Genomic DNA, 51,168 nt, shown 5'->3' on the forward strand with positions numbered 1-51,168 from the left:
GGACTGGAGGCTGGCCAGGTCCTTCGGCGAGGAGACCTGGCCCGAGTCGAGGCGCTTCTGGTCGCGTTCCGCGCGGACCCGGACGGCGTCGACGTCGGTCTCGGCCTTCGACTGCTCACGGGCCAGGTCGCCCGCCTCGGTCTCGGCGGCGATCACCTGGGTGGCGAGCCTGGCCACCCGGGTGGACAGCTCGTCGATCTCGGCCAGTTCCGGCAGGGTACGGCGGCGATGGGCCAGCCGGTCGACGACGGAGTCGAGTTCGGCCAGGTCGAGCAGGCGCTTCTGGGCTGCCGGGGCTGCTTTCACTTCAATTCCTCGCACTCTGCTGTTGTCTTCCAGGCGTCCGTGACCGTCTCGGAGACGCGCGTCTCAACAGTAATCCCCCGCGCGGCCAAGGCTGACGTCAGACGGTGCGCCGCGTCGGTCAGCCAGGGCCACTCGGTGGCCCAGTGGGCGGCGTCGATCAGGGCGGGTCCTCCGGGTTCCTCGACGAACTCGCTGGCCGGGTGGTGGCGCAGGTCCGCGGTGAGGAACACGTCGACTCCGGCGGCGCGGGCCGTACCGAGCAGGGAGTCGCCCGATCCTCCGCTGACCGCGACGCGGCTGATCTCCCGGTCGAGGTCTCCCGCGACCCGCAGCCCGCCCGCCGTACCGGGGAGACCTTCGGCGGCCCTCCTGGCGAACTCCCGCAGGGAGAGGGGGGCGGGCAGCGTGCCGACGCGGCCGAGGCCGCGCCTTGGGTCGCCCGCCGAGGGCAGCAGGGGGGTGAGCGGCCCGGTCAGCCCGACGGCGCGGGCCAGGGCGTCGGAGACGCCGGGATCGGCCACGTCGGCGTTGGTGTGGGCGGTGAAGAGGGCGACGTCGTTCTTGATCAGCGTGTGGACCAGACGGCCCTTGTAGGTCGTGGCGGCGACGCCGGTGACCCCTCTCAGGTAGAGGGGGTGGTGGGTGACGATCAGGTCCGCGCCCCACTCGACGGCCTCCGCGGCGACGGCCGCCGTCGGGTCGACCGCGAACAGGATTCTGCGCACCTCCGCGGCCGGGTCCCCGCAGACGAGGCCGACGGCGTCCCACGACTCCGCCCAGGCTGGGTCATAGATCGATTCGAGCTCTCCGACCGTGTCGGCAAGGGTAGGCACGTGCGCAGACTACCGGCCCGCCCGCCACCGGTGATCCACACCGGCCTCCGCGTACGGCTCTCGCGGGACAGCGGACCGGTGCCGCCGATAGCGTCGGGCGGACAAGATCCCTGTGAGGCCCCGCGAGGAAGGACCCCGCCCTTGTCCGCCGATCTCCACCGTGACTCCGTGGTCGCCGACACCCACAACGACCTGCTGATGGCGGTCACCGCGCGGCCGCCCCACCGATGGGCCTCCTTCTTCCGCGACCGATGGCTGCCCCAACTCCACGAAGGCGGCGTGAACATCCAGGTCCTGCCCGTCTTCATCGACGACCGCCACCGCCCCGAAGGCGCCCTGCGCGAAACCCTCCGCATGATCGAATGCGCCCACACCCTCGCCGAGGGCAACCCCGACCACGTCCGCCTCTGCCTCACCGGACAACACATCGACCACACCCTCGCCGAAAACAAGATCGCCCTCGTCCTCGCCCTCGAAAGCGCCCCCGGCCTCGACACCAACACCGAACTCCTGCCCACCCTGCACCGCCTCGGCGTCCGCATCGCCTCCATCGCCCACTGGGGCCGCACCCCCCTGGCCGACGGCAGCGGCGAAGACGCCACCGCCGGCCGCCTCACCACCGCCGGCATCGAAACCCTCCACGAGATGGAACGCCTCGGCATCCTCTTCGACGTCTCCCACCTCAGCGCCACCGGCCTCTCCCACGTCCTGGAACTGGCCACCCGGCCCCTCATCGCCACCCACTCCAGCGCCCGCGCCCTGCGCGACCACCACCGCAACCTCACCGACGACCAACTCCGCGCCATCGCCGCCACCGGCGGCGTCATCTGCGTCAACTTCTTCGCCCCCTTCCTCGCCGACACCCCCGAACACCACACCCTCGACCGCCTCATCGACCACATCGCCCACATCGCCGCCATCGCCGGCATCGACCACGTCGGCCTCGGCCCCGACTTCGTCCGCGAAGTCATCCACGACACCACCCCACCCTGCTGCGAGGACACCGCCCCCGACGGACTCGACGCCACAGCCGCCATCCCCGGCCTGGCCGGACCCTCCGGTTTGCCTCTGGTGACAGAAACCCTGCTCAAACATGGATTCTCGGACGAAGAGATCGTCAAGATCCTCGGCGACAATGTCCTGCGGTTGTTCCGCTCCGAACTGGGAAGGCCCGCATGAACCTCGATCTGATGCTCGACGACCTGGAGGAACTCGTCGTCTGTGAATCCTTCTCCGCCGACCACGAGGCGCTGGCCCGCAGTGCCGCCGTGGTCGCGGACCAGGGGTTCAGAAGGCTCGGCGCGCGCCCCGAGACGATCGTGATCGGCGGTGTCCCCCACCTGCGCTGGACCTTCGGCACGCCCAGGGTCCTGCTGGTCGGCCACCACGACACCGTCTGGCCGATCGGCACGCTGCGTGAGCACCCGTGGTCGCTCGACGACGGGATCGCCCGGGGTCCCGGTGTCTTCGACATGAAGGCCGGGCTGGTGCAGACCTTCCACGCCCTGGCCTCCCTGCCCTCGCCCGAGGGGGTGTGCGTGCTGGTGACCGGGGACGAGGAGGTCGGTTCGCAGACCTCGCGCGAGCTGATCGAGGAGTCGGCGCGCGGGTGCGCCGCGACCTTCGTCCTTGAGGCGAGCGCGGACGGCGGCGCGCTCAAGACCGCGCGCAAGGGCACCTCCGACTACCGGATCACCGTGCACGGCAGGGCCGCCCACGCGGGTCTCGAACCGGAGAAGGGGGTCAACGCCGGGATCGAGCTGGCCCACCAGATCCTGGCGCTCAGCACGATGGGCGAGGGGCCGACGACGGTGACCCCGACCGTGCTGTCCGGCGGGACCACGGTCAACACGGTGCCCGCGACCGCGGGGGTCTCCGTGGACGTGCGGGTGCCGAGCGTCGCCGAGCAGGACCGGATCGACCGGCTGGTCCGTGAGCTGCTCCCCCGGGTTCCCGGGGCGCGGATCGAGGTGAGCGGGGGGCCGAACCGTCCTCCGCTTGAGGAGACGTCCTCGGCGCGGCTGTTCGAGCTGGCCTGCGCGATCGCCGCGGATCTCGGCATGGAGCCGCTGCGCGGGGCCGCGGTCGGCGGCGCCTCGGACGGCAACTTCACCGCCGGGGTCGGCTGCCCGACGCTCGACGGGCTCGGCGCGGTCGGCGGCGGCGCGCACGCGCCGCACGAGCACGTGATCGTCGGGGAGATGCCCGCGCGGACGAGGCTGCTGGCCGGGCTGATCACTTCCGTGCTGAAGAACGAGACCGTCTGACGGGCCCGCGACCCCCGGGCCGCCGTGCCGGGCCGTCCCCCACGGCCCTCCGCGCGGACCAACACTCCGCAATGGAAGGGGTTCGGAACTTTGCCCCTCCTTGGCCATGAATGGCCAGGAAATGGCAATTAGTCCGCCTAGGAAGATCGTCGGACCTCGGGGGAAGCTGGCGTGGTCACCAAGGGCGCCTGGTCGGTGCGGACCCGGTTGACGCTGATCGCCGTCACCGTGGCCGCCCTGTCCGGCCTCACCCTCGCCCTGGTCGCCACCTTCTCCCTGTACGGCCTGGCGGGCAGTTTCCGGGCCCAGGAGATCGCCAACGCCGCCCTGGAGACCATCAACCTGACCGTCCGGGAGCAGTTACCCGCCGGGCTGCCCCAGGGGACCCTGGACGGCGTCCAGGTGCTCGACCCGTCGGGCCAGGTCCTGTCCTCGACGCCCAACCTGCACGGAAAGCCGCGGATGGCGGACTTCGTCCCCCCGCCGGGAGAGGTCAGCGCGGACAGGCAGGTGTGCGACAGCCCCGAGTTCCCCGGCAGGTGCATGGTCGTCGTGGCCTTCCGGGTCCACCAGGCGGGCGGCGACTGGATCATCTACGCCGCCGACGACGTCGTTCCCTGGTACGTCCATCCCGGCCTGTTCGCCGGCATCGTCGGCGTCAGCGTGACGCTGGTGCTGCTGGCCGGGGTCGGCGCCTACCAGACGGTCAACAGGGCGCTGGCCCCGGTGGACTCGATCAGAGGCGAACTGGCGGAGATCACCGCGACCGACCTCGGCCGCCGGGTGCCCGTCCCGTCCGACTCGGGGGAGATCAAACAGCTGGCCATCACGATCAACCAGACGCTCGACCGGCTTGAGGCGGCGGCCGAGCAGCAGCGCAGGTTCGCCTCGGACGCCTCGCACGACCTGCGCAGCCCGCTGACCGCGATGCGGGCGCAGGTGGAGGAGGCGCTGCACTACCCGGAGGACACCGACTGGAAGGCCAAGGCCGGGGAGATGCTCGCCAGCCTGGACCGGCTCCAGGCCATCGTCTCCGACCTGCTGATGCTGGCCAGGCTCGACTCCGGCGCGCCCATGGCCCGCCAGCCGGTCGACCTGGGCGAGCTGTGCCGGGAGGAGATGACCCGCCGCAGACGCGGTGTCGAGATGAACTGCCGCGCGGAGCCCGGCGTCGTGGTGCAGGGCAGCCGCCTGCGGCTGGTGCGGCTGCTGACGAACCTGCTGGACAACGCGGAACGGCACGCGACCTCGCGGGTCACGGTGACCGTGGCCGCCCGGGGGGACACGGCCGTGCTCGAGGTGCTCGACGACGGCGCGGGGATCGCCCGTGACCAGTGGGAGGTGGTCTTCCGCCGCTTCGCCCGGCTCGACGCCTCACGTAACAGGGACGCCGGGGGCACCGGGCTGGGGCTGCCCATCGCCAGGGAGGTCGCCGAGGCGCACGGCGGAACCCTGGTGATCGAGGAGAGCGAGCGGGGTGCCCGGTTCGTCCTGCGCCTTCCCCTCAGCCGTTAACGGGCCCGGCGGGGCACCAGGACCAGGAGCATGGCCAGGGCGATCAGGCCGCCGCCGACCAGGACGGTCCAGGTGAGGCGTTCGCCGTACAGGGTGATGGCCAGGGCGGTGACCCAGAGGGGCTGGGCGGACAGGATCACCGCGGCGGGGGCGGCGGGCACGTGGGCCTGGCCGAAGGAGCGCGCCAGGAACCCCAGGGCGCAGGCCACGACCGACAGGTGGGCCATGGCGGCCCAGTCGGCGGCGGTCCGGGGCAGGGTGAGGCCGTCGGGCACGGCCAGCACCCCGGTCATGAGCGCGATGACGCCGAGCTGGATCACCGCGAGGGCGTAGGCGTCGCGTCCGGCGCCCTCGAAGTCGCCGAGCACGAGGGTGTGTCCCGCGTACAGCACGGCCGACAGCAGCGTGACGGCCAGGGCGAGCAGCGGTACCGACCCGCCCTCCGCCCCCCTGAGCAGGGTGAAGATCGTCATCGCGGCGGTGGCCAGCGCGACCGCGACCCAGGTGCGGAAGGGGACCTCCGCGCCGAGCAGGATCAGCCCGAGGACCGGGGTGATCACCACGTAGGAGCCGACGGTGAACCCGGAGACCGACGAGGGCAGGTCGTGCAGCGCGATCGCCTGCGCCGTCTGGCCCACGCCGAACATCAGGCCGAGCAGGACGCCGGTCAGCCAGGTCTTCTCCGGCAGGCCGCGCAGGCAGCGTGGCCGCAGGGCGAGCAGGGCGATCGCGGCGACGGCGTAGCGCTCGGTGAGCAGGTCCGCGACGGGTACGCGGGCCATGAGGTCCTTCATCAGCGGGAAGGCCGACCCCCAGGCGGCGCTGACGAACAACAGAAGCACGGCTCCCATGAGGGGGCGGGGAGCGGAGACCGCTGCCATGCCAGCAGCATTCCATTACGCCCAGCTACCGGAGGGACGCGTAGTCCGTGGTGGAGTGGCCCGAATACCACGTTGAGTGAATGACCTCACCCCGGAGTAAGGGTCCTGTCACCCCTCAACCCCCGACCGCCCCTCGGCCGCCCCTCGGCGCGGAGAACGTTGAACGCGGCCCGTCCGGTCACGGGGGTACCGAGCCGGAGGGCCGCCGGAGTCGCCGGGGGTTTCCCGGAACGCGAATCCACTGGACACGGGCACGGGCCGTCCCGGCGCACCGCACGGGTCCGGGGTCGTTGGACGGCGCGGTCACGGGGGACAGGCCGTGGCCCGTCGTGGCCCAGCAGAGCCACCCCCAACTAACTATCAGGAAACTTTCTTAAAAGAAAGCATTGACGGACCTGGTGGGAGCGCATAGTTTCCAAAATCAACAACCCGTGGGGGGCCTCGGGGTTGGGGTAACTGCTGTGTTTCCTCATTCGGAGGTAGCTCTCCCATGTCCTCACGCTTACGCGCGGGCCTCGCGGCGGCCGGTGCGTCGTTCGCCCTGATCGCCTGCGCGCTCGCAGGCACGGCCACCGCCGCGGCCGACGACACGTCGTGCCGCCCCGACGGTCTCTACACCACCCCGGGCCTCGACGTGCCCTACTGCCAGGTCTACGACGAGTCGGGCCGGGAGAAGATGGGCGCGGACCACCCGCGCCGCATCATCGGCTACTTCACGAGCTGGCGGACCGGCAAGAACGGCCAGCCGTCCTACCTGGCCAAGAACATCCCCTGGGACAAGGTCACCCACATCAACTACGCGTTCGCGCACGTTGGCGCGGACAACAAGATCTCGGTCGGCGGCGACGGGGCCGACAACCCCTCCACCGGCATGGAGTGGCCGGGGATCGACACCATGGACCCGGCGCTGCCCTACAAGGGGCACTTCAACCTGCTGAACAAGTACAAGAAGGCCAACCCGAACGTCAAAACGCTGATCAGCGTCGGCGGCTGGGCGGAGACCGGCGGGTACATCGACGACACGGGCGAGCGCAAGCCGTCGGGTGGCTTCTACACGATGACCACCAACGCCGACGGCTCGGCCAACACGGCCGGGATCAACGCCTTCGCCGACTCCTCGGTCGCCTTCATCAGGAAGTACGGCTTCAACGGCGTCGACATCGACTACGAGTACCCGACGTCGATGAAGGACGCGGGCAACCCGCTCGACTGGCAGGTCGGCAACGCCCGCCGCGCCTCGCTGATGAAGAACTACGCGGTGCTGATGAAGACGCTGCGTGACAAGCTCAACGCGGCCTCGGCCGCCGACGGCAAGTACTACCTGCTCTCGGTCGCCGCGCCCTCCTCCGGCTACCTGCTGCGCGGCATGGAGACCTTCCAGGTCACCCAGTACCTGGACTACGTCAACATCATGTCCTACGACCTGCACGGCGCCTGGAACGAGTTCGTCGGCCCGAACGCGGCCCTCTACGACGACGGCAAGGACGCCGAGCTGGCCAAGTGGAACGTCTACAACACCGAGGCGTACGGCGGCATCGGCTACCTCAACACCGACTGGGCCTACCACTACTTCCGCGGTGCGATGCAGGCGGGCCGGATCAACATCGGCGTGCCGTACTACACCCGGGGATGGCGCAACGTCACCGGCGGCACCAACGGCCTGTGGGGCATCTCCAAGAGCACCAGCGGCTGCCCGATCGGCCTGACCACCTGTGGTGACGGCGCGCGCGGCATCGACAACCTCTGGCACGACCTGGAGAACAACAGCGAGGTCGGCGGCGGCGGCAACCCGCTCTGGCACGCCAAGAACCTGCTGGACGGCCGCGCCGGATCGTACGGCCCCGCCTACGGTCTCGACCCCAACAAGGCCGACGACAAGCTGACCGGCACCTACACCCGCAACTACAACCCGACCCTGGTCGCGCCCTGGCTGTGGAACGACAGCAAGAAGGTCTTCCTGTCCATGGAGGACGACCAGTCCATCGGCGTCAAGGCCAACTACGTCAAGGACAAGGGCATCGGCGGCCTGATGATCTGGGAGCTGGCCGGCGACTACGCCTGGGACTCCGCCAAGAGCGAGTGGTTCATGGGCAACACGCTCACCAGCCAGGTCTACGACGCCTTCAAGACGGCCACGCCGTACGGCGCGACCCGGGCGAAGGTCAGCATCCCCAACGAGAAGCTCGACGTGAGCGTGGACATCAGCGGGTTCCCCTCCGGTGACAGCAACTACCCGATCACCGGCAAGCTGAAGGTCACCAACAACTCCAAGACCACGATCCCCGGCGGCGCCGAGTTCCAGTGGGACTACGCCAGCTCCGCTCCGAAGACGGCCAAGGACCAGTCCGGCTACGGCCTGACCGTGATCAGCAGCGAACACGGCGGCGGCAACAACATCGGCGGCCTGAAGGGCGACTTCAACCGGATCTCCTTCAAGCTGAAGGCCAACGAGTCGCTGGCGCCCGGCGCGTCGCTGAGCATGGACTACGTCTACTACCTTCCCGCCCCGGCCCCGGCCAACTTCACCGTGAGCTTCGGCGGCAAGACCTACGGCCTGACCGGTGACTACGCCCGCGGCGGCGTGGTGGTCAACCCGACGCCGACGCCGACCGGCAGCGGCGGCCCCGGCGGCGACTGCTCGGCTCCCCCGTGGTCGGCCGGTGAGGTCTACAACGGCGGCGCCAAGGTCTCGCACAAGGGTCACCTGTGGCAGGCCAAGTGGTGGACCCAGAACAACGAGCCGGGCACCAACTCCGTCTGGACCGACCTCGGCGTCTGCGCGACCCCCACTCCGACCGTGACGCCCACCGTCACCCCGACCGTGACGCCCACGGTGACGCCCACCGTCACCCCGACGGTGACGCCCACGGTGACCCCGACGGTCACCCCGACCGTGACGCCCACCGTCACCCCGACCGTGACGCCCACCGTGACGCCCACTGTCACCCCGACGGTCACCCCGACCGGGAACTACCCGGCCTGGAAGGCGGGGACGTCCTACTCCTCCGGCACCCGGGTCACCTTCTCGGGCGTCAACTACGAGTGCCGCCAGGCGCACACCTCCGCCGTGGGATGGGAGCCCACGAACGTGCCCGCGCTCTGGCAGCGCCTGAACTAGCCACCTCTCCCATCGGCGCCCGGCGATCCATTCCTGCCACGGATCGCCGGGCGCCCCCGTCTTTTCCGCCGCCTGCGGCTGTTCCGTGGCCGATTCCCGCCCCCGCCCACCAAGATGGGAGCATTACCGGAACACGACGAACCCACAGGAAGGCCACGATCGGTGAGGCGGCTACTGACTGTCCTGCTGCTCACGGGCACCGTGCTCCTGAGCGTGGTCACCCCGGCGCGGGCCCACAACATCCTGGTCGGCAGCGACCCCGAGGACGGCGCCTCGCTGGCCACGGCCCCCGGGCGGATCACCTTGACCTTCGACCAGCCGGTACGGCAGGGCTTCGCGCAGATCAGCGTGACCGGTCCCGGCGAGACCCGCTGGGAGGAGGGCAAGACCGCCGTCTCCGGCGCGAAGGTGAGCGTCGGGGTCAGGCCGCTCGGCCCCGCCGGGCAGTACGTGGTGGGCTACCGCATCCTGTCCTCTGACGGTCACCCGGTCTCTGACAAGGTGACCTTCACCCTGACCGCGGCCGGCACCGGCTCCCCCGCGCAGGCCGCCCCAGGTGCCCCTGAGGCCTCCGGCGCCCCGGCCCAGGAGCTCGACCTGAGCGCCCAGGCCGCCGAGGCCGCGCAGAACGGCGGCGCCGGGATGGCCGTGCTGTGGATCGTGGCCGCCCTCGTCCTGCTCGGCGGTGCGACCGTCGTCGCGATGCGCCGCAGCGGAGGACGGGAGGAGACCCGGTGACCGCGACGCTGGAGCGCTCCTCGGAGGCCGGATCGGTCAGGAGGCTGGTGGCCGGTGGCTTCGTCTCCGGCGCGCTGCTGGCCGTACTGGCCGCGACGACGCTGACCGCGGAGGCCGCCGTGCCGGGCATCGCCGTGCCCGGCCCGGTCGTCGAGTACGGCCTGCCCGTGCTGCGGGTGCTGCTCGACCTGGCGGCGGTGGCGGTCGTCGGGCTCAGCGTGCTGCCGAGGATCCTCGGTTTCGACGACCCCGAGCGCACCGAACCGGTGATGCGCAGGGCCAGACCGGCCGCGGTGACGTTCGCCTGGGCGTGGGCGGTGCTGGCGCTGGTCGTCATCGTCTTCCAGACGGCCCAGCTCAACCCGGGGACCGTCCCCACCCCGGCGATGATCGCCGCGTACGTCAGCGAGGTCGGCGCGGGCCAGGGAATGCTCTTCAGCGCCGCCTGCGCCCTCGCCTACGCGGGCGTCGGGCTGCTGGCCGTACGGTTCGGGGAGAAGGTGCCCGCCGAGCTGCGGATCGTGATCGCCTTCTTCGGGCTGCTGCCGATCCCCGTCACCGGGCACGCGGTGAACTCGATATGGCACGACCCGATCATGATCTCGATGGAGCTGCACGTGATGGGCTCCGCCGCGTGGACCGGCGGGCTGCTGGTCATCATGCTGCTGGTCGCGCGGGACCGTGAGCTGCTGGCCGGGGTCCTGCCCAGGTTCTCCAGGCTGGCGACGCTGGCCCTGGTGCTGGTGAGCGTCTCCGGGCTGGTCAACGGCCTGGCCTCGATGGCCCTGACCCAGGGGGTCGAGCTGCCCGGAGCGCTGCTCGACGGGCACTACGGGCTGCTGGTGATCGCCAAGGCCGTGTGCGTGGGGCTGCTGATCCCGTTCGCCGCCCACATCAGGTTCCGCCTGCTGCCGCGCATCGCCGCGCGGCAGGGGACGGCCGTCGTCGCGTGGGCGGCGGCGGAACTCACCGTGATGGGCCTGGCCTACGGGTTCGCGGTCGCCCTGACCACGGCCTCCATGTCCTGAGCCCGGAGCCTGAAGCGGGTCAGCGCCCACTCGGCGCCCAGCCAGAGCACCGCCAGCAGGACCCCGCCCGCCGCCAGGACCATCGGTGAGACCAGCGGCGGGGTGAGGTAGGCGGCGCTCTGCAGGCGCAGCGCCTGGCCCACCACGACGGTGACCGCGAGCGATCCGGCCAGCGCCCGCAGCACCGGGTTCCTGATCAGGAACGCCAGGTCGACCATGAGCGCCCCGGCGATCAGGAAGACGGGCACCGCCGAGCGCGGGAAGCCCGTCACGGCGAGCAGCGGCCAGATGACGGCGCGGTAGGCGACGTAGGAGGCGGCGACGGCGGTCGCGGTGAGGACGCGTCCCGTCATCGCGCGGGCGACGACCAGGACGATCATGGCCGCGGCCACCCCGTAGACCGGGTAGAGCTCGTCCGGCACCGGGAGCGAGAACTTGACCACCATGTCCCGGTCAATGGCGCGGCCCATCTGGTCGGCGGCGAACTGCAGCAGGATGGGTTCGGCCTCGGGCCGGCCCCGGTCCCAGGCGGCGATGCCGAACACGCCGTACTCCTGGTGCTGGGCCGGGAACCAGACGTTCTCCAGCAGGAAGACGCCCAGGGCGCCGAGGACCAGTGTGCGGGTGCGGCCGGGAGGCGCCCCCGTGAACCATCCCCTGGTCACACCGGAGACCATCAGCAGCGTGCCGATGTAGAGCATCATGTGCGACGGACTCCACGAGGTGATGTCGAGCCCGTTGACGCGGTGGTTGATCAGGTCCAGCGGGACGGCGATGAGGAAGACCGCGGTTCCCCAGCCGATGAGCCGCTGCGCGGTCCTGTCCACGCCGTAACCGGTGTAGAGGTGGATGATCGTGAGCGTGAGCGCGATGGCGGTGCCGACGCTGTTGAGCAGGTGCGGCGGCGCCAGGTCGTCACGGAGCCACTTGAAGTGCCAGGAGACGTCCCAGGAGGCGCCCAGGACCTTGAAGGAGAAGGCGACCAGCCAGCCGAAATAGAGCACCCGGAACAGGTCCTCCGGGGTCTGCCTGCCCGCTTTTCCCCTGGTCCAGTAGGGCAGGGCCCACTGGATGGCCTGTGTGGCGCTTCGTTTTGGACTCACGACGAACTTCACGCGCGAAATGATGCCCGTCCTTTACCTTGGTCCGCAATCAGGAACATCCCTGAGAGATCGGCAGGGGTTAGTCCCATACGAAGATGCTTGCACCCTTCAGGGGCTTTTGTCGCCACTTGCCCCCTATGTTCTCACTGTCGGACCGTCTCAGGTCGCTCTCAGGCTGCCCTCAGTAAGCTCGCCGCATGAAGCTCGCGGGCAAGCCTGTCGCCGGAATCACGCTGGTCACCGTACTGGTGGCCGCCGTGATCACCTGGGTCCTGTGGCCGTCGGCCCAGGAGACACACCCCCGGGAACAGAGCGTCACGGTGCTCGACGGTCCCCGTGACGACCAGCAGGTCACGCTGGACGCCACGTTCTTCCCGCCCGCCGGGGGTGGCAGGGCCCCCGCGGTGCTGCTGGCCCACGGCTTCGGCGGCAGCAAGGAGAGCGTGCGCGAGGCGGCCGTACGGCTGGCCGGGGAGGGCTACGCCGTACTGACCTGGTCCGCCCGTGGCTTCGGCCGCTCGACGGGACAGATCGCGCTCAACTCCCCCGACTACGAGGTCAAGGACGTGCGGCAGCTCCTCGACTGGCTGGCCAGGCGGCCCGAGGTCAGTCTCGACGCGGCCGGAGACCCGAAGGTCGGCGTCGCGGGAGGCTCATACGGCGGCGCCATCGCGCTGATGGCCGCCGCGTACGACAACCGGATCGACGCGATCGTCCCCCAGATCACCTGGCACGACCTGGCCGACGCGCTGTTCCCCGAGGCGGGCGGGCGGGGCCCGCTGAACGGGGTGTTCAAGCGGATGTGGGCCGGACTGTTCTTCAGCAGGGGCGGCACCTCCCCCGCTCCCGGCCCGCTGCGAGGCGCCACCCCCACCGGCGAGGCGCCTCCGGCGAGCGCGCAGGAGGTCAGGTGCGGCCGGTTCCTGCCCGAGTTGTGCGACGTCTACCAGCGGATCGCCGAGACGGGCCGGGCGACGCCGGAGGCGATCGAGACCCTGCGCAGGTCGAGCCCCGTCTCCGTGCCCGGCAGGATCAAGGTCCCCACGCTGCTGCTGCAGGGGACGCGTGACTCGCTCTTCCCCCTGAGCCAGGCCGACGCCAACGCCAGGGCCGTGGCCGCGACCGGCGCCCCGGTGGCCGTCGCCTGGTTCGACGGCGGCCACGACGGCGGCGACGGCGAGGCCGACTGGATCCACGAGCGGACCACCGCCTGGTTCGCCCGCTATCTGAAGGGGGATGCCGGGCAGGCCACCGTCCCGTTCACCGTCACCCGCGACGGCGGGCGCGACCCGGGCACCCGCCGTCCCGTCCAGCTGCACGCCACCGCCCCCGCCTACCCCGGCCTGTACGGCGCCGCGACGACCCAGGTCGCCCTGACCGGGCCCGCCCAGCCGGTCGCCAACCCGCCGGGCGGCTCCCCCTCCTCGATCTCCTCCGTCCCCGGGTTCGGCGGCCTCGGCGGTTCGCCCGGGGTGAGCCTGTCCACCGAGATGGCGGGCCAGAGCGCCCACTTCGACTCCGCCCCGCTCACCGCCCCTCTCCAGGTCACCGGCAGCTCGACGGTCCGGGTCCGGGTGCGCGCCGAGGGCACCGGAGGCACCGGAGGCAAGGTCTCCGAGGAGGGCGTGACGCTGTTCGCCAAGCTCTACGACGCCGGACCGGGTGGCCAGGCCCCGATCCTGCCCGACGGCCTGGTGGCCCCGGTGCGCGTCGCCCTCTCCCCGGACGGTACGGGCGAGGCCACCGTCGCGCTGCCCGCCGTCGACCACCGCTTCGACGCCGGGCACCGGCTGCGGGTCGCCTTCACCACGACCGACCTCGGCTACAGCACCCCGGCCGCCCCTGCCGTCTACCAGGTGGAGCTGGCCGCGCCCACGCTGACCGTCCCGGTGGACGCCGCGCTGCGGACCCCGCAGAACGGCCCGTCCTGGTGGACGTGGGCACTGCCCGCAGCCGCCGTCGTGGCCGCCGCGGTCCTGCTGCTCACCGGGCGCAGGCGCCGCCGTACGGACCACGATCCGGCCCTGGCCGACGTCCCACTGCGGATCCACGGCCTGACCAAGGCCTACCGCAACGGCGAACGGGCGGTCGACGACCTGTCCTTCACCGTGGAACGCGGCCAGGTGCTCGGCCTGCTCGGCCCGAACGGGGCGGGAAAGACAACGACCATGCGGATGATGATGGGCCTGATCCACCCCGACGCGGGCGAGATCAGGATCTTCGGCCACCGGATCTCCCCCGGCGCCGCCGTGCTGTCGCGGCTGGGGTCGTTCGTCGAGGGGCCCGGCTTCCTGCCGCACCTGACGGGACGGGCCAACCTGGAGCTCTACTGGAAGGCGACCGGCCGCCCGGAACACGACGCGCACTTCGCCGAGGCCCTGGAGATCGCCGGACTCGGCGCCGCGCTGGACCGGGCGGTCCGGACCTACTCCCAGGGCATGCGCCAGCGCCTGGCCATCGCCCAGGCCATGCTCGGCCTGCCCGACCTGCTGGTGCTCGACGAACCGGCCAACGGCCTCGACCCGCCGCAGATCAGGGAGATGCGCGAGGTGCTGATCGCCTACGCGGCGCGGGGCCGTACGGTCATCGTCTCCAGCCACCTGCTGGCCGAGGTCGAGCAGACCTGCAGCCACGTGGTGGTCATGCGCCGGGGACGCCTGGTCACCGCGGGCCCGGTGCGCGACCTGCTGGGAGAGCACACCTCGGGTGGCTCGGGTGGCGGCTCCGGCAGCCGCCTTGAGGACGTGTTCCTTGACCTGATCGGGGAGAAGGCATGAGCGAGATCCTGACGCGGACCGGTTCGCCGGTCGAGGAGGTCCCCGAGGGCCCGGGGCGGGGCGAGGGCCAGGCGGCCGGTTACCTGCCCGGCCGTACGCTGCCGCTGTCGGTCGAGTTCGCCAGGCAGCTCAGGCGGCGCCGCACACTGGTGATGTTCGGCCTGCTGCTGGCGTTGCCGTGGATCCTGGTGGCCGCCTTCCAGCTCGGCGCCGGGTCCGGTCAGCCCTCCGGGGTGCCGCGCCTGTCCGACCTGGCGACCGAGGGCGGCCTGAACTTCGCGGCGTTCGCGCTGTCGGTCTCGGCGAGCTTCCTGCTGGCGGTGGCGGTCGCGCTGTTCTGCGGCGACACGGTGGCCAGTGAGGCGAGCTGGTCCTCACTGCGTTACCTGCTGGCCGCCCCGGTCCCCCGCGACCGGCTGCTGCGGCAGAAGCTGGTGGTCGCCCTGACCTACTCGGCGGCGGCGGTCGTCTGCCTGCCGGCGATGGCGTTGCTCGCCGGGACCCTGGTGTTCGGCTGGCACGACGTGCGGGTGCCGGGCACCGGCGAGACGGTCGCCGCCCTGGACGTGCTGCCCCGCTTCGGAGTCGTGGTCGGCTACGTGCTGGTCAGCCAGTTCGTGGTCGCCGCGCTCGCCTTCCTGCTCTCGGTCGGCACGGACTCACCCCTGGGCGCCGTCGGCGGAGCGGTCGGCCTGGTGATCGTCAGCGGCATCCTGCAGGCGGTCGACGCCCTCGGCTCGCTGCGGGAGTTCCTGCCGACGTTCTGGAGCACGGCGTGGCTGGACGCCCTCGCGCCGCAACCCGACTACGGCGGCATGGTCAAGGGCGTGGCCGTCTCGGTCACCTACTCGGTGGTCCTGGTCGCCCTCGCCTTCCGCCGGTTCCGGCGCAAGGACGTGGTTTCGTGATCCCCGGCCGCCCCTACCAGTGGGGCGGCCGGTCCTCCAGAAGCCTGTCGTCGTCGCTGGGCTCACGCCAGGTGCCCCAGCCGATGTCGGTGTCGTCCCCTGTCTGGTCAGGCAGGATCGGCGGGCCGTCGTCGGAGAGATCGACGGGACGCAGATCGTCGGGATGCAGGTCGTCGGGCTCAAGCGAAGTCACGGGTCCATGCTAGCCAGCGTCGCGCCGACTCCTCCGCGCCACGAGCTGACGGATGGGGAAACTCCTGCCCGCTTTGCGGCCTCAGGGACAGCCGGCCGCCCGGACGGGTACGATTCGGATGGTCAGGTGTCAAGCTACCCCCGTGAGGCGGCCATGGCAGCGCCATCAGGATGGCGGCGAGACGGCAATCTCCCGAACGAGCTCACCAGCTTCGTCGGGCGCACCAGGCTCCTGACCATCCTGCGGCAACGGCTGCGCGAGCACCGCCTCGTCACCGTGACCGGCATCGGCGGGGTCGGCAAGTCGCGTACGGCGCTGCGCATCGCGCACCAGATGCGCGACCAGTTCAAGGACGGCGTCTGGTTCGCCGACATCGCCAGGCAGCGTGACCCGGGGATGCTCAGGCACACGATCAACTCGGCCCTGGGCATCGCCGACCAGTCGTCGCGCTCCGCCGAGGAGGCGCTGGTCGAGTGGCTGAACGACCGCGAGGTCCTGCTGGTCATCGACGCCTGCGAGCATGTCGACTCGGCCTGCGCCGAGCTCTTCGAGGAGCTGCTGACCCGCGCGAGCGGCCTGACCATCCTGGCGACCAGCCGTCACTCGCTCAACGCCAGGGGCGAGCACACGGTCACCGTCCCGCCGCTGACGGTGCCGGGCAGCGTGCCGGGCGAGAACGTCTTCACCAACGAGGCCCTGCTGCTGTTCGCCGCGCGGGCGAGCGCGGTGGTGCCCGGCTTCGAGCTCGACGAGCGCAACGTCGGCTCCGTCAGCGAGCTGTGCCGCCGTCTCGACGGCATCCCGCTGGCCATCGAGCTGGCGGCGGTGCGGCTGCGGGCGCTGTCCGTCGAGCAGATGCTCGACCTGCTGGCCGACCGGTTCAGCCTGCTGGCGGGCGCCAGCCGTACGGCGCTGCCCAGGCACCAGACGCTGCGTGCGGCGATCGGCTGGAGCCACGAGCTGTGCGAGCCCGCCGAACGACTGTTATGGGCGCGGCTTTCGGTGTTCGCGGGCGACTTCGAGCTGGACGCCGTCCACTACGTCTGCGCCGGGGACAACCTTCCCCACGAGACGATCGTGGACCTCATCAGCAGCCTGGTCGAGAAGTCGATCCTGCTGAGCGACGGCACCCCGTCCGGGCACCGCTACCGGCTGATCGACACGCTGCGCGACTACGGCGAGGAGTGGCTCAAGCACCTCGACGAGCGGGAGCGCATCAGGGAACGGCACCGCGACTACTACCTGCAGCTGGCCTACCGGAGCGAGGAGGCCTGGTCGGGTCCCCGTCAGGTCTACTGGCACGTCCGGATGCGTCACGAGCACGACAACATCAGGGTCGCCCTCGACTACTGCCTGAACACCCCGGGTCAGGTGCTCTCCGGGCTGAAGCTGCTGTCGTCGCTGTGGTTCATGTGGGTGGCCTGCGGGCTGGCGCGCGAGGGCAGGCTCTATCTTGAGAAGACCCTGGAGCTCTCGCCCGAGCCGAGTCCCGAGCGTTGCAAGGCGTTGTGGGTGCTCTCCTACATCCACAGCGCCCAGGGCGACATCACCGGCGCCATCGCGGCGGCCGAACAGTGCAGCGCGGACGCGGTGCGCGTCGGCGACTCGGGCGCGGTGATCCTGGCCACCAAGATGCTCGGCACGGCCGCCTTCCTCCAGAACGACCTGCACAAGGCCAGCGCGCTGCTCGGCGTCGCCATCGAGTTCCACAAGAGCGGCCGGGAGCTGAACCCCGGTCTGCTGCCCTCGATCGTCGAGCTGTCGATGGTGCTGCTCATGCAGGGTGACCCCGGCGAGGCCGAGACACTGCTGCGCGACTGCATCACCGTGTGCACCCAGCGCGGTGAGCTGTGGCTGCGTTCCTACGCCATCTACGCGCTGGCCAGCGTCCACCAGGCGATGGGCCAGACCACCGAGGCCATGACGAACGCGCGTGAGGCGCTGCGTCTCAAGCGTTACTTCCACGACGTCCTGGGCATCGGCCTGGCGATCGAGGTGGTCGCCAGGCAGGCGCTTGAGGCCGGTCAGCCGGAGCTGGCCTCGCGCCTGATGGGCGGTGGCCAGGCGAACTGGCGCACGTTCGGGATGCCCCAGCTCGGTTCGCCCTTCTTCAACGCCGAGCACGACCGCTGCGTCAAGGAGTGCAAGAGCCTGCTGGGTGAGCAGGAGCACGAGAAGGCCTTCGCCGCGGGCAAGAAGCTGGGTCTGGAGGAGCTGATCGAGCTCGCACTCGGAGAGCAGGAGAGCGACGACCGGCTCCCCCAGGACTGAGCGCTCGGTTCACTCCTCGGCGATCCGCTGCCGCCAGGCCATCGTGTAGCGGGAACTGGTCAGTGAGTAGTCGACGCTTCCGCTGATCCAGAACTCCAGGCCGCGCACGTACGCGTGCACCGCCTCCGAGCCGAGTGCCTCCAGCGTGGGGCGCCGCTCGATCATGTCGGTTATGGCCTTGTTGCGCATCATGCCGATCCGCTCCATCGCGGCCTGCCTGGAGACCCCGCCGTGTACGGCCAGCACGTTCACCAGGTTGTTCCTGGCGTTGCCGCTCTCGCTCTCCTTGGCGTAGGAGATGAGGTCGTTGTCCCACACGACGACGTCGTTGGCGCTCTCGGTGATCGCACGCACGGCGGGGTGCCGCCACTCGGCGGGGGTCAGGCGATGGCCCGCGGCGATGTCGATCAGGGCGAAGACCGTGAGCATGGCACCGGTCCTGCGCCGCATGAACAGGTAGTCCTCGATGGAGGGGACCACCTCGTCCTCACGGTTGGCCGCCTCCCAGACCTGCGCGAAGAGGTAGTCCTTCGTGACGGAGCACCAGCGGTCGAGCTGGTCGCCGTCGGCGTGCGCGGAGATCCTGTTCTTGATCTCCAGCAGCATCCTGGCGAACCTGTCGTCGACCTCGTATCCACCGTCCAGTCCTTCGAGGACGGCGTAGAACTGGGGCAGCGCGCGGGCTATCTCGGCGGCTCTGCGGTCGGACTCGCAGAAGGCGTCGTCGAAGGCGAACAGCCACACGCACCAGTCGGTCACCAGGCGGAGCAGGTCGTGCTCCGCGTAGGGGTAGGTCCGGCCACCCAGCCAGCCGTACCTCGCCTGTCTGTAGCGCTCGACCGTTTCGGCGTCCTTGAGCATTCCCGAGGCGATGAGCCAGTCCAGGGTCTCCCGGTCGACTCTCTCGACGTGGGGACTCACCTCACTCGGGAAGGGGCAGGGCAGCGGGGGGATGTGCAGACGCCGATCGGACTGAGGTGTAGTAGTAGTTCCCACCTGTCAAGGATCCCCGAACGCCACATGATTTCAATATGTCGCCATATAGGAGACATCACTAATCAGGGTAACGTTCGAACCATTTCAGATACTGCTCGTGGCCGAACATCCGGGCGGTCTCCCGCGCGGACGGGGTCCCCTGGTCCGGATCGGCGCCCGCGTCCAGAAGCGCCTTGATCACCTCGGGCTCCTTCTTGAAGACCGCTCCGGACAGCGGGGTCTGGCCCCGGTCGTTCGCCCGGCCGGGATCGGCGCCGAGGGCGGTCAGCGCCCTGACGGTCTCGGCGTGGCCGTGGTAGGCGGCGAGCATCACCAGGGTGTCGCCCCTGTCGTTGGTCAGGTTGGCCGGCACCCCGGCCTCGACGTACGCGCGGAGTCTGTCGGTCTCACCAGCCCTGGCCAGGTCGAACAGGCGGGTGGCGAACTCCTCCAGCTCAGGGTCGGACTGCATGGGAACCATTCTGCCCCGGTAGGGTTCCCAGTGATCGCCGGGGTGCGTGGAATTCACCGGACGGCCCAGGGGTTCATGCTGTGGAGAGACGACCGACGAAAGGCTGGGAGACGGTGTTCGACCCGACGGATCTCTACCGGCTCAGCGGAGAGATCCCTGAACTGACCGATCCGGTGCTTCTCTACCACTTCGACGGGTTCGTAGACGCGGGCGGCGCCGGACGGCTCGCCCTCGGTCACCTGCTGGGCGAGCTTGAGCACCGCGTCGTGGCCACGTTCGACGTGGACCGCCTGCTCGACTACCGGTCCCGGCGCCCGATCATGACCTTCGACACCGACCGCTGGGTGTCCGTGGAGAGCCACGAGCTCGCCCTGCACCTGGTCCACGACACGACGGGAACCCCGTTCCTGCTGCTCACCGGCCCCGAGCCGGACCGCGAGTGGGAGCTGTTCACCGAGGCCGTCGGCACGCTCGTCACCAGGCTCGGCATCGGCAGGCTGGTGACCCTGCACGGCATCCCGATGGCCGTGCCGCACACCCGTCCGCTCGGGATCACCGGCCACGCCAGCCGTCCCGAGCTGGTCTCCGGCCACAACAGCGCCTTCGGCAGGGTCCAGGTCCCCGGGAGCGCGGCCGCGCTGGTGGAGTTCCGGCTCGGCGCCCGGGGGCACGACACCCTGGGTTACGCCGTGCACGTCCCGCACTACCTCGCCCAGGCGGAGTACCCCGCGGCGGCCCTGACGGCGCTGGAGGCGGTCACCAGGAGCACCGGCCTGGTGTTCCCGCTGGACGGCCTGCGTGAGGCGGCGGCCAGGACCGACAGCGAGATCGCCGAGCAGATCAGCGCCTCCGAGGAGCTCTCGACGGCCATCACCGGCCTGGAGCAGCAGTACGACGCCTTCGCGGCGGGCGCGCAGCGCGAGAACCTGATGGCCGAGTCCTCCGAGATGCCGACCGGCGACGAGCTCGCCGCCCAGTTCGAGGCCTTCCTCGCCGAGCGTGACGAGCAGCGCGGTGACTGACCAGGCCCGGCGGGTGCCCGGCGATGGGTGAGACGGTGCCCGCCCTGCGCGTCGGTCTCGCCGGGTACGGCGTCGCCGGGGCGCTCTTCCACGCCCCGCTGATCGCCGCGACCCCCGGCCTGAGCCTGTCCGCCGTGGTGACACGCTCTCCGGAACGGGCCGCCGAGGTCGCCAGGAAGTACGGCGCGCGGGCGGTCGGCGACGCCGAGGAGCTGTGGGGCGTCTGCGACCTGGTGGTGGTCGCCTCCCCCAACCGCACCCACGTCCCGCTGGCCGAGGCGGCGCTGCGCGCGGGGGTGCCGGTCGTGGTCGACAAGCCGCTGGCGGCGACCGCGGCGCAGGCCCGGGGGCTGGCGGAGCTGGCGCGTGAGCGCGGCCTGATGCTGACCGTGTTCCAGAACCGGCGCTGGGACGGCGACTTCCTGACGATCCGGCGGCTGCTGTCGTCGGGGGAGCTCGGCACGGTGAACCGCCTGGAGTCCCGGTTCGAGCGGTGGCGGCCCGTGCCGAAGGGCGGCTGGCGTGAGTCGGGCGGCGCCGAGGAGGTGGGTGGCCTGCTGTACGACCTCGGCAGCCATCTGGTGGACCAGGCGCTGAGCCTGCTCGGCCCGGTGACGCGTGTCTACGCCGAGTCCGACGCCCGGCGGCCCGGGGTCGCCGCCGACGACGACACCTTCGTCGCGCTGACGCACCTCTCGGGCGCTCGCTCCCATCTGTGGATGAGCGCGCTCTCGCCCATGCCCGGCCCGCGTTTCCTGGTCGCGGGCTCACGGGCCGGATACTCCAAGCACGGTCTCGACGTGCAGGAGGAACGGCTGCGCGCCGGGCTCTCCCCGAGCGTCCCCGGCTTCGGCGACGAACCGCCGCAGCGGTGGGGCACGATGGGGGCCGGTGACGACCTCCATCCGGTCCGCACCGAGCCCGGCGCCTATCTCGACTTCTACCGTGGCGTCGTGGCGAGCCTGCGCGAGGGGGCGCCCGCGCCGGTCGACCCCGAGGAGGCGATCGAGACCCTCACCGTCCTTGAGGCCGCCCGCCGCTCGGCCACGGAGGGCCTGGTCGTCGGGCTCTAGTCCCGCAGGCGTGCGCGCAGGGCTCCGGTGTCGTCCTCGTTCCACCCCTGGGCGCCCAGCCAGGTCAGCGGGCCGCCGAACCGGTTGTCGAGCACGTCGAGGAACTGCTGGATGTACTCCGCGCGCGGCCGGTGGTCGGAGTCCGGACGGGAGTCGAGGTCGGCACGGTAGGTGGGGCTGGAACGCAGGCGCGCCAGGATGTGGTCGATGCGGTCGCCGGTGGCGACGTAGTCGGCGACGATCGCCTCCCGGGTGACCCCGGCGACCTCAAGGGCGAGGGCGGTGACCACGCCGGTGCGGTCCTTGCCCGCCGCGCAGTGCACGATGGCGGCGCCGTCGTCGTGGGCCAGGGCCCGCAGCGCGGCCACGACCGAGTCGGGGCGCTCGCGAAGGTAGCCGTAGTAGTAGCCGGTCACCCGCAGCTCGGCGAGGGTGTCCTCGTCCATCTCCTGCCAGGGAAGCACCCGGTCCGCGTCGATCCTGTCGGCGTCGACGTCGGTGTTCACGCCGCCCTCGGCGAAGAGGGTGAGATGGTGGATGCTCACCTCGGGGAAGCGGGTGAGCGGTCCAGGGCCCTCCAGGGTCACCTCGGCCACCGAGCGCAGGTCGACGACGTGGCGAAGCCCGAGGTCGCCGACGAGCAGGCCGAGGTCGCGTTCCGTCAGCGCCTGCAGGTTGTCCGACCGGTACACCCGGCCGAAGCGTGTGGTCCCGCCGTCCTTCGTCGCGAGCCCGCCGAGGTCGCGCACGTTGACGGCACCTTCAAGATGAATCCATCGCGTCAGTTCGTTCATCACTACTGAGCTTATACGTCAAGGTATGACCAAGCAGTGAACGTCTGGGGCAGATTGCCGCAAATGACAACCCCCATTGGGCGATGCCCTTTCCCGGGATACCGTCGCGCCGAATACCGCCCTCAGGAGGTCGCCTGCCCGAGGCACTCCTGCGCCCTGCGGAGGAGTTCGAGCACCCGGCCCACACCTCCCTGGTTGCCGAGGCTGCGGTAGATGTCCTGGGCCTGTTCGAGCAGGGGCAGGGCCGCCTCGCAGTCGCCCGCCTCCAGGTGCGTCTCGCCGAGGTAGCGCAGGCTCCTGGCCATCCACCAGCGGTCGCCCAGTTCCTCGAACTGCCGTACGGCCCGCGTCAGCGCCTGCTGCGCCTCCCCGGTACGGCCCAGCCTGCCGTGGGCGCGCCCCGCGGAAAGCTCGGCCCTGGCCACGCCCCAGGAGTCGCCGAGCGCGGCCAGCATCTCGGCGGCCCGCCGTACGTAGATCAGCTCGCGCAGTCCGTTGGCCGGGTTGCCCACCTCGCCGGCCGCGCGCAGGCACCTGGCCTCCTCCCACAGCTCTCCGCGCAGCCGGAACATCTCCGCGGCCCGGTCCAGGCTGAACCCGGCCCGGGTGAAGTTCTCCCCCGCGGCCTTGGCGTCTCCCTGGCTCTCCAGCGCCCGCGCGGTCGCGCCGAGCACCTCGCCGTAGACACGCAGGGTCTGCGCCTCCGAGTAGCGGTTACGGTCGTGCTGGAAGACCGCCAGGGCGTCCTCAAGCGGCTCTGCGGCCTCCTCCGGCCTGCGCTGGGCGAGCCTGAGCTCGGCCAGGTTGCGCTGGCTCCTGGCCGTCCACCAGCGGTCGTCCTCCGCCTTGAACGCGGCGATCGCCTCGTTCAGGTAGCCCTGGGCCCGGTCGAGGTTGCCGTCGTTGAACAGGGTCATGCCGACCGAGCGCATCGCCCGCGCCGCCCACCACGACTCCCCCAGCTCGGTGAAGATGTCCAGTGCCCTCTCGGCGTCCTGCCTGGCGCTGTCGCGGCCGCCCTGCCCGCCGGCGACCGCGGCCCGGTCCAGCAGCGCGATGCCCAGGGCCCGCCGGTCGTCCAGCCGGGTCGCGGCCTCGCAGACGATCTCGGCGACCGCGCGCCAGTCGGACCAGTAGGCCCGCAGCGAGTGGCACAGCGAGCAGAAGGCACGGCCCAGGCTCCAGGCCAGCTCCCACATCTCCAGGCTCTTCGCCTGGTGGATCATGGCGACCAGGGTGCGGCGCTCGGCGTTGAGCCAGTCGGCGGCCGAGGCCTGGGTCAGCTCACCCGAGACGGCCAGGTCCGCCCGCCTGCCGCTGCGGCCCCAGTCCTGCGGCCACCGGGCCACCGCGGCGCTCTCGGCCCGGCGTCGGTAACCGGACAGCACCCGTTCGATGGCCGCCCTTCTCTGCACGTCGTCGTCGCGGGCGAAGGTCACCTCGCGGGCGAAGATCCGGACCAGGTCGTGCAGGCGGTAGCGCATCGCGCCGGAGAAGTCGACACCGGCGGAGTCGGCGAGCTGGGCGTCGATGAGCGCCTCAAGCTGGTCGGCCCCCTCAAGCTCCGAGGCCGCCAGCAGCTCTCCGGGCACCCAGCCGGGCACGTCGGGGGCGGTGAGCAGGCTGAGCATGCGCAGCAGGCGGCGCTGGATGCCGGTGCAGTCGTCGTAGCTGAGCTGGAGCGAGGCCCGCACGCTCCGGTCCTGCCCGCCGCGCAGTTCGAGCTGGTCCAGGCGGCGCCGTTCGTCCCTGAGGCGGTCGGCCAGCTGGCGCAGGGTCCAGTTCTCCCGGGTGGCCAGGCGCCCGCCGCAGATGCTGATGGCCAGCGGGAGGTGGTCGCACATCCGTACGATCTCGTCGGCCGCCTCAAGGTCGGCGGCGACCCGCTCGCCTCCGGCCAGCCTGGCCAGCAGTTCGACGCCCTGCGCCGAGCTGAACACCGACAGCTGTTTGTCGTAGGCGTTGAGCAGGAACAGCGGGTTCCTGGAGGTGACCATGACCACGCATCCGGGGTCGGCCGGGATCAGGTCCCTGACCTGGCTCGCCTCCTGGGCGTTGTCCAGGCCGATCAGGATGCGCTTGCCCTTGGTCCAGGTCAGCCAGAGTCTGCGCAGCTCGGTCAGGCCCCCGGGGTCGGTGGTCAGCCGCACGCCCAGCGCGCGCAGGAAGCCGATCAGCACCTCCTCCGGGCGGACCGGCGCCTCGATCGTGCCGCGCAGGTCGGCGTGGAGCCTCCCGTCGGGGAAGCGGTCGGCGACCTCCTGGCCGAACCTGGCGATGAGCGCGGACTTGCCCACCCCGCCTCTGCCGTACACCGAGATGACCAGCGGCGCGAGGGGCTCGGTGCGGGAGCGGTCGCGGTGGCGTTCGGTGAACACCCGGCGCAGTTCGGCCAGTGACTCCACGCGCCCGGTGAAGTGCGCCGGCCTCGGCGGCCACTGGTCGGGCGGACGCCAGAACGCCCCGTCGTCCGCGACGGTCTCCTCCCGGCGCGGTCTTGAGGTCGCCCAGGCGATCGCCCCGGCCAGCATGCCGGAGACCATGACGATCGCGGCCCTCCACCACGGTGAGAGGGAGACCACGTCCGGCAGCGCCGTCAGGACGCTGGCACCGGTGGCGGCGATCGCCAGCGCCGCCGGGGCCGCCAGCGGTATCCGTCGCCTCGGCGAGGCGGTGTCACGACGAGCAGGCACCTTCGGCGGACCGGGCATTCACACCCTCCGGAGAGAAGCACACCACGGCGCGGCCCCCCGACTCAGCCGACGCGTCGTCTCTGCCTCGATTCAACCAGACACCCGGCGGACGGGGGCGCCCACCGAGGGACTGATCATCCGATAGAGCGATATCTCGGAAAATTGATGATTTATCGCTGTACAGCGGGACACAGCGGCCTCCTCGCGAGAGCCCTCTCGCGAGGAGGCCGTGAGGTGTCAGGTCACAGGCCGACCACGTGACAGGTCGCCCTGGCGGTCTTGGACGGGTCGCTCTCCGAGGTTGCGGTCAGCGTGACCTTGGCCAGGCGCGAGCCGCCCGAGGCCCGCTGGGCGTTGACGGCCACGAGGGTCCGATCGCCGAAGCCGGCGGTCGCGAGCTGGTTGGGCAGCGTGGCCGTCCAGCCCCTGCCCTCGACGCTCGCCGACAGACGGTAGACGTCCTCACCGAGGTAGGCGCTCACGTCCTCGGGGTGGCTCCCCTGGGCGGGAGCCTTCCTGCCGGTGTTGAACAGGGGGAAGCGGCAGGTGGACAGTCCCCGGTCCGTGGGCAGCCCGGCCGCGGGCAGCAGCCGTACCCCGCGCTTCTGGGGACCGGCGCCGTCCAGGGAGCGGATCGCCACCGTGTAGGACAGGACGCCCTTGCGGTCGCGCTCCACGTCAAGGACGTAGAAGTGGAGCCGGTTGGCCTGGTCCACGTACTCGAACTCGGAGCCCGAGTCGCTGCCCGCGTGGAACAGGGCGTCCGACAGCTGACGGTAGTCGCCGATCGTGATGGGTACGGCGGTGCCGTCCGGCAGGACGTAGTCGGTCATCCCGATGTCCTGCGGGTTGGCGTCCACGACCCACTCGAAGGGCGCGCTGTCCACGTTCTTGGTCTTGGCCAGCAGCACACCCGAGTCGGGGGTGAAGGAGTCGGCGCCCATCCGGTCGACGACCTCGACGGTGTAGTTGTCGTAGCCGCCGCCGTCGCAGAACGGGTCCTTCGTGACGTCGCAGGCGGGGCTCCGGTCTCCGGTGCCGAAGGCGATGTTGACGCCGGACAGGTCACGCGGCCCGGGCTGTACGGCTCGCGCGGTCACCCTGGCCACGACGAGTCCCGACTGGGCCAGGGCGTCGCGGGACAGGCGCAGCACGTTCCGCTCGTCGACCATCTCCAGCTTGATCTTGTTGCGGAGCATGTGCTGGGCGCCCATGGAGCCACCCGAGGTCGGCGGGATCAGCCAGCGGCTGTGCGGTCCGCCGGGGCCGTTGAAGCTGCCCCGGCTGAGCATCTCCCAGACACCGGTGTAGGCGCGGCGCGGCGGCACCCCGAACGGGTTGTTGTAGTTGTCGCCGATGCCGAGGATGTGGCTGAACTCGTGGGCGTAGACGCCCTGCCCGGAGCTCTCCGCCTGGGTCGAGGAGCCGCCTCCGGCGTTGGGCCAGATGGAGGAGGCCGACGCCCAGGAGGTCCAGTCCACGTAGCGGGTCCTCGCCCAGTTGGGCAGCGCGGCGTCGGGCGGGCCGAAGTCGTCGGTCACCGCCTCCTTGGTCGGGAACTTGATCGACCCGAACTCCTGCCAGGTGGCCGACTCGTCCTGACCGGCGCTCAGGTAGAAGACGAAGTCGAAGCCCGCGGGGACATCCTGTCCCTCGGCCGAGGTCCAGGCGGCCCGCCCGTCGGTCCTGATGTTCTTGTTGCAGGTCGCCCCGGCCGGGCAGCCGGTGCCGCTCTGGAACTCCATGCCGTACTCGTACGACTTGCCGGGCATCTCGTACGGGCCGAATGCGGTCAGGTCGACGCCGTAGCGCCCGCCGGAGTCCTCCATCCAGTATTCGTGAATGGTGTGTCCCCGGTTGAGCTGGTTCGGGGTGTTGAGGAAGTCCTTGTAGAACTGGGCGACCTTGTCACGCGGGACGTCGTGGGCCTCGGCGCTGGGGTTCCTGAAGACGGTCGAGCCCTTGGGCTGGGTGACCACGAACGGCTGGTTGGCGTAGTCGAGCAGGACGAGCGCGCCGCGGAAGGTCCGCTTCGAGCCCTTGACCGAGGGGTCGGCCCACTTGGTCCCCGGCGGCTTGCGGTAGTCGGCCCACGTCATGTGGTCCGGGTTCTTCCAGTTCTGCGGGTCGATGGGCGGCGGTCCGGTGGGCCTGCCGCGCAGCGCGGCGGCACCGTCGGGTTCGTCCTGCTGCCACGGCTGGGTCTGGGGCCACTGGTCGAGGCGCCATGGGTGCTCAGGGTCGGGCGACGGATCGGCGGAGGCGGGAGCCGCGGCGAGTCCGATCGGGAGCAGCACGACGGCCGCGATCAACGCTTTCAGTAACCTGGGGGGACGAGTCACGACAAATGACGCTATAGATCGCTTTCGCGCCGATCAATCGACTTCTGTAGGAAGGTCGTCTGTCAGGTGTAGGAAGATAATCTCCCACACTTCGTCGGCGCGGCCGTTTGAGATCATCAGGTCGCTAGACTTAATCTCTCTTAAAGGGACAAACACCCAGGAGTGCCTATGCCCACGCCCGCCGGCCACGTCGCCGGTGCGCGTGCGCTTCCGGCGGTCGCCATCCACACCGCGCCACTCGTCCTGCCGCTCTGCCGGCCTCCCGTGGAGGACGGCGCCGTCGTGGTCAGGGGAAACCGTGTGCTGCGAGCCGGACCGCGCGGAGAGATCGAGAGCGCCTTCCCCGGCGTCGCCCCCACCCGCTGGCCGGGCATGATCGTCCCCGGTCTGGTCGACGCCCATCTCAGACTCGACCGCGCCTACGGCCCCGCCTTCGCCCACGGCGTCACCGCGGTCGCCGGTGTCGCGAACGACCTGGACTCCGCCTCCGCCTTCGGCGCGACCGGCATGGGCGGCATCACCTACCTGGAGACACACTGCCCGGACGAGGGCACCTGGGAGCGTGAGGGACGCGACCGGCTGATCACCGCCATCCGCGAGGTCGACCACCCGGGGACCGTCGGCATCGCCGCCCACTCCCCCGACCCGGTCGTCATGGAGGACCTGGCCATCCTGTCGCGGACGTTCGGCCTGCGCCTGCACATCGAGCTCGGCCGCCATCCGCTGATCTTCCTCGACGAGGTCGGGGCGCTGGGACCCGGCTGCCATGTCGCGATCTCCATGCCGCTCGACGAGGCCGACCGCAAACTCCTGCGGGTCAGGGGTACGGCGGTGGCCATCTCCTCCCCCTTCGCCGCCGAAGGGCTGCTCGGCGGCGACGAGGCGATCGCCTTCGGCACCAGGACCGGCGGCGACCCGCTGACCCTGGCCAGGGCGCTGCTGCGCGAGGCCCCCATGGCACGCCGGGAGGAGCTGGCCCGGATCCTCGTCGAGGCGGCGACCACGGGCGGGGCCAGGGCGCTCGGCATGGCCAACGGCCCGCACCGCATCGGCTGCCTCGACCAGGGGAGCCGCGCCGACTTCTCCGTCTTCGCGGTCGAGGCGAGCGCCCGCACGGCCTACACCGCCCTGCTCGGTCAGGGGGCGGGCCGCTGCGTGGCCACCTTCGTCGGCGGCCGTCCCCGCTGGCGTCTCACCGAGGGGACGGAAGGCGCGGAGGGCACGAGACGTCTGGCCTGATCCCGGGTCCGGGGCGTGCGCCCGCGTAGGCTTCCCGGTGTCAGGCTTCTCCTCCCTACCGAGAGCGATCAACGTGCACCAGAACGGGAAGCGCTTCGACGACATGCTTGCGGAGAGCATCCGGTCCCTCTCCTCGCCGGAGAACCAGGGAGACCCGCTTCAGGGCAGTGGCCGGGCGGCGGACGGCCAGGTGAGCGTCCTGGTCGGCCCCGACGGGCGGCTGGCCGCGCTGAACCTCAATCCGCGGGTCATGCGGATGGCCTCCGAGGACCTCGCGCGGGAGATCCTCACCGCGGTGAACGCGGCCCTCGACGACCTCCGCGCGAACATTCCCGGCCTGGACCCCGCGGCGATCCCGGACCCCGGAAGGCTCGCCGAGAGCCTTGAGGGCGTTCACGCCGATGTGACGCGCCGCCTGGACGAGTTCGCCTCGGGGATCGAGTCCACCGTACGGCGCCTGGAGGAGCGATGACCGCGGACCACGGGGTGGACGTCTCGCACGCGGACCTCCGGAGCACGGGCACGGGGCTCTCCGGCACCGGCACGAGCCAGTTGGAGGAGGTCCGGGCCCTGCGCGCCTACCTTGAGGGAGAGGGCGACCCCTGGGGGGAGGACATGATGGGCAGCATGGTCGGCGCGGCCTATCACGCGGTGACCCGGCACGCGCTGGAGGTCTACGAGTCGCTGGCGGAGCGTCACGTGACGACGGGCGACGGCGCCGAGTTCATGGCCGTGAGCTACCGCTCGGCGGAGCAGCGGAGCGAGGAGGAGGTCGACCGGATCACGCGGGCCGTCTGAACGCCTCCTGAACGCCGCGGCCGCCAGCCCGGGAGGCGTCAGCGACGCAGGTCGGCGGGGGGCAGTATCACGCCGGCCGGCCCCGAGGGATTGATCGCGACACCGACGTCCACCGGCAGCAACGCGACCAGGTCCCCGCCGCGGATCGGCTGCCAGCCCGTCGCGCCCTCCGGGAACTCGCCGGGCAGGTGGGTGTGGGCCGTGTAGGCGAACACCGCCCGGCCCTCACCCGTGTCGAACACCGGAACGCCTCCGTCGCGACCGGCGGCCACGATCACCTCGGCCTCCCTGAGCAGGGGGACGATCCTCTCCCCCGTTTCGTAGCCGGTCGCGCTGAGCTGGACGGCCGCGTCCAGGGGGTCGGACGGCTCGGGATAGCCGAGCGCCACCGGAGAGGGCCGGTAGTTCGGATTGTGGCGGAACTCCCCGGTGATCTCACCCCGCTCGTCGGCCCGCCACGCGCCGACGACACCGTACGGCGGCACCTCGCCGCCGGGATCGAAGAAGGGGTCGATCGCGTACAGCCACGTCCCGGGACTGCGCCGCGCCTGGGCCCTCAGCTCGTCGGTGAGCGGCGGGGGCGGCGGGACATCGTTCACTCAAATCCTCCTGATCATGCCTGAGAGTAGCCGGGATAGGGATCGAAGTGGGGATTGGGGATGAAGTTCTCCGGCGTCTTCGGCACCCCTTCCGGCCAGGCACCGGAGACGTAGCGCCGGTGCACGCCGCCGGGAAAGGCGATCTCCTGCTCGTGGTGCAGGCGGGCGCTGCCCGTGGAGAAGGTGCGGTTGGCGTCGATCCCGCCGGGGGCGTCCACCTCGTAGGTGTAACGGCGGGGCAGGACGTTGTCGATGTCCCGGCGCGTGCTGGTCCCCACGAAGGCGGAGTCGGCCCCTCTGTGCACGTAGTCGTCCAGGTCGGTCATGGACGGGTCCCGGGGGTGGAATCCCTGCTCGAACACCTCCTCCGGTGACCTGTTGTCGGCCCGGTAGAGCGGCTCGCGATCCCTGCGCCATATCGGATAGGGGGTGATCTTCTTGACGTCGACGCTCTTGTCGGCCGCGGCCTCCAGGTAGTTGTCCGGGCCGCGCGGAGGCGTGGGCGGACGCTGCGGGCGCTTCGGCGGCAGGGGCGGCACGGCCCCTGCCCGCTCGGCCGGCTTCCGCAGGAGCGTGGAGGCCCGTTTGAAGAGGCGGAGCGCGCTCCGTTCAAGCAGCTCGACCACTTTACGGATGATCTGCCGTACGGCCAGGCGGGCGCCGCCCACGAGGGCGGGCACGGCCGTCAGGGAGACCCCGGCCGTGGGCCCCGAGGCCGCGGCGAGCCGGTACAGGTTCTGCGCGAGCCGTACGGCGACGGCGATCAGCGACACCTTCGTGGCGAGCACGGCCATGGCAGAGATCTGCTGTGCGGAGCCGATGAGCATGGCGGCGGCGATCGCGTCGCCGGACCGGTCCGAGGTGTCCCGCCAGTCCTGGTCGAACGCCTCGATGTCGTCGCCGTCGTTGCGGAACGTGGTCCTGGCGACGTACGCGTCGGCGGCCGAGGAGTTACGGCTCGTCGTCGTCGCGAACGCGATCCACCGCTGTCCGGACGCGTAGAGCCTGTCCTCGTCGGCCACCGGCCAGGACCCGACAAGGTTGAGGACGGCGGCGAGTTCGGGCGGCGGTTGCAGTGCCACGGTGATCTACGAACCCGGCGACCGGCACACGTCGCTGACATGCCGCATGGGACCGGCCTCCTCGCCGAACGCCTTTTCTTGACTCCCACCGATCCGGCGACGGCGGTTCCTGGCCGCGGGACGGACGACTTCCTTGATCCTATCCGGTGACGACACCGGACCACGGCCTCAGGCCGGACGGCTCTCCACCAGGCTCAGCAGCTCCCTGAGCTGCTCCTGCTGCTCAGGGGTGAGGACCGAGAACAACTCCTCCGCCGCCTGCCTGCGCGCCTCGCGGACCTGCTCGTGACGGACCCTGCCCTCCGGTGTGAGCGTCAGGAGGGTCGATCTGCGGTTGGCCGGATCGACCTCGCGCCGCACCAGGCCCATCTCCTCAAGCGCGTCCACGACCGGGGTCACCGAGCGCGGCACGATCTTGAGTGTGTCGGCGAGCTGCACCATCCTGAGCGGCGGCTCGGCCTCGGCGATCACCCACAGCGCCCGCACCTGTCCCGGTGTCAGGCCCAGCGGGCCGAACCGCGCGCCGTACCCCCGGCGCAGCCGACGGCCGACTCCTCGCAGCAGTTCGGCCAGTTCCGTCTCCACCCCATGAACTTATCTCATTGTCCCCGATGGTGAATATGAGCTAACCTCTGTTTGAGCTAACATCAGAAAGAGGTTGCATGCCCGAACGAACCAAAGACCCCCTTTCCACCGAAGAACCCGACATGGCCGACGAACCCCGCGCGCCGCTGCGGCGCATCGTCACCCTGTTCCGCCCCTACCGGGGCCGCCTGGCCGTGGTCGGCGCCCTCATCGCCCTGTCCTCGGTCGTCTCGCTCGCCTCGCCGTTCATGCTGCGCGAGGTGCTCGACGACGCCATCCCCAACCACAGGACCGGTCTGCTGGTGCTGCTGGTGCTCGGCATGATCACGGTCGCCGTCGCCACCAGCGTCCTCGACGTCGTACAGACCCTGATGTCGAACACCGTCGGCCAGCGCGTCATGCACGACCTGCGCACCGGCGTCTACGCGCACCTGCAGCGCATGTCCCTGGCCTTCTTCACCAGGACCCGCACCGGCGAGGTGCAGTCACGCATCGCCAACGACATCGGCGGCATGCAGTCGGTGGTCACCTCGACCACCGCCTCGATCGTCTCCAACCTGACCACCGTGATCGCGACGATCATCGCCATGGTCGCGCTCGACTGGCGGCTGACCCTCGTCTCACTCCTGCTGATGCCGGTCTTCGTGTGGATCAGCCGCAAGGTCGGCCGGGAGCGCAGGAAGATCTCCTCGGAGCGGCAGCGCAAACTGGCCGCCCTCTCCTCGATGGTCCAGGAGTCACTGTCGGTCAGCGGCATCCTGCTCGGCCGCACGATGGGCCAGTCTCCCGAGCTGACCGGCCGGTTCACCACCGCCTCCGACGAACTGGCCACCCTGGGGGTCCGCTCCAGCATGGCCGGGCGCTGGCGGCAGTCGACCATCCAGATCGTCCTGTCGGCGATGCCCGCGGTGATCTACCTGGCCGCCGGGCTGGCCTCGACGGTCTCCATCGGCACGGTCGTCGCCTTCACCACCCTGCAGATGAGCCTGTTCCGGCCCGCCGTTTCACTGCTGCGGCTCGGCGTGGACGTGCAGAGCTCCCTGGCGCTGTTCGGCCGTGTCTTCGAGTATCTCGACCTGCCCGTGGACATCACCCCCGGGACCGGGACGCTGAAGGACGTGCGCGGCGAGGTGCGCTTCGAGCGCGTGGACTTCTCCTACGCCGCCCCCGGCTCCGGCGCCGAGGTCACCCCGACGTTGTCGGACGTGGACATCACCGTGCCCGCGGGCACGACCCTGGCCGTGGTCGGCGAGACCGGCTCGGGCAAGACGACGCTGAGCTACCTGCCGCCCCGGCTGTACGACGTGACCGGCGGCAGGGTGACCGTGGACGGCGTGGACGTGCGGGAACTGAGCTTCGAGACGCTGGCCGAGGTCGTCGGCGTGGTCTCCCAGGAGACCTACCTCTTCCACTCCTCGATCGCCGACAACCTCCGCTTCGCCAAGCCGTCGGCGACCGACGAGGAACTGGCCGAGGCGGCGCGCGCCGCCCGCATCCACGACCACATCATGTCGCTGCCCGACGGCTACGAGACGGTCGTCGGCGAGCGCGGCCACCGCTTCTCCGGGGGCGAGAAGCAGCGCCTGGCCATCGCCCGCACGCTGCTGCGCGACCCGCCCGTACTGATCCTCGACGAGGCGACCAGCGCCCTGGACACCCGCACCGAGCGCGCCGTCCAGGAGGCCCTGGACGCCCTGTCGCGGGGCCGTACGACGATCACCATCGCCCACCGCCTTTCGACCGTCCGCGACGCGGACCAGATCGTGGTCCTCGACCACGGACGCGTCGCCGAGCGGGGCACCCACGAGGAACTGCTGGCCGCCGGCGGCCACTACGCCGCCCTCGTACGGCGTGACGCCGCCCTGACGCCCGCCTGATCGGAAAACGCTCTCCGAGCCCGTTTATCCCGGTCATCGCGGGTAGCCCTGTCTCCTGCGCAACCCATGATCGGTGAGGAGGGGCGGACATGACCGTCGAGAGCCTGTGGACCTACCGTGCCGGTGTCTTCGAGGACGAGAGCCTGAGTGTGATCGGCTTCGACGTCGAGGCCGTCGACGGGGTGATCGGCACCGTCGACGAGGAGAGCAACGTGGCCGGGGACAGCTTCGTGGTCGTGGACGTCGGCTTCTGGAGCTTCGGCAGGAGGGTCCTGCTGCCCGCCGCCGCCGTCACCCGGATCGACCCGCACGCCCGCAGCGTCCACCTCGCCCTCACCAAGGAGGAGATCGAGGGGGCGCCGGAGTTCGACGAGAACACCTACCGGGCGCCCGCGTACCGCACCCGTCTCGACGACCACTACGGCCGCCTGCCCGTCGCCTGAACCGTCACGAGAGGGCCGTCCCAACCAGGACGGCCCGTCTTCGTTCCAGGCGGGAAAGTCCTAGGCGGGGAAGTCGAACTCGCCGTCCTTGACGCCGCCGATGAACGCCTCCCACTCACCCCGCGAGTAGACGATCACCTCACCGTCGGGCCGATGACTGTGCCGCACGGCCACCCGCCCGCTCCCATCCAGCAACGGCCCCGCCTCGACGCAGCTTCCGCCCATGTTGTCGCTCTTCGTGCTGATGTGCCAGGCCACCCGGGCCAGGTCCTCAGAGCTGGACATGCCCTACCTTCCACTCGCCTACCGCGACAAATCTTCCGCTGTCGCGATGATGAATTCAACTGACTCCTTGGGGCTGAGCGTGAGCTTCAGCGTCTCCTCGTACATCCGCACAAAGCTCTCACTATCCGGCGATTCTACGTAGATAGCTCCCTTCGGCGTTTCGGCATAGCCGACCCCAGGAAACCCCTCTCCCAGGGTGAAAATCCGGAACGCGCCCGTAGAGCAGGAATGCGCTCCCGCACTGAGCGGCAGGACGCGAATCTCCACATTCGGCCTGGCTGCCTGGTCGGCGAGATGGCAGAGCTGTTCCGCCTGGCATTCCCTGCCGCCGACTTCGCGGCGCAGCACCGACTCGTCGATGATCGACATGAAACGCGGCGGGTTGTCTCCGTCGAGAATCTTCTGACGCCCCATACGAAAATCGATCCAGCGGTCGATCTGCGTCTCGGCCGCGCCGCGCTCGACCGTCGAGATCACCACCCGTGCATACCGCGAAGTCTGGAACAGACCGGGCAGGATCATGCTGTCGAAGCCTCGGATCTCCAGTGACCGGGACTCCAGCCAGACGAAGTCTACGAACGCCCCAGTCACCTCTCCGGCGTAGCCGTCCCACCAGCCCTTCTTCCAGACCTCCTGGCTGAGCCTGATGAACTCCTCACGACGCCTGGGGTCGGCGACGCCGTACAGGTCGAGGAGGGCGAGCAGGTCGGGGCGGCGGATGGGGTAGCCGCCCGTCTCGAAACGACTGACGGTCGCGGGGTCGCGCTGCAGGTATTCGGCGGCGTCCTTGAGAATCAGGCCATTGGCCTCACGTAGCTCCCGCAGTTGCTGACCGAGCCATTGGGAACGCAACGTGACCCATTTCACGGCAGCCATAACCCACCTTTCCGGGCATATCCACGCAACACAAGGGGCTTTCCAAACAAAGATGCTGGACAACTTGTCGAGCGATCCCCGTGCGTGTAACTATACACACGGTAATGACAAGGTCACGCTGAATACATCACCGGGAAGCTCTCCGTCAGTCGAACGGACTCACGGCAGAGCGAAGAAAAGGGAAAGGCCGGGACGGGCTCTGCTTGAAGGGCAGCCCGTCCCGGCCTCCGACGTCGAAAGGAAGCACTCCGTGATGGAGCACTCCACTGGTTCCGACCCCTCGATTGTCCCCCACCCCCCCGCCGGGGACGTCGGTTTCGGGGTACGCGCGTTCGCACTGGTCCAGGAGATCGACGAAGGAGCGACCGAGGTGATCGCCTACGGTCTCCAACTGCCGTGCGGTACGGCGGCCACCGTCGGCGTCGTCCAGGGTTACGGCAGGTGGCGAAGCGCCGACAGCGCCGCCAGGCGCCTGGGCTCCGACCTCGTCTGGCTGACCTGAGCCGTCAGTCCGCCGACAGGGCGCTCTCCTGGGGGCCGTCGTAGGACAGGCGGCGGTACCACTCGTTGTTCAGGCCGAGCGCCAGCATGTCGTCGGGCAGGGACAGGAGCATGGTCAGCGACCCGCCCCGCTTGACCTCGGAGTCGTGCGCGCGCATGGCCGCCAGCTTGCGTTCGGCCCACGGCCCGACGTCGAGGCGGGTGGTGATCTCCTCGTCGGGAACGCCCGGCAACGTCTGGCCCGGTTCGGGGGGCGTGCCGAACACCGCCTGCCACTGCGCGATCACGACGGAGCGCGGGAGGGTCGCCAGGTAGAGGGCGCGGGGCCGCCACGGCGTACCCGCGTCCCGGTAGAGCTGGTCGTACCCCGCCGCCTCGACCGCGGCCACGGTCACCCGGTGCGCGTGGACGTGCTCGGGGTGACCGTAGGCGCCGTATCCGTCGTAGGTGATCACGATGTCGGGCCTGAACTCCCTGATGTGCTCGACGACCCGCCCCACGGCCTCGTCGAACGGCGCCTGACGGAAGCGCGGGGTGCCGTTCGCCAGGCCCGTGTAGCCCAGCAGCCTCGGCTTTCCCGCGCCGAGGATCTCCAGGGAGCGTTCGAGCTCCTCGACCCTCTGGGGCGCGTCCGCCCCGGTGCACGTGACGACGGCGGTCGTGGCGCCCTCGTCGGCGTATCTCGCCAGGGTCCCCCCGGTCCAGATCGCCTCGTCGTCCGGATGCGCGTGCACGCACAACAACCTGAGCCCCACCGTGTATCCCCCCACTGTGAACGATCAGTAGCCGCTCATCGTAACGGGAGCTTTCGGACCAGAGGGTTATAACGGATATTTCACTGCGGGGGCGCGTAGAAGGCGGTGGTACGGCTCTCGGCCGCTCGCGCCTCGGCCTCGTCGGTGCCCGCCGCGACGCTCGCCTCGCGCCACCCCTGGCTGCTGAGCTCGATGAACCGCCTGCCCTCCTCGGAGAGCGTCCACGCCACGCCCTCCCCCGGGTCGACGGCCTGCCCGGACGACAGGTGCAGGGCCAGGCCGACGAACGCCAGGTCCCAGCCGACACCGACCGCCCCGGGACCGAACTCGGCCCAGCGCTCGTCGTCGACGTGCGCGATGTGCTCCAGGGTGAAGCGCGTCCGGCCGTCGGACTCGGCGTCGAGACTGACCTCGATCCAGCTCATCCCCCCGCCGAACTCCCAGGTCGCGGTGAAGCCGTTGGGCGGGTCACACGTCTCGATCACGCCGCCCGCGTTGCCTTCGAGCTGGTAGCGGCCCTTCAGCCGCAGGTCGCCCGAGACGGGCATGAACCACCGGGGGATGCGCTCGGGGTTGGTGCAGGCGTCCCAGACATCCTCGACGGAGGCGTCGTAGGTCTGACTGATGACGGTGACCCGGGCCTCGCCCTCGTCGAGCACCCGGGTGCCGACGCGACGCCGTACGGCGTTGATCTGGTGGGTCGTCTCGATCATGAACTGCTCCTGTCGTCGGGAGCCGGGGACTCCGGCTCCGCCGGGTTCGCGGGAGGCTCCTGTCCGGCCAGGCGCCGCTCGCGCCTGCCCCGGGCCAGCTCGGTGGCCAGGGCGTCCAGGCGCGGAGCCCAGAAGGCGCGGAAACGGCCGAGCCAGGCGTCCAGGTCCCGCAGGGGTTCGTGCCGCACGGTGTAGAAGCGGCGGGTCCCCTCGGGACGCACGTCCGCGAAGCCGCTGTCCCGCAGCACCCTGAGGTGCTGGGAAACGGCGGGCTGTGAGATCTCGAATTCCCGCTGGATGACCGCGCACACCGCACCCGAGGTCATCTCGCCGTCGGCGAGCAGCTCCAGGATCCTGCGGCGCACCGGGTCACCCAGCACATCGAACGCGTGCACGAGAAAAAAGTATCGACAGTCGCTTATATAAGTCAACCTTGATACATATGGCCCGCCGGCCTGACGAGGCGGACGATCGCGGGCATCGGGAACAGCAGCAGATAGAGGTTGGGGATCCACCAGGCGAGGGAGAAGTCCCCGCGCAGCGTCCAGAAGGCGACGGCCATGAGCCCCGAGGCCGAGGTCAGGACCAGGGAGACGAGCATCAGCCGTTCCGCCTCGGGCGCCCCCCGGCGCAGCAGGTGGAGGCTGAGCAGGCCGGTCGCGCTCGCGAGCAGGTCGATCCAGAGGAACGACCAGTTCCAGGAGACCATCAGCGGCTCGGTGTAGTCGGCGAAGGCCCAGGCGGCCGGGATGAGCCCCAGGCCCGTGACCGAGAAGTAGACCAGGAAGCCCACGTCGGTGAGCAACATCAGCCTCTTGGTCACGGCGAAACCCTTACCGGCCACTGTCGACCACCCCGTCGATCATCTCCATGAGGTGTCCGCGGACCCGCTCGTGCAGCCCCGCCTCGGGTACGGCCAGGCCGAGCAGCCGGGCCGCCCACCAGCCGTCGACGGCCAGGCGCACGAGGGTGGCGACGGCGGGATCGACCCCGTCCTCGACGAGCCTGCGCTGCCAGGCCGCGTAGCGCTCGCGCAGCGGCGCCAGACCCGCCGGATCGACGAGCACCCCGGCGAGCAGGGCGGCGGTGACCCGGTCGGCGGGCAGGCCCCCGGCGGGCTCCGGAGCCTCGGGGATCGTCGCGGTGACGTAGGCGCGCAGGGCGTCGCCGGGGCGTTCTCCCGCGCCGGCCAGCGCCGCGTCGAAGGCGCCGACCAGGCGCTCGACCATCCCGGCGACCAGGGCCTGTTTGGTGGGGAAGTGGTAGAACAGCCCGCCCTTGGAGACCCCGGCGCGGCGCGCGACGGCCTCCAGGGTCAGCGACTCGGCCCCCTCGGTGAGCAACACCTCGGCTGCGGCGTCGAGCAGCCGTTCCTTCGAACTCGGTCGTGGCATGCCCGTAACCATACCGGCCGACCGGTACAGTTTCAGACATGCGACATTCGGGGTTTCACCTCCCAAAACGGGTAGGGCGGGAGTATGAGTGAGATGCCTCCGGACCGTGAAGGTCTGAGCGACGAGCAGGCCAACGAGGTCGAGGAGTGGACCGACGACCTCGGCTTCGAGCACGAGATCACCCCGGACGACCCCGAGCACCGCGACACCCTCGACGAGCGGCTCTGGCGTGAGGCGCCCGACCGTCAGCACGTCCCGCGCCCGGAGGACCGCCTCGTGGCGCCGGACGAGGGGATCGGTCCCGACGAGACCTCGGAGGAGTACGCGACCGACGTCGGCCCCGACAGCGGCGACCTGTCGGCCGAGGAACGCGCGATCCACATCGAGCCGGACTGACCCGGCCCAGACCCGGGGAAAGGAGCCCGGACTCAGGAGAGGGCTTCGACCAGCTCGGGGAAGCCGTCGACCACGTGGTCGGCCAGGGCCGCCTCGGGGCTCAGCGCGTGCAGGTGGCCCCACGGACCCCGGCGGATCAGCGCCGTGCGCATGCCCGCCGTACGGGCGGGCAGGACGTCGTTGTCGAGCCGGTCGCCCACGTAGAGGATCTCCTCCGGCTCACGGCCGCAGACCTCCCCCACTCTGGCGAAGAACGCCGGCTCCGGCTTGGCCACCCCCCAGCCGTCGGAGGTGTGGATGGAGTCGACCGGAAGGTCCATCGCGACCAGCGCGTCGTAGGCCTGCGGCGGCTGGTTGCCCGCGACGACCAGCTCGTAGCCGAGATCGCGCAGCGCGGCCAGGCCGGGCCGTACGTCCGGGTAGAGGTCGTCGGCGTCGAAGTTGACCCGCAGCCCGTCCGGGTCGTCCCGCCGCCAGGCCTCCTGCTCCTTCTCAAGGTCGAAGCCGGGCCTCAGGAGCTGGAAGGCGTCCTCGAAGGATCTGCCGAGCGCGGCCATCCCGCCCAGCACGCCGAGCATGGTGAAGCGGGTGACCCCCAGCCGGTCGGCCCAGCGCGACCAGATCCGCGTCTCGTCGATGAGGGTCTCCCCCACGTCGAACACCACCGCCTTGACCACGGCCCTCCCCCTTCGATCGGCCCCGATCCTACTTTCCGTCCCGGGAACGGGCCCCGGCGCCCCGCCCGCCGTACGCCCGCCCCGGATCAGGACTCGCCGGTCAGCGGTGGCAGGGGTACTGCATCAGCCGGCTGCCCTCGACCTCCAGGCCGTTGTAGAAGTCCAGGGACCCGCACTTGGCGGTCTTCTTGTTCCTGAGGAAGAAGGCGGGCTGGCCCTCGTAGAAGGGCGGCAGCCCGGCCGTGACGGACTCGGTCAGCCAGCTCTGCACCGGCGCCGTGGGCACACAGGTGTACAGCTCAAGGGGCAGCCCGTCCGCCTGCTCGTTCCCACTGACGTCGAGGCACTTCTTCGTCTTGGAGTTCTTGTACATGACGTAGGGGACCGGGCCGTCGGGGCGCTTCACGGTCTCCCAGAGCTGCTCCTTGGGCCGGTCGGGCTTGCAGTCGTTCTGCACGATCCTGGTCCCGTCGGCGGAGGCGCCGTTGTGCACGGTCATGCACTTGAAGCTGTAGGTGCTGAGCAGCCGGCCCTGGCTCTTGGTCCAGAAGCGGAAGTCGGGGCCGTAGGTGGCCGCCTGCGCCGAGACCTCGGCGGCGACCGGGGCCTCGGAGGTGGGAACGGAGGTGACCTTGAGCCCGGTGCCGGCGGCGAGGCCGTTGCCGCAACGGTTCTTGATCTCCCAGTCGGTCAGCGGCCTGCTGCGCAGCACCCAGAGGTTGTCCTTGTTCGGGTTCGGGGCGTAGATGACCTGGTCCTTGGCCTTCTCGGCGAAGCCACGGCCGTCGTCGTAGTCGGCCTTGATGTTCACGACCAGCTTGCGCACCGCGTCCCTGCTCTCGATCCAGCCGACGGACCAGCCGGGGATGCGCACGCTGACGGCCCAGCCCCGGCTCTGGGACCAGCTCCAGGTCCAGCCGAGCTTGGCGCCGACCTGCCCCTCAAGGTCACCGAACTTGCGCTTGCCGCCGATGTCGAGGCCGAAGGAGAAAGAGGTCGAGGTGGTGCTTGAGGCGTTGACGGTCGTACTTCCCCCGCTGGAGTTGCAGGCGAGAGCCACCTGGCCCACGACCTTGGGAGCGGCGTACGTCTCCGTGCCGGAGATCACATCGACCCGGCAGTCGGGGACCCAATACAGGTAGTCGCCCTGCATCGCGGGCCTCGCGTTGGCGCAGTCCTCGGCGATCCGCGCCGGCGGGCGGTCCGCCAGGGCGGGCGTGGCGGAGACCACGACGGCGGAGACCACGGCCGCCGACATGGCAAGCATGATCGCTAAGACCTTACGCACAATCGGTTTCACAATGCTCCTCAGGAAAAATAGCCAGACAATCCGGCCTTTCGGGGAGCAATGTAGAGCGCAAAGCGAGTACGACTCATGAAGCGATCATGAATGCACCACGAAACAAAGAAGATCAATCAGCTGCTCACAGCTTCTCCATCGCCTTGCGGATGCGCTTGTCGGAGATCGAGTACGGCGTGCCGAGGGTCTGGGCGAAGTAGCTGACCCTCAGCTCCTGGATCATCCACCGGATCTGCCGGACGTCGTCACCGGTACGGCGGGCGGGGGGAAGCTTCTCCACCAGCTCGTGGTACTCGTCCTCGATGTCGTGGACCCGGTGCATGCGCTCCTCGTCGCGGAAACGGTCGTCCGGCATCTTCTCCAGGCGGCGCTGTGCCCCCCTGAGATAACGCAGCAGGTCGGGCAGGCGCCGGTAGCCGGTCTCGGTGACGAACCCGTCGTGGACGAGGTCGTCCACCTGGTCGCGGATGTCCTCCACGGCCGGGGTCGAGGCGCCCTGGGGCAGCAGGGTGACGACCGTGTGCCAGACGGCCAGGATGTCCCTGACCCGGTCGACCACCTCGGCCGTGGTGTCGAACAGCTCGGCGCGGACCTTGTCGTGCAGGGCGGTGAAGGCGGGGCCGTCCCAGACGGGCCCGCCGGACCTCGTCATCAGCTCGTCGACGGCGCAGGCGACGCAGTCGTCGAACAGCGCGACGGCGCCCGCGTGCGGGCTGCGGCTGAGTGCGAGCTTCGCCTGGTTGTCCAGGCGGCCGAGCACCCATTTGACCGGGGACGGGGTGTTGAGCAGCAGCAGCCTGCGGGTGCCCTCCCACATGGCCCTGCGCTGCTCGACCTCGGTCTCGAACATCCGCACGGCCACGGTCGCGCCCTCGTCGGCCAGTGCGGGGTAGGCCTTCATCCTGCGCTGCTCGAACGTCTTGGGCAGCTCCCCCACACTCCAGGCGGTCAGGCCCGAACGTTCCAGGCCGTCGGCCGCCTTCGAGAGGGTCTGACGGAGCTTGGGGGCGAGCCGCCGTTTCAGCTCGGCCAGGTCCTTGCTCTCGGCCAGCTTGTGCTTGCGGCCGTCGATCACCCGGAAGGTGATCTTCAGGTGCTCCGGGACCAGGTCGGGCTGCCAGGCCTCCCTGGGCACCTGGATCCCGGTCAGGTTGAGCAGTTCCCGCTCCAGCACCGCCAGCAGCGGCTCCTGGGTCGGCCTGGCCCGCTGGAGCACCTGCTTGGCGTAGTTGGGGGCGGGCACGAAGTTGCGGCGGATGTGCTTCGGCAGGCTGCGGATCAGCGCGGTGAGCAGCTCCTCGCGCAGGCCGGGGATCTGCCAGTCGAAGCCCTCGACGTTGACCTGGTTGAGCAGCGAGAGCGGGATGTGCGCGGTGACGCCGTCGGCGTCGGTCCCGGGCTCGAACTGGTAGGTCAGCGGGAAGCGCAGGCCGCCCTGGCGCCACACGTCGGGGTAGTCGCGCTGACTGACCTCGCCCGCCGCCTCGCTGATCAGCATCGACTTCTCGAAGCTCAGCAGGTCGGGCTGGTCGCCCCTGGTCTTCTTCCACCAGACGTCGAAGTGGCGCCCGGAGACGACGTCGGCGGGGACGCGCTGGTCGTAGAAGTCGAACAGCGTCTCGTCGTCCACGAGGATGTCGCGGCGCCGGGCCCGCTCCTCAAGCTCCTCGACCTCCTCAAGGAGTTTGCGGTTCTCCTTGAAGAAGGCGTGGTGGGTCTCCCAGTCGCCTTCGACCAGGGCGTGCCTGATGAACAGCTCCCGGCTCAGCTCCGGGTCGATGCGGCCGTAGTTGACCTTGCGTTGCACCACGATCGGCACGCCGTACAGGGTGACCTTCTCGTAGGCCATCACCGCGCCCTGGTTCTTCTCCCAGTGCGGCTCGGAGTAGGTGCGCTTGATCAGGTGCGGGGCGAGCGGTTCGACCCACTCCGGCTCGATCTTGGCGTTGACCCTGGCCCAGAGTCTGGAGGTCTCGACCAGCTCGGCCGACATCACCCACAGCGGCTGCTTCTTGGCCAGCGCCGAGCCGGGGAAGATCGCGAAGCGGGCGTTGCGCGCGCCGACATACTCGGTGATGGGCCTGCGAGGACCGTCGTTGGTGGTCTTCCTGTCGATGTCCTTGACGCCGACGTGGGACAGCAGGCCGGACAGCAGCGAGATGTGGATCTTCTGCTCGTCGCCGGGGACCTCGTTCTGCGTGACGCCGAGCGACCTCGACATCTGGCGGAGCTGGCTGTAGACGTCCTGCCACTCGCGCACGCGCAGGTAGTTCAGGAAGTCGCTCTTGCACAACCGCCGGAAGGCGCTCGACGACAGCTCCCGCTGCTGTTCCTGCAGGTGGTTCCACAGGTTCAGGTAGGAGATGAAGTCCGACTCCTTGTCGGCGAAGCGGCGGTGCTTCTCGTCGGCCGCCTGCTGCTTGTCCGCGGGCCGTTCCCTGGGGTCCTGGATGGACAGCGCGGCGGCGATGACCATGACCTCGCGGACGCAGCCGTTGCGGTCGGCCTCGATCACCATGCGTGCCAGGCGGGGATCGACCGGCAGACCGGCGAGCTTGCGGCCCAGCGGGGTCATCTGCCTGGCCTGGTCGAAGGCGCCGAGTTCGAGCAGCAGGTCGTAGCCGTCCTTGACCTGGCGCTGGTCCGGCGGCTCGACGAACGGGAAGGCCGCGATGTCGCCCAGGCCGATGGAGGTCATCTGCAGGATGACGGAGGCGAGGTTGGTGCGCAGGATCTCCGGGTCGGTGAACTCCGGCCTGGTGAGGAAGTCGTCCTCCTCGTAGAGCCGGATGCACACGCCCTCCGAGACACGGCCGCAACGTCCCTTGCGCTGGTTGGCCGAGGCCTGGGAGATCGCCTCGATCGGCAGGCGCTGCACCTTGGTGCGGTGGCTGTAGCGGGAGATGCGGGCGAAGCCGGGGTCGACGACGTACTTGATGCCCGGCACGGTCAGCGAGGTCTCGGCCACGTTGGTCGCCAGCACGATCCGGCGCCCTGAGTGCCGCTGGAACACCCGGTGCTGCTCGGCCGCCGACAGTCTGGCGTACAGCGGCAGCACCTCGGCGTCCTTGCGTTTGGACAGCGCGTCGGCGGTGTCGCGGATCTCACGCTCTCCGCTCAGGAAGACCAGGATGTCGCCGGGGCCCTCGGCGCACAGCTCGTCCACCGCGTTGCCGATGGCCTGGATCTGGTCGTCGTCCTCGCCGAGAGGGCGGTAACGGACCTCGACGGGGTAGGTGCGTCCGGAGACCTCGATGATGGGCGCGCCGCCGAAGTGCCTGGAGAAGCGCTCGGGGTCGATGGTCGCGGAGGTGATGACGACCTTGAGGTCGGGGCGCCTGGGCAGCAGCTGCTTGAGGTAGCCCAGGATGAAGTCGATGTTGAGGCTGCGCTCGTGGGCCTCGTCGATGATCAGCGTGTCGTACTGGGCGAGGTCGCGGTCGGTCTGCAGCTCGGCCAGCAGGATGCCGTCGGTCATCACCTTGACGAGGGTGTCCTCGCCGACCTGGTCGGTGAAGCGCACCTTGTAGCCGACGGCCTCGCCGAGCTGCGTCTCCAGCTCCTCCGCGACGCGCTCGGCCACGGTCCTGGCGGCGATCCTGCGGGGCTGGGTGTGCCCGATGAGACCCCGGACGCCCCGGCCGAGCTCAAGGCAGATCTTCGGCAGCTGGGTCGTCTTGCCGGAACCCGTCTCACCGGCCACGATCACGACCTGGTTGTCGCGGATCGCCGCCAGGATGTCGTCCCTGCGCTGGCTGACCGGAAGCGCCTCGGGGTAGGTGACCACGGGCACCGCGGCGCGGCGGTCGGCGACCCGGCGTTCCGCCCGCTCGATGTCGGAGGTGATCTCCGCGGCGATCTTCTGCTGCGCCGCGCGGTTCCTGACCCGGCGCGCGCCGTCGAGCCTGCGCCGTAGCCGTCGCTGGTCACGCAGCGTGAGCTCGGGCAGACGTGCCTGGAGTTCGGCGAGTGGAGATGTCAACGGAGGCGTTCCCATACTGCGACCAGAATACGTTCGGCTCGTGGGTCACGGGCCAACGGCCCATCGTGCCCCAGGCCGCCTCCCGCCGCACTCCAATATCGCGCCCGCTCCCGCCGCGGTACGGCCTCAGCCCCGTCCGGCCGGGCCGCGCCGCCGCAGCAGCGCCAGCGCCCCCGCGCCCACGAGCACCGCGGCCACGCCCGTCTCCCAGCCCGGGGTGAACCCGGGCTCGCGGTGCCGGGGGACCGTCTGCCAGCCCTCGGCCGCCCGTGCCGCCCCCCTGGCCAGGGCCAGGCCGCCCACGGCGCGGTGGGCGTACCCGTCGACGACGTAGAACTCGCCGTAGAGGGTGCCGCCGTCGCCCCGGCAGTCCACCTCGACGGTGTGCGGGCCGCTCTGGGCGCCGTAGTCGACCTGCGCCCAGCCGACGGCGACGCCCGAGTCGTCCTCCTCCAGCTCGGGCTCGTTCTGGAAGGCGTCCGAGCGGGCGTAGGCGGGCCCTTGACAGTCGTACGCCGTGATCCTGAGGTCCGCCCCCGGTCCGGATCGGTAGGGCGACAGCCGTACCTCCTCGCCGCCCACCCCGTCCGCGACGGCCGTCCCCGCCGCTCCGGCGACAGCGAGGGCGGCCACCCCGGCGACCACCGCCCAGCGAGCCAGCACGCCAGTCGACTGCAACACGTCTCCCCCAGCAGGTGCGATCTTGCCAACTCTCGCTACCTACCCAGGTCAGAGGGCGTGTCCGTCAAAGGAAGATCCAAATCTTCGCGGCCTTTCCGGCATATGACACAAGGGCCTTACGGCAAAGCCGCGGCCATGGCGGCCCCCACGATGCCCGCCTCGTTCTGCAGGGTCGCGGGAACGACGCGGGTTTTCACCTTGACCAGCGGCAGGAACTTGTCGGCCTTCTTGCTGACCCCGCCTCCGATCACGATGAGCGAGGGCGAGAACAGCGCCTCGACGTGGCGCAGGTACTCCTCGACCCGTCCCGCCCACTTGCTCCAGCTCAGCTCGTCCTCCTCCCTGGCGTGGTCGGAGGCCCGCTTCTCCGCCTCCTTGCCCCTGATCTCCAGATGCCCGAGTTCGGTGTTCGGCACCAGGTGGCCGTCGACGAACAACGCGCTGCCGATTCCGGTGCCGAAGGTCAGCATCAGCACCACGCCGCCCTCTCCCCTGGCGGCGCCGACCGCCACCTCGGCCACGCCCGCCGCGTCGGCGTCGTTGAGCACCACCGTCGGCAGGCCCGTCATCCCGGCGAACAGCGCCCGCGCGTCCGTGCCGATCCACTCGTGGTCCACGTTCGCTGCGGTGCGCGCGACGCCGTCGATCACGACCCCGGGAAAGGTGACCCCCACCTGCCCGGTCCAGCCGAAGTGCGCGACGATCTCCGCGACCACCTCGGCGACCGCCTTCGGCTTGGACGGGATCGGGGTCGGTATCCGCAACCGCTCCTGGGTCAGCTCGCCCCTGGCGACGTCCACCGGGGCACCCTTGATGCCCGACCCGCCGATGTCGATTCCCAGCGTCTCCATGACGACCTCCTCCTGTCCCGGGCTCCTGCCCCCGGCATGTCCCTGATACTCGCTTGCAGCGGGCGGTCAACCCGTCTGAAAGCGACCCGGCGCAGACTACGGGCACCACCGCAGGAAAGGATCATCCCGATGACGATCGTCAGGACCGTCGCCGGTCTCGCCGCCGCCGCCCTCACCGCCACCGCTCTTCTCGCCGCTCCCGCCGCCGCGAGCGCCGCCTCCCAGAAGGCCTCCTCCCCGTGGGGCCCCTACGACTCCGCCGGGCACCGGGCGCGGGCCGCGGGCTCCCTGACGGTCTCCGGTGAGGACCACGCGGACATCCCGGCCGCGGCCACGGCCCGTGTCTCCGGCAAGGTCCACGACCTGACCAGGGGCTCCTCCTGCGGCTGGGTGATCTTCCGCGTCACCTACCGGACCTCGGGCGGGAACCTGCCCTTCAAGCAGCACGGTGTCCGCAACTGCTCCTACGGCACGCCCAAGTCCTTCACGTTCACCGGCAGGAACGTCTACGAGATCGAGGCCAAGGTCTGCTCCGAGGCCAAGGCCGCCAAGCCCTCGCTCAACTGCGTCAGCGGCGGCACCTGGAAGGTCGTCTACCTGTCGAAGTGAGCGGCTCTCAGCGCTCGGTCACCTGTCCCCCGGCGACGTGCAGATGCCGGGTGGTGTGCACGGCGCCGAGCATCCGGCGGTCGTGGGTGACCAGCAGGAGCGTGCCGGGGTAGGAGGCGAGCGCGGACTCAAGCTGTTCGATCGCCGCCAGGTCGAGGTGGTTGGTCGGCTCGTCGAGGACGAGCAGGTTCACCCCTCTGGCCTGCAGCAACGCGAGCGCGGCCCTGGTGCGCTCCCCCGGTGACAGGGTCGCGCCCGTGCGCAGCACGTGGGCCGCGCGCAGGCCGAACTTGGCCAGCAGCGTGCGCACGTCCGCCGGGGTCATCCCGTCTGCCGCGGCCGCGAAGGCCTCCGCCAGGGGCTCCTCCCCCAGGAACAGGCCACGCGCCTGGTCGATCTCGCCGACGACCACGCCGGGGCCGAGCGAGGCGTCGCCCTCCTCCAGCGGGATCCGCCCGAGGAGGGCGGCCAGCAGCGTGGACTTGCCCGAGCCGTTGGCCCCGGTGATCGCCACCCGCTCGGCCCAGCCGACCTGCAGGTCGACCGGCCCGAGGGTGAAGGAGCCGCGCCGGGCCACCGCGCCCCGCAGCGTCGCCACGACCGCTCCCGCGCGGGGCGCGACCGCGATCTGCATCCGCAGTTCCCACTCCTTGCGCGGCTCCTCGACCTCGTCGAGCCGCTCGATCATCCGCTCCGTCTGCCTGGCCTTGGCCGCCTGCTTCTCGGTCGCCTCGGTACGGAAGTTCCGGCCGACCTTGTCGTTGTCCTGGGCCTTGCGCCGCGCGTTCTTGACGCCCTTCTCCATCCAGGCGCGCTGCATCCCGGCCCGCTGCCTGAGTGCGGTGAGCGTGCTCGCGTACTCCTCGTACTCGTCACGGGCGTGCTGCCTGTCGAGTTCGCGTTCGGCGAGGTAGGCCTCGTAGCCGCCGCCATAGGAGCGGATCCGCCGCTGAGGCAGGTCGATCTCGACGACCCGGTTCACGGTCCTGGCCAGGAACTCGCGGTCGTGGCTGACCAGGACCGTGCCCGAGCGCAGCCCGGTCACGAAGCGTTCGAGCCGTTCGAGACCGTCCAGGTCGAGGTCGTTGGTCGGCTCGTCCAGCAGGAAGACGTCGTAGCGGCTGAGCAGCAGCGAGGCCATTCCCGCCCTGGCCGCCTGGCCGCCGGACAGCGCCGTCATCGGCCGGTCGAGCCCGGCTTCGAGACCGACCTCGGCGACGATCTCCTCCGCGCGCTCCTCCAGGTCGGCCCCGCCGAGGGTGAGCCACCGCTCCAGGCTCACGGCGTAGTCGTCGTCTGCTCCGGGGTGTCCTTCGACCAGTCCCTGGGTCGCCGCGTCCAGCGCGCGCTGCGCCTGGGCGACCCCGGTGCGTCTGGCCAGGAAGTCCGCGATCGTCTCGCCCTGTCTGCGCTCGCGCTCCTGCGGAAGGTAGCCGACCACGGCGGTGGGCGGGCTGAGCCGTACCGATCCGTGCTCGGGGGGCAGCGCCCCGGCCAGAATCCGCATCAACGTGGACTTGCCCGCGCCGTTCACCCCGACCAGACCGACCACGTCGCCGGGGGCGACGACCAGGTCGAGGCCGGAGAACAGCTCACGGTCGCCGTGCCCGGCGGCGAGTTCCTTGGCGACGATGGTGGCGCTCATGAGGGAAACGCTATCCGTGATCTCGCGTCGCTCCGCACTCCCTTACCGCCAAACCCCCCAAATAAGCATATTCCGGACAAAACGGACAAGATTTACTTCGAGGTCGAAGAAAGGAGAGACTTACCAATACCGCCCTGACCTGCGGGTTTACCGGCAAACGTTACTAGAAGGCAACTTTCTTCGGGCTTTTTTGAGATTTGTAGCAACTTTTGCACCCAGCTGCCTGTCTTATAGAGGTGGAAGCGATCGCCTCTGATCGTTTTCGGTAACGGGGAAAAGGAAAAAATCTTCATGAAACGAATCACCGTCGGTCTCCTGTCCGCGGCCCTGGGCGGCTCCCTCCTGCTGAGCGCGAGCCCGGCCTCCGCCCAGCGCGCGTCCCTCAGCGTGCACATCGACAGCGTGAACCCCAACCCCGTCGTGGTCACCGAGGACCGCGACACGAACGTCACGGTCGAGGTCCGCACGACGGAGGCGATCCGCGTCGAGCTCCGCCTCAGGCCGGCCGTCAACACCCTCGCCGCCCAGGAGGCGCCCGAGGCCAAGCTCTTCCACGACGGCGACCTGTGGCGCTTCAGCACGCGCTTCGACAGCGACGACTTCGAGGGCCGCTGGCTCGCCATCGCCGACGCCTACGACAGGGACGGCAAGAAGCTCACCGACCAGGTCAACTTCTCCGTCAAGCACGAGCAGGCCGCGAAGACCGAGACGCGCGTCGGCAGCTTCCGCGTCAGCCCCACCTCGGTCCGCAAGGGCCGCTCGGTCTACTTCACCGGCCGTCTTGAGGTTCGCAACCACCGCTACTGGGCGGGCGCGCGCGGCGAGGAGGTCGGCATCTACTTCCGTTCGCGCGGCTCCAGCGCCTGGAAGTGGGTCGCCTCGGCCGACACCGGCTGGCGTGGCCAGTTCCGCACCAAGGCCCGTGCCTCCCGTAGCGGCGAGTACCGCGCCGTCTTCGAGGGCACCGACAGGCTTGAGGACAGCTCCAGCCGTTCGGTCCGGGTCCGCGTCTGGGGCGGCGGCTGGCACCGCTGAGTCCCTGAGACGGCTCACCGAGCTCACTGAGGCCTTCGTGTAAAGCACGGCCTCTGGCAAGGAGCGCGACGCCCGCCCCCTCGGGCGGGCCCGCGTGGCGCGGAAGCCCGGGTTTCCCCGGGCTTCCGCCCCTTTTTCACGCGCCGGTACGGCCGGCCCCCTGACACCTCCGCGGCCCCGCCACGACGGCGCCGCCGTGACGGCACTGCGACAGCACTGCGGCGGCACTGCGGCGGCACTGCGGCGGCACTGCGGCGACATCGTGGTAGCGCTCCCACATCTCCCCAGGTACGGCGGACGCAAGTCCGGTAATGCTTGCTGCTGAAAATATTGCCTATGGCTACACATTGGGCATTACGCTCAGGCTAGAGATCTTCACGACTGTCCAGGCGGAGGGTGAACGTGGCCGACGAAGAGTGGACGCACCGCGGGATCGACGTCAACACTCCAAGCGTCGCCAGGCTGTACGACTACTACCTCGGCGGGAAGGACAACTTCCCCGCCGACCGCCTCGCCGCCGAGGAGATCCTCGCCTCCGTCCCCCAGGTCCGCACCGCCGCCAGGGAGAACCGCGCCTTCCTCGGCAGAGCCGTCAGGTTCCTCGCCCACGAGGGCGTCGAGCAGTTCCTCGACATCGGCACCGGGCTGCCGACGCAGGGCAACGTCCACGAGGTCGCACAGGAGATCATCCCGGAGGCCCGTGTCGCCTACGTCGACCACGACCCGATCGTCCTGGCACACGCCAGGGCCCTCCTACGAGGGGCGAAGGGGGAGGTCACGGTCGTCTCCGGCGACCTGCGGCGGCCCGAGGAGATCCTCGGCGCCTCCGAGATCCACGACCACCTCGACTTCTCCAAGCCCGTGGCCCTGCTCCTGGTGGCCATCATGCACTTCATCACCGAGGCCGACGACCCCCGGCGCATCATCGCCACGCTCAGGGACGCCCTGCCCTCGGGAAGCTACCTGGTCCTCTCCCACGGGACCCACGACCTTCGCCGGGAGGCCGCGAGGAAGGGCACGGAGGTCTACCGGCGGGCCAGCTCACCGCTCACCCTGCGGTCCAGGACGGACATCCGGCAACTGTTCGACGGGTTCGACCTGGTCAGGCCGGGACTCGTCTGGCTGCCGGAGTGGCGCCCCGACGACTTCCCGCTCTACGACGACCCGTCGGAGGCACTGATCGTGTGCGGCGTGGGCCGCAAGCCCTGACGCCGATCTCGCGTCTCAGACCGGGGAGCCCGCGGCCGTGACCTGGGGCCCGAAGACGAATTCGGGGTCGATCTGCGCCGCGAGATCCTCCCCCGTGGCCCGGTTCGCCCAGGCCCGCGCGTTGCGCAGATGGAACTCCACCGCCTGACGACCGAACAGCCCCCAGTCCTTCTCCCGGCCGTCCACCGCCGCCAAAAGCACCTCCAACCCCGAGGACACCTCCGGCTCCAGATCCTCAAGCCCGAACGGACGGCCCTGCTCCATCCCCCGCACCACCCCCGAATGCCCCAGGCACACCAGCAGATCCGACCCCACCTGCTCGCGCAG

47 protein-coding genes and 1 pseudogene (1 of these 48 only partly in view) are annotated in these 51,168 nt (G+C 70.3%); 21 read left to right on the forward strand and 27 right to left on the reverse strand.

From position 1 onward, the window contains the following. Both ABZ470_RS14780 and ABZ470_RS14785 read right to left on the reverse strand, forming a co-directional pair. On the reverse strand, positions 1-306 hold the 5' end (the start) of the coding sequence (locus ABZ470_RS14780) for a C4-type zinc ribbon domain-containing protein (protein WP_352016206.1). The gene continues 435 nt to the left of window position 1, outside the view; only the first 306 of its 741 coding nucleotides appear in the window; the start codon lies at positions 304-306; the stop codon falls past the left edge of the window. Next, on the reverse strand, positions 303-1,139 hold the full coding sequence (locus ABZ470_RS14785) for a Nif3-like dinuclear metal center hexameric protein (protein ID WP_352016207.1): 837 nt from the start codon (positions 1,137-1,139) through the stop codon (positions 303-305). Before ABZ470_RS14785 ends, ABZ470_RS14780 begins: the two co-directional genes overlap by 4 nt. A 141-nt stretch (positions 1,140-1,280) precedes the next feature. Between ABZ470_RS14785 and ABZ470_RS14790 the strand changes: the two genes are divergently transcribed. The 3 genes from ABZ470_RS14790 to ABZ470_RS14800 all read left to right on the forward strand — a co-directional run bounded on the left by ABZ470_RS14790 (position 1,281) and on the right by ABZ470_RS14800 (position 4,921). Continuing rightward, a complete protein-coding gene (locus ABZ470_RS14790; protein ID WP_362911668.1) occupies positions 1,281-2,318 on the forward strand; it encodes a membrane dipeptidase in 1,038 nt (345 codons plus the stop codon). After that, positions 2,315-3,406 (forward strand): M20 family metallopeptidase, encoded by a 1,092-nt coding sequence (locus tag ABZ470_RS14795; RefSeq protein WP_352016430.1) that lies wholly within the window; start codon positions 2,315-2,317, stop codon positions 3,404-3,406. Before ABZ470_RS14790 ends, ABZ470_RS14795 begins: the two co-directional genes overlap by 4 nt. A gap of 171 nt (positions 3,407-3,577) precedes the next feature. Further along, entirely contained in the window at positions 3,578-4,921 is a 1,344-nt protein-coding gene (locus ABZ470_RS14800) for a HAMP domain-containing sensor histidine kinase (protein ID WP_362911669.1), read from the forward strand. Here the strand turns inward: ABZ470_RS14800 and ABZ470_RS14805 are convergent. After that, the gene (locus tag ABZ470_RS14805) at positions 4,918-5,802 is read right to left on the reverse strand and encodes a DMT family transporter (RefSeq protein WP_352016432.1); all 885 of its coding nucleotides are present in this window, start codon (positions 5,800-5,802) and stop codon (positions 4,918-4,920) included. The two genes, ABZ470_RS14800 and ABZ470_RS14805, sit on opposite strands and share 4 nt — an antisense overlap. 490 nt (positions 5,803-6,292) lie before the next feature. On the opposite strand from ABZ470_RS14805, the gene ABZ470_RS14810 reads away from it, so the two are divergent. The 3 genes from ABZ470_RS14810 to ABZ470_RS14820 all read left to right on the forward strand — a co-directional run bounded on the left by ABZ470_RS14810 (position 6,293) and on the right by ABZ470_RS14820 (position 10,686). After that, on the forward strand, positions 6,293-8,920 hold the full coding sequence (locus ABZ470_RS14810; RefSeq protein ID WP_362911670.1) for a glycosyl hydrolase family 18 protein: 2,628 nt from the start codon (positions 6,293-6,295) through the stop codon (positions 8,918-8,920). Positions 8,921-9,082: 162 nt separating this feature from the next. Then, the gene (locus ABZ470_RS14815; protein ID WP_352016434.1) at positions 9,083-9,658 is read left to right on the forward strand and encodes a copper resistance CopC family protein; all 576 of its coding nucleotides are present in this window, start codon (positions 9,083-9,085) and stop codon (positions 9,656-9,658) included. Beyond that, entirely contained in the window at positions 9,655-10,686 is a 1,032-nt protein-coding gene (locus ABZ470_RS14820) for a CopD family protein (RefSeq protein WP_362911671.1), read from the forward strand. Before ABZ470_RS14815 ends, ABZ470_RS14820 begins: the two co-directional genes overlap by 4 nt. Here the strand turns inward: ABZ470_RS14820 and ABZ470_RS14825 are convergent. Next, positions 10,644-11,801: a hypothetical protein gene (locus ABZ470_RS14825; protein ID WP_352016436.1), complete on the reverse strand. Its 1,158-nt coding sequence runs from the start codon at positions 11,799-11,801 to the stop codon at positions 10,644-10,646. The genes ABZ470_RS14820 and ABZ470_RS14825 overlap by 43 nt on opposite strands. A gap of 185 nt (positions 11,802-11,986) precedes the next feature. Between ABZ470_RS14825 and ABZ470_RS14830 the strand changes: the two genes are divergently transcribed. Together ABZ470_RS14830 and ABZ470_RS14835 are read left to right on the forward strand one after the other, a co-directional pair. Further along, on the forward strand, positions 11,987-14,566 hold the full coding sequence (locus ABZ470_RS14830; RefSeq protein ID WP_362911672.1) for an alpha/beta fold hydrolase: 2,580 nt from the start codon (positions 11,987-11,989) through the stop codon (positions 14,564-14,566). Beyond that, positions 14,563-15,474, forward strand: coding sequence for an ABC transporter permease subunit (locus ABZ470_RS14835; protein WP_352016438.1), 912 nt, complete (start codon positions 14,563-14,565; stop codon positions 15,472-15,474). The genes ABZ470_RS14830 and ABZ470_RS14835 overlap by 4 nt, the downstream gene beginning before the upstream one ends. Positions 15,475-15,487: 13 nt before the next feature. Here the strand turns inward: ABZ470_RS14835 and ABZ470_RS14840 are convergent, their stop codons facing one another. Continuing rightward, positions 15,488-15,667 carry a hypothetical protein gene (locus ABZ470_RS14840; RefSeq protein WP_352016439.1) on the reverse strand — a complete coding sequence of 60 codons (180 nt, stop codon included), beginning with the start codon at positions 15,665-15,667 and terminating at the stop codon, positions 15,488-15,490. 153 nt (positions 15,668-15,820) lie between these two features. Between ABZ470_RS14840 and ABZ470_RS14845 the strand changes: the two genes are divergently transcribed. Then, positions 15,821-17,938 carry an AAA family ATPase gene (locus ABZ470_RS14845; protein ID WP_362911673.1) on the forward strand — a complete coding sequence of 706 codons (2,118 nt, stop codon included), beginning with the start codon at positions 15,821-15,823 and terminating at the stop codon, positions 17,936-17,938. Positions 17,939-17,947: 9 nt separating this feature from the next. Here ABZ470_RS14845 and ABZ470_RS14850 read toward each other — a convergent pair whose 3' ends face one another. Both ABZ470_RS14850 and ABZ470_RS14855 read right to left on the reverse strand, forming a co-directional pair. Beyond that, positions 17,948-18,859, reverse strand: coding sequence for a 4-epi-cubebol synthase (locus tag ABZ470_RS14850; protein ID WP_352016441.1), 912 nt, complete (start codon positions 18,857-18,859; stop codon positions 17,948-17,950). 133 nt (positions 18,860-18,992) lie between these two features. Then, positions 18,993-19,394: an ankyrin repeat domain-containing protein gene (locus tag ABZ470_RS14855; RefSeq protein ID WP_352016442.1), complete on the reverse strand. Its 402-nt coding sequence runs from the start codon at positions 19,392-19,394 to the stop codon at positions 18,993-18,995. A 104-nt stretch (positions 19,395-19,498) separates the two neighbouring features. On the opposite strand from ABZ470_RS14855, the gene ABZ470_RS14860 reads away from it, so the two are divergent. Continuing rightward, on the forward strand, positions 19,499-20,407 hold the full coding sequence (locus ABZ470_RS14860) for a PAC2 family protein (RefSeq protein WP_352016476.1): 909 nt from the start codon (positions 19,499-19,501) through the stop codon (positions 20,405-20,407). A gap of 23 nt (positions 20,408-20,430) precedes the next feature. After that, the gene (locus tag ABZ470_RS14865; protein WP_362911674.1) at positions 20,431-21,480 is read left to right on the forward strand and encodes a Gfo/Idh/MocA family oxidoreductase; all 1,050 of its coding nucleotides are present in this window, start codon (positions 20,431-20,433) and stop codon (positions 21,478-21,480) included. Here the strand turns inward: ABZ470_RS14865 and ABZ470_RS14870 are convergent. The 3 genes from ABZ470_RS14870 to ABZ470_RS14880 form a co-directional block, all read right to left on the reverse strand. Next, entirely contained in the window at positions 21,477-22,274 is a 798-nt protein-coding gene (locus ABZ470_RS14870) for a tyrosine-protein phosphatase (protein WP_352016444.1), read from the reverse strand. The genes ABZ470_RS14865 and ABZ470_RS14870 overlap by 4 nt on opposite strands. Positions 22,275-22,396: 122 nt before the next feature. Continuing rightward, positions 22,397-24,985, reverse strand: a complete 2,589-nt coding sequence (locus tag ABZ470_RS14875; protein WP_362911675.1) for a tetratricopeptide repeat protein — start codon at positions 24,983-24,985, stop codon at positions 22,397-22,399. 224 nt (positions 24,986-25,209) lie between these two features. Further along, positions 25,210-27,309, reverse strand: coding sequence for a M6 family metalloprotease domain-containing protein (locus ABZ470_RS14880; RefSeq protein WP_362911676.1), 2,100 nt, complete (start codon positions 27,307-27,309; stop codon positions 25,210-25,212). A gap of 168 nt (positions 27,310-27,477) precedes the next feature. On the opposite strand from ABZ470_RS14880, the gene ABZ470_RS14885 reads away from it, so the two are divergent. From ABZ470_RS14885 to ABZ470_RS14895, 3 genes are all read left to right on the forward strand, one after another. Continuing rightward, on the forward strand, positions 27,478-28,548 hold the full coding sequence (locus ABZ470_RS14885; RefSeq protein ID WP_362911677.1) for a hypothetical protein: 1,071 nt from the start codon (positions 27,478-27,480) through the stop codon (positions 28,546-28,548). A 73-nt stretch (positions 28,549-28,621) separates the two neighbouring features. Continuing rightward, on the forward strand, positions 28,622-29,020 hold the full coding sequence (locus tag ABZ470_RS14890; protein ID WP_362911678.1) for a YbaB/EbfC family nucleoid-associated protein: 399 nt from the start codon (positions 28,622-28,624) through the stop codon (positions 29,018-29,020). Continuing rightward, positions 29,017-29,346 (forward strand): hypothetical protein, encoded by a 330-nt coding sequence (locus ABZ470_RS14895; protein WP_352016450.1) that lies wholly within the window; start codon positions 29,017-29,019, stop codon positions 29,344-29,346. The genes ABZ470_RS14890 and ABZ470_RS14895 overlap by 4 nt, the downstream gene beginning before the upstream one ends. Before the next feature lie 38 nt (positions 29,347-29,384). Here the strand turns inward: ABZ470_RS14895 and ABZ470_RS14900 are convergent, their stop codons facing one another. From ABZ470_RS14900 to ABZ470_RS14910, 3 genes are all read right to left on the reverse strand, one after another. Next, complete coding sequence (locus ABZ470_RS14900; RefSeq protein WP_362911679.1) at positions 29,385-29,945, reverse strand: type VII secretion system-associated protein; 561 nt, start codon at positions 29,943-29,945, stop codon at positions 29,385-29,387. A 14-nt stretch (positions 29,946-29,959) separates the two neighbouring features. Further along, positions 29,960-31,027, reverse strand: coding sequence for a hypothetical protein (locus ABZ470_RS14905; protein ID WP_352016452.1), 1,068 nt, complete (start codon positions 31,025-31,027; stop codon positions 29,960-29,962). A gap of 168 nt (positions 31,028-31,195) precedes the next feature. Further along, positions 31,196-31,612, reverse strand: coding sequence for a MarR family transcriptional regulator (locus ABZ470_RS14910; protein ID WP_352016453.1), 417 nt, complete (start codon positions 31,610-31,612; stop codon positions 31,196-31,198). A gap of 122 nt (positions 31,613-31,734) precedes the next feature. On the opposite strand from ABZ470_RS14910, the gene ABZ470_RS14915 reads away from it, so the two are divergent. Further along, positions 31,735-33,489, forward strand: coding sequence for an ABC transporter ATP-binding protein (locus tag ABZ470_RS14915; RefSeq protein ID WP_362911680.1), 1,755 nt, complete (start codon positions 31,735-31,737; stop codon positions 33,487-33,489). Positions 33,490-33,578: 89 nt separating this feature from the next. Next, positions 33,579-33,932: a PRC-barrel domain containing protein gene (locus tag ABZ470_RS14920; RefSeq protein ID WP_362911681.1), complete on the forward strand. Its 354-nt coding sequence runs from the start codon at positions 33,579-33,581 to the stop codon at positions 33,930-33,932. Positions 33,933-33,992: 60 nt separating this feature from the next. Here the strand turns inward: ABZ470_RS14920 and ABZ470_RS14925 are convergent, their stop codons facing one another. Both ABZ470_RS14925 and ABZ470_RS14930 read right to left on the reverse strand, forming a co-directional pair. Further along, entirely contained in the window at positions 33,993-34,217 is a 225-nt protein-coding gene (locus ABZ470_RS14925) for a DUF397 domain-containing protein (RefSeq protein ID WP_352016458.1), read from the reverse strand. 18 nt (positions 34,218-34,235) lie between these two features. After that, positions 34,236-35,093 carry a helix-turn-helix transcriptional regulator gene (locus tag ABZ470_RS14930; protein WP_362911682.1) on the reverse strand — a complete coding sequence of 286 codons (858 nt, stop codon included), beginning with the start codon at positions 35,091-35,093 and terminating at the stop codon, positions 34,236-34,238. A gap of 253 nt (positions 35,094-35,346) precedes the next feature. Between ABZ470_RS14930 and ABZ470_RS14935 the strand changes: the two genes are divergently transcribed. Beyond that, the gene (locus ABZ470_RS14935) at positions 35,347-35,595 is read left to right on the forward strand and encodes a hypothetical protein (RefSeq protein ID WP_362911683.1); all 249 of its coding nucleotides are present in this window, start codon (positions 35,347-35,349) and stop codon (positions 35,593-35,595) included. A 4-nt stretch (positions 35,596-35,599) separates the two neighbouring features. Here the strand turns inward: ABZ470_RS14935 and ABZ470_RS14940 are convergent, their stop codons facing one another. From ABZ470_RS14940 to ABZ470_RS14960, 5 genes are all read right to left on the reverse strand, one after another. Further along, the gene (locus tag ABZ470_RS14940; RefSeq protein ID WP_352016461.1) at positions 35,600-36,328 is read right to left on the reverse strand and encodes a PIG-L family deacetylase; all 729 of its coding nucleotides are present in this window, start codon (positions 36,326-36,328) and stop codon (positions 35,600-35,602) included. Between the two features lie 101 nt (positions 36,329-36,429). Beyond that, positions 36,430-37,062: an SRPBCC family protein gene (locus ABZ470_RS14945; protein ID WP_352016462.1), complete on the reverse strand. Its 633-nt coding sequence runs from the start codon at positions 37,060-37,062 to the stop codon at positions 36,430-36,432. Then, the gene (locus tag ABZ470_RS14950) at positions 37,059-37,457 is read right to left on the reverse strand and encodes a metalloregulator ArsR/SmtB family transcription factor (protein WP_352016463.1); all 399 of its coding nucleotides are present in this window, start codon (positions 37,455-37,457) and stop codon (positions 37,059-37,061) included. Before ABZ470_RS14950 ends, ABZ470_RS14945 begins: the two co-directional genes overlap by 4 nt. Before the next feature lie 32 nt (positions 37,458-37,489). After that, the gene (locus ABZ470_RS14955) at positions 37,490-37,885 is read right to left on the reverse strand and encodes a DUF5360 family protein (RefSeq protein WP_362911684.1); all 396 of its coding nucleotides are present in this window, start codon (positions 37,883-37,885) and stop codon (positions 37,490-37,492) included. Positions 37,886-37,895: 10 nt separating this feature from the next. Next, on the reverse strand, positions 37,896-38,456 hold the full coding sequence (locus tag ABZ470_RS14960; protein WP_362784833.1) for a TetR/AcrR family transcriptional regulator: 561 nt from the start codon (positions 38,454-38,456) through the stop codon (positions 37,896-37,898). A gap of 93 nt (positions 38,457-38,549) precedes the next feature. On the opposite strand from ABZ470_RS14960, the gene ABZ470_RS14965 reads away from it, so the two are divergent. After that, entirely contained in the window at positions 38,550-38,852 is a 303-nt protein-coding gene (locus ABZ470_RS14965) for a DUF5709 domain-containing protein (RefSeq protein WP_362911685.1), read from the forward strand. A gap of 32 nt (positions 38,853-38,884) precedes the next feature. Here ABZ470_RS14965 and ABZ470_RS14970 read toward each other — a convergent pair whose 3' ends face one another. From ABZ470_RS14970 to ppgK, 5 genes are all read right to left on the reverse strand, one after another. Then, positions 38,885-39,529, reverse strand: a complete 645-nt coding sequence (locus ABZ470_RS14970) for an HAD family hydrolase (protein ID WP_362911686.1) — start codon at positions 39,527-39,529, stop codon at positions 38,885-38,887. 100 nt (positions 39,530-39,629) lie between these two features. Continuing rightward, positions 39,630-40,796 carry an RICIN domain-containing protein gene (locus ABZ470_RS14975; protein ID WP_362911687.1) on the reverse strand — a complete coding sequence of 389 codons (1,167 nt, stop codon included), beginning with the start codon at positions 40,794-40,796 and terminating at the stop codon, positions 39,630-39,632. Positions 40,797-40,953: 157 nt separating this feature from the next. Beyond that, positions 40,954-44,826 (reverse strand): ATP-dependent RNA helicase HrpA, encoded by a 3,873-nt coding sequence (gene hrpA / locus ABZ470_RS14980; RefSeq protein WP_362911688.1) that lies wholly within the window; start codon positions 44,824-44,826, stop codon positions 40,954-40,956. A gap of 111 nt (positions 44,827-44,937) precedes the next feature. After that, positions 44,938-45,492 carry a hypothetical protein gene (locus ABZ470_RS14985; RefSeq protein ID WP_352016470.1) on the reverse strand — a complete coding sequence of 185 codons (555 nt, stop codon included), beginning with the start codon at positions 45,490-45,492 and terminating at the stop codon, positions 44,938-44,940. Positions 45,493-45,608: 116 nt separating this feature from the next. Continuing rightward, a complete protein-coding gene (ppgK, locus tag ABZ470_RS14990) occupies positions 45,609-46,343 on the reverse strand; it encodes a polyphosphate--glucose phosphotransferase (protein WP_362911690.1) in 735 nt (244 codons plus the stop codon). Positions 46,344-46,472: 129 nt separating this feature from the next. Between ppgK and ABZ470_RS14995 the strand changes: the two genes are divergently transcribed. Beyond that, positions 46,473-46,952: a hypothetical protein gene (locus tag ABZ470_RS14995; protein WP_352016472.1), complete on the forward strand. Its 480-nt coding sequence runs from the start codon at positions 46,473-46,475 to the stop codon at positions 46,950-46,952. A gap of 7 nt (positions 46,953-46,959) precedes the next feature. On the opposite strand, the gene ABZ470_RS15000 is transcribed toward ABZ470_RS14995, so the two are convergent. After that, positions 46,960-48,597 (reverse strand): ABC-F family ATP-binding cassette domain-containing protein, encoded by a 1,638-nt coding sequence (locus ABZ470_RS15000; protein WP_362911691.1) that lies wholly within the window; start codon positions 48,595-48,597, stop codon positions 46,960-46,962. A 291-nt stretch (positions 48,598-48,888) separates the two neighbouring features. Here ABZ470_RS15000 and ABZ470_RS15005 point away from each other — a divergent pair, with 291 nt between their 5' ends. After that, positions 48,889-49,632 (forward strand): hypothetical protein, encoded by a 744-nt coding sequence (locus ABZ470_RS15005; RefSeq protein ID WP_352016474.1) that lies wholly within the window; start codon positions 48,889-48,891, stop codon positions 49,630-49,632. A 402-nt stretch (positions 49,633-50,034) separates the two neighbouring features. After that, on the forward strand, positions 50,035-50,841 hold the full coding sequence (locus tag ABZ470_RS15010) for an SAM-dependent methyltransferase (protein WP_362911692.1): 807 nt from the start codon (positions 50,035-50,037) through the stop codon (positions 50,839-50,841). 15 nt (positions 50,842-50,856) lie between these two features. On the opposite strand, the pseudogene ABZ470_RS15015 reads toward ABZ470_RS15010, so the two are convergent. Continuing rightward, positions 50,857-51,168: pseudogene (locus ABZ470_RS15015) on the reverse strand (ATP-binding protein); the annotation flags it as partial.

Origin of the sequence: Streptosporangium sp. NPDC020072 (assembly GCF_040631445.1) — a bacterium.
In the GTDB taxonomy this organism is placed as follows: Bacteria; Actinomycetota; Actinomycetes; order Streptosporangiales; family Streptosporangiaceae; genus Streptosporangium.

Coding starts and splice junctions, on each gene's coding strand:
- ABZ470_RS14870 (WP_352016444.1), bottom strand. CDS start 22,274: ATGAACGAACTGACGCGATGGATTCATCTTGAAGGTGCCGTCAACGTG.
- ABZ470_RS14895 (WP_352016450.1), top strand. CDS start 29,017: ATGACCGCGGACCACGGGGTGGACGTCTCGCACGCGGACCTCCGGAGC.
- ABZ470_RS14925 (WP_352016458.1), bottom strand. CDS start 34,217: ATGTCCAGCTCTGAGGACCTGGCCCGGGTGGCCTGGCACATCAGCACG.
- ABZ470_RS14920 (WP_362911681.1), top strand. CDS start 33,579: ATGACCGTCGAGAGCCTGTGGACCTACCGTGCCGGTGTCTTCGAGGAC.
- ABZ470_RS14795 (WP_352016430.1), top strand. CDS start 2,315: ATGAACCTCGATCTGATGCTCGACGACCTGGAGGAACTCGTCGTCTGT.
- ABZ470_RS14915 (WP_362911680.1), top strand. CDS start 31,735: ATGGCCGACGAACCCCGCGCGCCGCTGCGGCGCATCGTCACCCTGTTC.
- ABZ470_RS14805 (WP_352016432.1), bottom strand. CDS start 5,802: ATGGCAGCGGTCTCCGCTCCCCGCCCCCTCATGGGAGCCGTGCTTCTG.
- hrpA (WP_362911688.1), bottom strand. CDS start 44,826: ATGGGAACGCCTCCGTTGACATCTCCACTCGCCGAACTCCAGGCACGT.
- ABZ470_RS14835 (WP_352016438.1), top strand. CDS start 14,563: ATGAGCGAGATCCTGACGCGGACCGGTTCGCCGGTCGAGGAGGTCCCC.
- ABZ470_RS14845 (WP_362911673.1), top strand. CDS start 15,821: ATGGCAGCGCCATCAGGATGGCGGCGAGACGGCAATCTCCCGAACGAG.
- ABZ470_RS14865 (WP_362911674.1), top strand. CDS start 20,431: ATGGGTGAGACGGTGCCCGCCCTGCGCGTCGGTCTCGCCGGGTACGGC.
- ABZ470_RS14810 (WP_362911670.1), top strand. CDS start 6,293: ATGTCCTCACGCTTACGCGCGGGCCTCGCGGCGGCCGGTGCGTCGTTC.
- ABZ470_RS15000 (WP_362911691.1), bottom strand. CDS start 48,597: ATGAGCGCCACCATCGTCGCCAAGGAACTCGCCGCCGGGCACGGCGAC.
- ABZ470_RS14935 (WP_362911683.1), top strand. CDS start 35,347: ATGGAGCACTCCACTGGTTCCGACCCCTCGATTGTCCCCCACCCCCCC.
- ABZ470_RS14885 (WP_362911677.1), top strand. CDS start 27,478: ATGCCCACGCCCGCCGGCCACGTCGCCGGTGCGCGTGCGCTTCCGGCG.
- ABZ470_RS14965 (WP_362911685.1), top strand. CDS start 38,550: ATGCCTCCGGACCGTGAAGGTCTGAGCGACGAGCAGGCCAACGAGGTC.
- ABZ470_RS14855 (WP_352016442.1), bottom strand. CDS start 19,394: ATGGTTCCCATGCAGTCCGACCCTGAGCTGGAGGAGTTCGCCACCCGC.
- ABZ470_RS14975 (WP_362911687.1), bottom strand. CDS start 40,796: ATGCTTGCCATGTCGGCGGCCGTGGTCTCCGCCGTCGTGGTCTCCGCC.
- ABZ470_RS14830 (WP_362911672.1), top strand. CDS start 11,987: ATGAAGCTCGCGGGCAAGCCTGTCGCCGGAATCACGCTGGTCACCGTA.
- ABZ470_RS14960 (WP_362784833.1), bottom strand. CDS start 38,456: ATGCCACGACCGAGTTCGAAGGAACGGCTGCTCGACGCCGCAGCCGAG.
- ABZ470_RS14875 (WP_362911675.1), bottom strand. CDS start 24,985: ATGCCCGGTCCGCCGAAGGTGCCTGCTCGTCGTGACACCGCCTCGCCG.
- ABZ470_RS15005 (WP_352016474.1), top strand. CDS start 48,889: ATGAAACGAATCACCGTCGGTCTCCTGTCCGCGGCCCTGGGCGGCTCC.
- ABZ470_RS14945 (WP_352016462.1), bottom strand. CDS start 37,062: ATGATCGAGACGACCCACCAGATCAACGCCGTACGGCGTCGCGTCGGC.
- ABZ470_RS14995 (WP_352016472.1), top strand. CDS start 46,473: ATGACGATCGTCAGGACCGTCGCCGGTCTCGCCGCCGCCGCCCTCACC.
- ABZ470_RS14930 (WP_362911682.1), bottom strand. CDS start 35,093: ATGGCTGCCGTGAAATGGGTCACGTTGCGTTCCCAATGGCTCGGTCAG.
- ppgK (WP_362911690.1), bottom strand. CDS start 46,343: ATGGAGACGCTGGGAATCGACATCGGCGGGTCGGGCATCAAGGGTGCC.